General features: G+C 73.3%; 50 protein-coding genes (2 of these 50 cut by a window edge). 14 read left to right on the top strand and 36 right to left on the bottom strand.

Annotation, left to right across the window (positions count from 1 at the left end):
* Positions 1–2,214, bottom strand: partial view of an alpha-glucan family phosphorylase gene (gene glgP / locus O2W17_RS14575; RefSeq protein ID WP_269193139.1) — the 5' portion only. It extends 336 nt beyond the left edge of the window; the window shows 2,214 of its 2,550 coding nt (coding positions 1–2,214); its start codon is at positions 2,212–2,214; its stop codon lies beyond the left edge, outside the window.
* A 157-nt stretch (positions 2,215–2,371) separates the two neighbouring features.
* Between glgP and O2W17_RS14570 the strand changes: the two genes are divergently transcribed.
* The 5 genes from O2W17_RS14570 to O2W17_RS14550 all read left to right on the top strand — a co-directional run bounded on the left by O2W17_RS14570 (position 2,372) and on the right by O2W17_RS14550 (position 12,089).
* Positions 2,372–4,405 (top strand): alpha-1,4-glucan--maltose-1-phosphate maltosyltransferase, encoded by a 2,034-nt coding sequence (locus O2W17_RS14570; protein WP_269193138.1) that lies wholly within the window; start codon positions 2,372–2,374, stop codon positions 4,403–4,405.
* A 50-nt stretch (positions 4,406–4,455) separates the two neighbouring features.
* Positions 4,456–6,276, top strand: coding sequence for a maltose alpha-D-glucosyltransferase (treS, locus tag O2W17_RS14565; RefSeq protein ID WP_269193137.1), 1,821 nt, complete (start codon positions 4,456–4,458; stop codon positions 6,274–6,276).
* The gene (locus O2W17_RS14560; protein WP_269193136.1) at positions 6,273–7,640 is read left to right on the top strand and encodes a maltokinase N-terminal cap-like domain-containing protein; all 1,368 of its coding nucleotides are present in this window, start codon (positions 6,273–6,275) and stop codon (positions 7,638–7,640) included. The genes treS and O2W17_RS14560 overlap by 4 nt, the downstream gene beginning before the upstream one ends.
* Before the next feature lie 51 nt (positions 7,641–7,691).
* Positions 7,692–10,565 (top strand): 1,4-alpha-glucan branching protein GlgB, encoded by a 2,874-nt coding sequence (gene glgB / locus O2W17_RS14555; protein WP_269193135.1) that lies wholly within the window; start codon positions 7,692–7,694, stop codon positions 10,563–10,565.
* 132 nt (positions 10,566–10,697) lie between these two features.
* The gene (locus O2W17_RS14550; RefSeq protein ID WP_269193134.1) at positions 10,698–12,089 is read left to right on the top strand and encodes a neutral zinc metallopeptidase; all 1,392 of its coding nucleotides are present in this window, start codon (positions 10,698–10,700) and stop codon (positions 12,087–12,089) included.
* A 12-nt stretch (positions 12,090–12,101) separates the two neighbouring features.
* Here the strand turns inward: O2W17_RS14550 and O2W17_RS14545 are convergent, their stop codons facing one another.
* The 6 genes from O2W17_RS14545 to O2W17_RS14520 form a co-directional block, all read right to left on the bottom strand.
* Positions 12,102–13,064 carry a tetratricopeptide repeat protein gene (locus tag O2W17_RS14545; RefSeq protein ID WP_269193133.1) on the bottom strand — a complete coding sequence of 321 codons (963 nt, stop codon included), beginning with the start codon at positions 13,062–13,064 and terminating at the stop codon, positions 12,102–12,104.
* Positions 13,065–13,149: 85 nt separating this feature from the next.
* Complete coding sequence (locus O2W17_RS14540; RefSeq protein ID WP_269193132.1) at positions 13,150–14,829, bottom strand: acyl-CoA mutase large subunit family protein; 1,680 nt, start codon at positions 14,827–14,829, stop codon at positions 13,150–13,152.
* 39 nt (positions 14,830–14,868) lie between these two features.
* Positions 14,869–15,387: a MarR family winged helix-turn-helix transcriptional regulator gene (locus tag O2W17_RS14535; RefSeq protein ID WP_269193131.1), complete on the bottom strand. Its 519-nt coding sequence runs from the start codon at positions 15,385–15,387 to the stop codon at positions 14,869–14,871.
* Between the two features lie 181 nt (positions 15,388–15,568).
* Positions 15,569–17,038: a phytoene desaturase family protein gene (locus O2W17_RS14530; protein WP_269193130.1), complete on the bottom strand. Its 1,470-nt coding sequence runs from the start codon at positions 17,036–17,038 to the stop codon at positions 15,569–15,571.
* Between the two features lie 60 nt (positions 17,039–17,098).
* A complete protein-coding gene (gene meaB / locus O2W17_RS14525) occupies positions 17,099–18,136 on the bottom strand; it encodes a methylmalonyl Co-A mutase-associated GTPase MeaB (RefSeq protein WP_269193129.1) in 1,038 nt (345 codons plus the stop codon).
* Positions 18,133–19,323, bottom strand: coding sequence for an acetyl-CoA C-acetyltransferase (locus tag O2W17_RS14520; RefSeq protein WP_269193128.1), 1,191 nt, complete (start codon positions 19,321–19,323; stop codon positions 18,133–18,135). The genes meaB and O2W17_RS14520 overlap by 4 nt, the downstream gene beginning before the upstream one ends.
* A gap of 231 nt (positions 19,324–19,554) precedes the next feature.
* Between O2W17_RS14520 and mce the strand changes: the two genes are divergently transcribed.
* The 4 genes from mce to O2W17_RS14500 all read left to right on the top strand — a co-directional run bounded on the left by mce (position 19,555) and on the right by O2W17_RS14500 (position 24,216).
* Entirely contained in the window at positions 19,555–20,031 is a 477-nt protein-coding gene (gene mce / locus O2W17_RS14515; RefSeq protein WP_269193127.1) for a methylmalonyl-CoA epimerase, read from the top strand.
* Positions 20,032–20,148: 117 nt separating this feature from the next.
* Positions 20,149–21,480: a crotonyl-CoA carboxylase/reductase gene (gene ccrA / locus O2W17_RS14510; protein ID WP_269193126.1), complete on the top strand. Its 1,332-nt coding sequence runs from the start codon at positions 20,149–20,151 to the stop codon at positions 21,478–21,480.
* A 136-nt stretch (positions 21,481–21,616) separates the two neighbouring features.
* Positions 21,617–22,882: a hypothetical protein gene (locus tag O2W17_RS14505; protein WP_269193125.1), complete on the top strand. Its 1,266-nt coding sequence runs from the start codon at positions 21,617–21,619 to the stop codon at positions 22,880–22,882.
* Between the two features lie 95 nt (positions 22,883–22,977).
* A complete protein-coding gene (locus O2W17_RS14500) occupies positions 22,978–24,216 on the top strand; it encodes a DUF4397 domain-containing protein (RefSeq protein ID WP_269193124.1) in 1,239 nt (412 codons plus the stop codon).
* A 6-nt stretch (positions 24,217–24,222) separates the two neighbouring features.
* Here O2W17_RS14500 and O2W17_RS14495 read toward each other — a convergent pair whose 3' ends face one another.
* The 3 genes from O2W17_RS14495 to nucS all read right to left on the bottom strand — a co-directional run bounded on the left by O2W17_RS14495 (position 24,223) and on the right by nucS (position 27,095).
* Positions 24,223–24,459 carry a hypothetical protein gene (locus O2W17_RS14495; protein ID WP_269193123.1) on the bottom strand — a complete coding sequence of 79 codons (237 nt, stop codon included), beginning with the start codon at positions 24,457–24,459 and terminating at the stop codon, positions 24,223–24,225.
* 75 nt (positions 24,460–24,534) lie between these two features.
* A complete protein-coding gene (locus O2W17_RS14490; protein WP_269193122.1) occupies positions 24,535–26,316 on the bottom strand; it encodes a 3-hydroxyacyl-CoA dehydrogenase family protein in 1,782 nt (593 codons plus the stop codon).
* 107 nt (positions 26,317–26,423) lie between these two features.
* A complete protein-coding gene (gene nucS / locus O2W17_RS14485; protein WP_269193121.1) occupies positions 26,424–27,095 on the bottom strand; it encodes an endonuclease NucS in 672 nt (223 codons plus the stop codon).
* A 108-nt stretch (positions 27,096–27,203) separates the two neighbouring features.
* Here nucS and O2W17_RS14480 point away from each other — a divergent pair, with 108 nt between their 5' ends.
* Positions 27,204–28,424, top strand: coding sequence for a sensor domain-containing phosphodiesterase (locus tag O2W17_RS14480; RefSeq protein ID WP_269193120.1), 1,221 nt, complete (start codon positions 27,204–27,206; stop codon positions 28,422–28,424).
* Positions 28,425–28,470: 46 nt separating this feature from the next.
* A complete protein-coding gene (locus O2W17_RS14475; protein WP_269193119.1) occupies positions 28,471–29,376 on the top strand; it encodes a hypothetical protein in 906 nt (301 codons plus the stop codon).
* A 55-nt stretch (positions 29,377–29,431) separates the two neighbouring features.
* On the opposite strand, the gene O2W17_RS14470 is transcribed toward O2W17_RS14475, so the two are convergent.
* Together O2W17_RS14470 and O2W17_RS14465 are read right to left on the bottom strand one after the other, a co-directional pair.
* Complete coding sequence (locus O2W17_RS14470; RefSeq protein ID WP_269193118.1) at positions 29,432–30,778, bottom strand: dicarboxylate/amino acid:cation symporter; 1,347 nt, start codon at positions 30,776–30,778, stop codon at positions 29,432–29,434.
* 193 nt (positions 30,779–30,971) lie between these two features.
* Complete coding sequence (locus tag O2W17_RS14465; RefSeq protein ID WP_269193117.1) at positions 30,972–31,745, bottom strand: enoyl-CoA hydratase-related protein; 774 nt, start codon at positions 31,743–31,745, stop codon at positions 30,972–30,974.
* A 69-nt stretch (positions 31,746–31,814) separates the two neighbouring features.
* Between O2W17_RS14465 and O2W17_RS14460 the strand changes: the two genes are divergently transcribed.
* On the top strand, positions 31,815–32,609 hold the full coding sequence (locus O2W17_RS14460) for a YqjF family protein (RefSeq protein ID WP_269193116.1): 795 nt from the start codon (positions 31,815–31,817) through the stop codon (positions 32,607–32,609).
* On the opposite strand, the gene O2W17_RS14455 is transcribed toward O2W17_RS14460, so the two are convergent.
* The gene (locus tag O2W17_RS14455; RefSeq protein WP_269193115.1) at positions 32,539–34,557 is read right to left on the bottom strand and encodes a protein meaA; all 2,019 of its coding nucleotides are present in this window, start codon (positions 34,555–34,557) and stop codon (positions 32,539–32,541) included. The genes O2W17_RS14460 and O2W17_RS14455 overlap by 71 nt on opposite strands.
* Positions 34,558–34,652: 95 nt before the next feature.
* Between O2W17_RS14455 and O2W17_RS14450 the strand changes: the two genes are divergently transcribed.
* Positions 34,653–34,982 (top strand): hypothetical protein, encoded by a 330-nt coding sequence (locus tag O2W17_RS14450; RefSeq protein ID WP_269193114.1) that lies wholly within the window; start codon positions 34,653–34,655, stop codon positions 34,980–34,982.
* 15 nt (positions 34,983–34,997) lie between these two features.
* Here O2W17_RS14450 and murA read toward each other — a convergent pair whose 3' ends face one another.
* Complete coding sequence (gene murA / locus O2W17_RS14445) at positions 34,998–36,275, bottom strand: UDP-N-acetylglucosamine 1-carboxyvinyltransferase (RefSeq protein WP_269193113.1); 1,278 nt, start codon at positions 36,273–36,275, stop codon at positions 34,998–35,000.
* A gap of 74 nt (positions 36,276–36,349) precedes the next feature.
* On the opposite strand from murA, the gene O2W17_RS14440 reads away from it, so the two are divergent.
* Positions 36,350–36,967, top strand: coding sequence for a cob(I)yrinic acid a,c-diamide adenosyltransferase (locus O2W17_RS14440; RefSeq protein ID WP_269193112.1), 618 nt, complete (start codon positions 36,350–36,352; stop codon positions 36,965–36,967).
* A gap of 21 nt (positions 36,968–36,988) precedes the next feature.
* Here O2W17_RS14440 and O2W17_RS14435 read toward each other — a convergent pair whose 3' ends face one another.
* From O2W17_RS14435 to O2W17_RS14330, 22 genes are all read right to left on the bottom strand, one after another.
* The gene (locus O2W17_RS14435; protein ID WP_269193111.1) at positions 36,989–37,390 is read right to left on the bottom strand and encodes a DUF2550 domain-containing protein; all 402 of its coding nucleotides are present in this window, start codon (positions 37,388–37,390) and stop codon (positions 36,989–36,991) included.
* A 21-nt stretch (positions 37,391–37,411) separates the two neighbouring features.
* The gene (locus O2W17_RS14430; protein WP_269193110.1) at positions 37,412–37,801 is read right to left on the bottom strand and encodes a F0F1 ATP synthase subunit epsilon; all 390 of its coding nucleotides are present in this window, start codon (positions 37,799–37,801) and stop codon (positions 37,412–37,414) included.
* A gap of 112 nt (positions 37,802–37,913) precedes the next feature.
* On the bottom strand, positions 37,914–38,102 hold the full coding sequence (locus O2W17_RS14425; protein WP_269193109.1) for a hypothetical protein: 189 nt from the start codon (positions 38,100–38,102) through the stop codon (positions 37,914–37,916).
* Between the two features lie 222 nt (positions 38,103–38,324).
* Positions 38,325–39,770, bottom strand: coding sequence for a F0F1 ATP synthase subunit beta (atpD, locus tag O2W17_RS14420; RefSeq protein ID WP_269193108.1), 1,446 nt, complete (start codon positions 39,768–39,770; stop codon positions 38,325–38,327).
* A 49-nt stretch (positions 39,771–39,819) separates the two neighbouring features.
* Positions 39,820–40,791, bottom strand: coding sequence for a F0F1 ATP synthase subunit gamma (locus O2W17_RS14415; RefSeq protein WP_269193107.1), 972 nt, complete (start codon positions 40,789–40,791; stop codon positions 39,820–39,822).
* A 3-nt stretch (positions 40,792–40,794) separates the two neighbouring features.
* Positions 40,795–42,432, bottom strand: coding sequence for a F0F1 ATP synthase subunit alpha (atpA, locus tag O2W17_RS14410; RefSeq protein ID WP_269193106.1), 1,638 nt, complete (start codon positions 42,430–42,432; stop codon positions 40,795–40,797).
* Between the two features lie 49 nt (positions 42,433–42,481).
* Positions 42,482–43,354, bottom strand: coding sequence for a F0F1 ATP synthase subunit delta (locus O2W17_RS14405; RefSeq protein WP_269193105.1), 873 nt, complete (start codon positions 43,352–43,354; stop codon positions 42,482–42,484).
* Positions 43,354–43,974: a F0F1 ATP synthase subunit B gene (locus tag O2W17_RS14400; protein ID WP_269193104.1), complete on the bottom strand. Its 621-nt coding sequence runs from the start codon at positions 43,972–43,974 to the stop codon at positions 43,354–43,356. The genes O2W17_RS14405 and O2W17_RS14400 overlap by 1 nt, the downstream gene beginning before the upstream one ends.
* A gap of 25 nt (positions 43,975–43,999) precedes the next feature.
* Complete coding sequence (locus tag O2W17_RS14395; RefSeq protein ID WP_269193103.1) at positions 44,000–44,209, bottom strand: ATP synthase F0 subunit C; 210 nt, start codon at positions 44,207–44,209, stop codon at positions 44,000–44,002.
* Positions 44,210–44,299: 90 nt separating this feature from the next.
* Positions 44,300–45,082: a F0F1 ATP synthase subunit A gene (atpB, locus tag O2W17_RS14390; RefSeq protein WP_269193102.1), complete on the bottom strand. Its 783-nt coding sequence runs from the start codon at positions 45,080–45,082 to the stop codon at positions 44,300–44,302.
* A gap of 84 nt (positions 45,083–45,166) precedes the next feature.
* Positions 45,167–45,418: a hypothetical protein gene (locus O2W17_RS14385; RefSeq protein ID WP_269193101.1), complete on the bottom strand. Its 252-nt coding sequence runs from the start codon at positions 45,416–45,418 to the stop codon at positions 45,167–45,169.
* Positions 45,415–45,861 carry a hypothetical protein gene (locus O2W17_RS14380; protein WP_269193100.1) on the bottom strand — a complete coding sequence of 149 codons (447 nt, stop codon included), beginning with the start codon at positions 45,859–45,861 and terminating at the stop codon, positions 45,415–45,417. Before O2W17_RS14380 ends, O2W17_RS14385 begins: the two co-directional genes overlap by 4 nt.
* Before the next feature lie 62 nt (positions 45,862–45,923).
* Positions 45,924–47,156 carry a glycosyltransferase family 4 protein gene (locus tag O2W17_RS14375; RefSeq protein WP_269193099.1) on the bottom strand — a complete coding sequence of 411 codons (1,233 nt, stop codon included), beginning with the start codon at positions 47,154–47,156 and terminating at the stop codon, positions 45,924–45,926.
* A 3-nt stretch (positions 47,157–47,159) separates the two neighbouring features.
* Complete coding sequence (gene glyA / locus O2W17_RS14370; RefSeq protein ID WP_269193098.1) at positions 47,160–48,464, bottom strand: serine hydroxymethyltransferase; 1,305 nt, start codon at positions 48,462–48,464, stop codon at positions 47,160–47,162.
* 395 nt (positions 48,465–48,859) lie between these two features.
* Positions 48,860–49,501: an L-threonylcarbamoyladenylate synthase gene (locus O2W17_RS14365; protein WP_269193097.1), complete on the bottom strand. Its 642-nt coding sequence runs from the start codon at positions 49,499–49,501 to the stop codon at positions 48,860–48,862.
* A gap of 23 nt (positions 49,502–49,524) precedes the next feature.
* Positions 49,525–50,367 carry a peptide chain release factor N(5)-glutamine methyltransferase gene (gene prmC / locus O2W17_RS14360; RefSeq protein ID WP_269193304.1) on the bottom strand — a complete coding sequence of 281 codons (843 nt, stop codon included), beginning with the start codon at positions 50,365–50,367 and terminating at the stop codon, positions 49,525–49,527.
* A 26-nt stretch (positions 50,368–50,393) separates the two neighbouring features.
* Positions 50,394–51,473 carry a peptide chain release factor 1 gene (gene prfA / locus O2W17_RS14355; RefSeq protein ID WP_269193096.1) on the bottom strand — a complete coding sequence of 360 codons (1,080 nt, stop codon included), beginning with the start codon at positions 51,471–51,473 and terminating at the stop codon, positions 50,394–50,396.
* Between the two features lie 92 nt (positions 51,474–51,565).
* Positions 51,566–51,799: a 50S ribosomal protein L31 gene (rpmE, locus tag O2W17_RS14350; protein ID WP_269193095.1), complete on the bottom strand. Its 234-nt coding sequence runs from the start codon at positions 51,797–51,799 to the stop codon at positions 51,566–51,568.
* Positions 51,800–51,935: 136 nt separating this feature from the next.
* The gene (gene rho, locus O2W17_RS14345; protein WP_269193094.1) at positions 51,936–54,170 is read right to left on the bottom strand and encodes a transcription termination factor Rho; all 2,235 of its coding nucleotides are present in this window, start codon (positions 54,168–54,170) and stop codon (positions 51,936–51,938) included.
* 248 nt (positions 54,171–54,418) lie between these two features.
* On the bottom strand, positions 54,419–55,372 hold the full coding sequence (gene thrB / locus O2W17_RS14340) for a homoserine kinase (protein ID WP_269193093.1): 954 nt from the start codon (positions 55,370–55,372) through the stop codon (positions 54,419–54,421).
* Positions 55,373–56,446: a threonine synthase gene (gene thrC / locus O2W17_RS14335; protein ID WP_269193092.1), complete on the bottom strand. Its 1,074-nt coding sequence runs from the start codon at positions 56,444–56,446 to the stop codon at positions 55,373–55,375.
* On the bottom strand, positions 56,443–57,671 hold the 3' portion of the coding sequence (locus O2W17_RS14330; RefSeq protein ID WP_269193091.1) for a homoserine dehydrogenase. It continues 64 nt past the right edge of the window; only the last 1,229 of its 1,293 coding nucleotides appear in the window; its start codon lies off the right edge, out of view; it ends in the stop codon at positions 56,443–56,445. Before O2W17_RS14330 ends, thrC begins: the two co-directional genes overlap by 4 nt.

The following is a 57,671-nucleotide window of genomic DNA, read 5'->3' as shown; positions in this document are numbered from 1 at the left end:
CCAGTGCGACAGCAGGTGCGACCGCCACGAGGCCTCGGTGCGCGCCGGCGCGTAGCCGTCCGCGGCCATGGCCCGGGCGGAGCCGGCGGCCGGGACGTAGAGGTCGCGGACGTAGTCACGGACCATCCGGGTGGCCAGCACCTTGGGGCCGGTCTCGCGCAGGGTGTGCCGCACCATCTCGACCCACCGCCCGGGGATCCCGGCGTGGTCGGTCTCGTAGAACCGCGGCAGCACCTGGGTCTCGAGCAGCTCGTAGATCGCCCGGGCCTCGACCTCGTCGCGGCGGTCGGGATCGGCCACGCCGTCGGCCGTGGGGATGGCCCAGCCGTTCTGGCCGTCGAACCACTCGTCCCACCAGCCGTCGCGGATGGAGAGGTTGAGCCCGCCGTTCAGCGCCGCCTTCATGCCCGAGGTGCCGCAGGCCTCCAGCGGGCGCAGCGGGTTGTTCAGCCAGACGTCGCAGCCCCAGTACAGGTAGCGCGCCATGCCGATGTCGTAGCCGGGCAGGAACGCGATGCGGTGCCGGATCTCCGGGTCGTCGGCGAAGGCGACCATCTGCTGGATCAGCCCCTTGCCGCCGTCGTCGGCCGGGTGGCTCTTGCCGGCGATCACCAGCTGGAGCGGCCGCTGCGGGTCCAGCAGCAGCGCCTTCAGCCGCTCGGGGTCGCGCAGCATGAGGGTGAGCCGCTTGTAGGAGGGCACCCGGCGGGCGAAGCCGATGGTCAGCACGTCGGGGTCGAAGGCGCTGTCGGTCCAGCCGACCTCCGCCTCGGTGGCCCCGCGCGACAGCGCGGTCTCCCGGATGCGCCGGCGCACCTCGTCGACGAGGCGGGCCCGCAGCGCCCGCCGGGTGTTCCACAGGTCGGCGGCGGGGATGCGGTCCACGCCGTCGAAGTGGACGTCGCCCTCGACGTCGACCGTGTCGCCCTGGCTCGAGGTCTGGGTGCCCATCTCGACCAGCTCGCGGGCGGTCCAGGTGGGGGCGTGCACGCCGTTGGTGATCGAGCCGATGGGCACGTCCCGCTCGTCGAAGCCCGGCCACAGGTCGTTGAACATCCCGCGGCTGACGTGCCCGTGCAGCTGGCTGACGCCGTTGGCGCGCTGGCCGAGCCGCAGCCCCATGTGGGCCATGTTGAACTTCGCCGGGTCGTTCTCGGCCCCCAGCGGCAGCAGCTGGTCCATGAGCACGCCGAAGCCGGTGAAGTAGCGCTCGATGAGGGCCTTCGGGAAGCGGTCGATGCCCGCCGGCACCGGCGTGTGCGTGGTGAACACCGTGCCCGCGCGGACGGCCTGCAGCGCCTCGGCGAAGGTCAGCCCGTGCGCCTCGGTCAGCTCGCGGATGCGCTCGACGCCCTGGAAGCCGGCGTGGCCCTCGTTGGCGTGGAACACCTCCGGCTGCGCGGTGCCGGTCAGCGAGCAGTACGCGCGCAGCGCGCGGACCCCGCCGATGCCCAGCAGCATCTCCTGCCGGAGGCGGTGGTCCTCGTCCCCGCCGTACAGCCGGTCGGTGACCAGGCGCTCGGCGGGTGAGTTCTCCTCGATGTCGCTGTCGAGCAGCAGCAGCGAGACCCGGCCGACCTGGGCGCGCCAGACGTGCGCGTGCAGGGTGCGGCCCTCGGGCAGCGGCACGGTGATGACGACGGCGGAGCCGTCGGCCTGGCGCAGCAGCTTGATCGGCAGACCGTGCGGGTCCAGCGAGGGGTAGTGCTCCAGCTGCCAGCCGTCGGCCGACAGGCCCTGGCTGAAGTAGCCGGCCCGGTAGAGCAGGCCCACGCCGATCAGCGGGACGCCGAGGTCCGAGGCGGCCTTGAGGTGGTCACCGGCCAGGATGCCCAGGCCGCCGGAGTACTGCGGCAGCACCTCGCTGATGCCGAACTCGGCCGAGAAGTAGGCGATCGTCGCGGGCGCCTCGGCCCCCAGCGACTGGTACCAGCGCGGGGTGGCCAGGTACTCCTGCAGGTCGTCGACGGCGTCGGTGAGCCGGCGCACGAAGCGGCGGTCCTTCGCCAGCGCCGCCAGCCGCTCGGCCGACACCTCGCCCAGCGCGCGCACCGGGTCACCCCCGCAGCGCTGCCACAGCTCGGCGTCGAGGGTCTCGAACAGGTCCCGGGTCTCCGCGTGCCACGACCAGCGGAGGTTCATCACCAACTGGGACAGCGGCAGGAGGGGCTCGGGCAGAGCCGCGCGGACGGTGAACCTACGGAGAGCGCGCACCGGACGAGACTAACCAGCTCCGGGCCCGCCGTCAGGGCCTCGCGCGGACCTTCCCGCGACCGGCCCCACGGCCCCCGCCAGCCCCAACGGGTGATGCGGGAGAGGCGCGTCGGTGGCCGAGATGCTGCTGGGGCGGTGGGTCGATAGCGTGGACGGGATGAATGGCCGCGCTGACCTCCGCCTCGGCATCACCGATGTCGCCCCTGTCGTGTCCTGCGGGTCCTTCTCGGCCCGCGCCGTCGTCGGGGAACACCTGCCGATCACCGCCACCGTCTTCCGCGAGGGCCACGACGCCGTCGCGGCCAACGTCGTCTGGACCGCCCCCGGCGCCGACGACTCGACCGGCCCGTTCCTGCGGATGGCGAAGCTCCCCCCGGAGCCCGACCGCTGGATCACCGGGGTCGTGCCCGACCGGGAGGGCCGCTGGAGCTTCTGCGTCGAGGCGTGGAGCGACCCGCTGGCCACCTGGAAGCACGCCGTCGAGGTCAAGGTCGAGGCCGGCCAGGGGGCCGACGAGCTGGCCAACGACCTCGAGGAGGGCGCCCGGCTGCTCGACCGCGTCGCCGCCGACGCCGACGCCGACTGGCGGGACCGCGTCACCGCGGCGGCGCAGGCCCTGCGCGACTCCTCCCAGGAGCTGACCGTCCGGATCGCCCCGGCGCTGGCGTCGGGCCTGCAGAAGTACCTGCACGAGCACCCGGTGCGGGAGCTGGTCACCCGCTCCCCCCGCTACGAGGTGTGGGTGGACCGCAGGGAGGCCCTCTACGGGTCCTGGTACGAGTTCTTCCCGCGGTCGGAGGGGCCGGTCGTGGCCGGGCAGCCGACGCACGGCACGTTCACCACTGCCGGCGACCGGCTGCCGGCCATCGCCGAGATGGGCTTCGACGTCGTCTACCTGCCGCCGATCCACCCGATCGGCCGGGTCAACCGCAAGGGCCCGAACTCCAGCCAGTTCCCCGGCGGCAACCCGCACGACATCGGCCCGGACGAGGTCGGCTCGCCCTGGGCCATCGGCAGCGCCGAGGGCGGCCACGACGCCGTGCACCCGGACCTCGGCACGATGGACGACTTCACCGCGTTCGTCGCCCGCACCCGCGAGCTCGGCATGGAGGTGGCGCTGGACCTCGCGCTGCAGGCCGCGCCGGACCACCCCTGGGTCGCCGAGCACCCGGAGTGGTTCACCACCAAGCCCGACGGCACGATCGCCTACGCGGAGAACCCGCCGAAGAAGTACCAGGACATATACCCGGTCAACTTCGACAACGACCCCGAGGGCATCTACGCCGAGGTGCTGCGGGTCGTGCGGGTGTGGATGGACGCCGGCGTCCGGATCTTCCGCGTCGACAACCCGCACACCAAGCCGCTGAACTTCTGGCACTGGCTGATCTGGGAGGTCAAGAAGACCGACCCGGACGTGCTGTTCCTCGCCGAGGCGTTCACCCGGCCGGCGATGATGCACCAGCTGGCCCGGATCGGGTTCACGCAGTCCTACACCTACTTCACCTGGCGCACCGAGCGGCAGGAGCTGGAGGAGTACGGGCAGGAGCTGGCCGCCAACAGCCACTACATGCGGCCCAACTTCTTCGTGAACACCCCGGACATCCTCCACGAGTCGCTGCAGTTCGGCGGCCCGCCGATGTTCAAGATCCGCGCCGTGCTCGCCTCGATGCTGAGCCCCACCTGGGGCGTCTACTCCGGCTTCGAGCTCTTCGAGCACGTGGCGGTGAAGCCGGGCAGCGAGGAGTACCTCGAGAGCGAGAAGTACTCCCTGCGCCCGCGCGACTGGGCCGGCGCCGAGGCCTCCGGCCGGAGCCTGGCGCCGTACCTGCGCCGGCTCAACGAGGTGCGGCGGGCGCACCCGGCGCTGCAGCAGCTGCGCACGCTGCGCTTCCACCAGGTCGACAACCCGAACCTGCTCTGCTTCACCAAGACCGACCCCGGCTCGGCCGACGCCGTCCTCGTCGTCGTCAACCTGTCCAGCCGGGACACCCAGATCGGGACGACGGCGCTGGACCTGCCGACCCTCGGCCTGGACTGGCACGAGCGCTTCGCGGTCACCGACGAGCTCACCGGCGCCTCCTACGACTGGGGTCAGTTCAACTACGTGGAGCTCGACCCCCACCGGGAGCCGGCGCACGTCTTCGCGGTCACCTTCCCGCGGCCCGTGCAGTTCCCCCCGCCGGTCAGCTGACCGGCGCTTCCCGACCGCACCTCCGACCCCCGAACGAGGCATTGGCGTCGATGAGCGTTCCCGTCCCCGACTCCCGCAGCAGCAACCACTCCCCTCTCCCGCCACCGGGCACCGACCCCGAGTGGTACAAGCGCGCGGTCTTCTACGAGGTCCTGGTCCGGGGCTTCGCCGACAGCAACGCCGACGGCGTCGGCGACCTGCGCGGCATGATCGACAAGCTGGACTACCTGCAGTGGCTCGGCGTCGACTGCCTGTGGCTGCCGCCGTTCTTCGCCTCGCCGCTGCGCGACGGCGGCTACGACGTCAGCGACTACACCGCGGTCCTGCCCGAGTTCGGTGACATCCAGGACTTCCACGAGTTCCTCGATGCGGCCCACGCGCGCGGCATGCGCGTGATCATCGACTTCGTCATGAACCACACCTCGGACCAGCACCCCTGGTTCCAGGCCAGCCGCAGCGACCCCGAGGGCCCCTACGGCGACTTCTACGTGTGGGCCGACGACGACACCGGCTACGCCGACGCGCGGATCATCTTCGTCGACACCGAGAGCTCCAACTGGACCTTCGACCCGGTGCGCAAGCAGTACTTCTGGCACCGGTTCTTCTCCCACCAGCCCGACCTGAACTTCGAGAACCCGAAGGTGCAGGAGGCGATCATCGACGCCCTGCGCTTCTGGCTCGACCTCGGCATCGACGGCTTCCGGCTCGACGCCGTGCCCTACCTCTTCGAGGAGGAGGGCACCAACTGCGAGAACCTGCCGCGCACCCACGAGTTCCTCAAGCACGTGCGCAAGGTGGTCGACGCCGACTACCCCGACACGGTGCTGCTGTGCGAGGCCAACCAGTGGCCGGCCGACGTCGTCGAGTACTTCGGCGAGAACGGCGACGAGTGCCAGATGGCGTTCCACTTCCCGGTCATGCCGCGCCTGTTCATGGCGGTGCGCCGGGAGCAGCGCTTCCCGATCTCGGAGATCATGGCCCAGACGCCGGACATCCCCGACAACTGCCAGTGGGGCGTCTTCCTCCGCAACCACGACGAGCTGACGCTCGAGATGGTGACCGACGAGGAACGCGACTACATGTGGGACGAGTACGCCAAGGACCCCCGCATGAAGGCCAACATCGGCATCCGCCGGCGGCTGGCCCCGCTGCTGGACAACGACGTCAACACCCTCGAGCTGTTCAACGCCCTGCTGCTGTCGCTGCCCGGCTCGCCGGTCCTGTACTACGGCGACGAGATCGGCATGGGCGACAACATCTGGCTCGGTGACCGCGACGGCGTCCGCACGCCGATGCAGTGGACCCCCGACCGGAACGGCGGGTTCTCCAGCGCCGACCCGCAGCGGATGTACCTGCCGTTGAACCAGGACCCCGTCTACGGCTATCAGGTCACCAACGTGGAGTCGCAGTTCCGGAACACGAACTCGCTGCTGCAGTGGGTGCGCCGGATGATCCAGGTCCGGGGCCAGCACCCCACGTTCGGGCTGGGCAGCTACGCCGAGATCGGCTCCCGCAACCCCACGGTGCTGTCGTTCGTCCGCGAGTTCGGCGACGACGTCGTGCTGTGCGTCAACAACCTGTCCCGGTTCCCCCAGCCGGTGGAGCTGGACCTGCGCCGGTTCGAGGGCTACACGCCGGTCGAGCTCACCGGCCGGGTGGAGTTCCCGCAGATCGGCGTCCTGCCGTACATGCTGACCCTCGCCGGGCACGGCTTCTACTGGTTCGAGCTCTCCAAGCCGACCGAGCCGGCCCCTGACGAGCACGAGGACTGGGCCAGCGCCACCTCCAGCGCGGTGGCCGACTCCCTGCTGGCCGCGGGCGTGGTCAGCGCCGCCGACGAGGCGGCCGACGACTCCGGAGGTCCCCGATGAACGCACTGACCGACCTGTTCCGCGAGTGGATCCCGACGCAGCGGTGGTTCGGCGGCAAGGGCCGCGAGTGGGCCGCCGTCTCCGAGGACGGGTTCTTCCTCGACCGCGGCAACCCGGTCCTCTCCGTGCACCGGGTGCGGATCGAGTACACCGACGGCGGGCGCGACACCTACCTCGTGCCGCTCTCCTGGCGCGACCAGCAGGCCGAGGGGCTGGAGTCGGCCTACGTCGGCGCGGTCGCCAACGAGGGTCGGGAGACCTACGCCTACGACGCGATGCGCGACCGCGACGCCACCGCGCCGTGGCTGATCCACCTGGCCCAGGGCTCGTCGGTCGGCCCGATGCACTTCTCCCCCGCCGGGGAGGGGGACATCCCGGAGGGGCTGCCCGGGGACATCGTCTCCACCGAGCAGAGCAACACCTCGCTGGTCTACGGCCAGGAGGCGATCCTCAAGCTGTTCCGGCGGCTGGAGCCCGGCCTCAACCCCGACGTCGAGATCCACGCGGCGCTGCGCCGGACGGACAACGAGCACATCGCCCCGCTGCTGGGGCACGTCGAGATCGACGGCGCGGGCGGCGACGAGCCGGCGACGGTGGCGATGCTGCAGACGTTCGTGCCCAACGCCAGCGACGGCTGGCGGCTGGCCACGGCCAGCGTCCGGGACCTCTACGCCGAGGGCGACCTGCACGCCGACGAGGTGGGCGGCGACTTCGCCGCCGACAGCGAGCGGCTGGGAGCGGCCACGGCGTCCGTGCACGCCGACATGGCGAAGGTGCTGCCCACCGAGGAGGCCCCGGCCGACTGGTACGCCACGGTCGCCCGCCAGATGTCCGAGCGGCTGGACGCGGCGATCGAGATCGTGCCGCAGCTCGCCGAGCACGCCGACGCGCTCCGCGCGGTGTACGCCGCGGTCGCCGACAGCGGCGAGCCGGTCGTGCGCCAGCGGGTGCACGGCGACCTCCACCTGGGGCAGGTCCTGCGCACCGCCACGGGCTGGATCATCCTGGACTTCGAGGGCGAGCCCGCCCGCCCCCTCGCCGCCCGCCGGGAGCTGGACAGCCCGCTGCGCGACGTCGCCGGCATGCTGCGGAGCTTCGACTACGCCGCGCGGCACCTGCTCGTCGAGCAGCCGGAGGACTCGCAGCGGGAGTACCGCGCCCAGGAGTGGGCAGCGCGCAACCGGGCCGCTTTCTGCTCCGGCTACTCGGGGGCCGGCGACGTGGACCCGTGCGGGGATTCACCACTCCTTCGGGCGTTCGAGGCCGACAAGGCGGTTTACGAATGCGTCTACGAGGCGAGGAACCGTCCGCACTGGCTGATGATCCCGCTCCAGTCGATCGCCCGGCTCGCCGGTCGTGACTGAGCTACCGAACCGACGGACCAGAGCACCGAGACGGACGAGGACGGCGAGACGATGACGACCGACGACCGAGGGGAGAGCCCCGTGGCCGGCAAGGACGATCTGCAGCGCGCCGTGGAGGAGAAGGTGGCCGAGGCCGAGGCCAACGCCGCGGGCCCGGTGGTCAACGCCGAGCCGGCGAAGAAGCCGGCCCGGCGCACCACCGCCAAGAAGACGACCTCCGGCGCCGGCAGCGACGGCGCCGACACGCCACCGGCGAAGAAGGCCGCGGCGGCGAAGACCCCGGCCAGGAAGGCGGCGGCGAAGAAGGCGGCCACCGGCACCGGGCCGACAGCCGCGAAGCGGTCCGCGGCAAAGCAGGCCGCGGCCGCTCCCACGGCCACCGAGGCGACGCCCGAGCCCGGCGGCGACGACACCGAGACCACGGCCAACCCGGTGGTGGCTCCCGCGCCGATCGCCCAGCCCGGCTCCCCGTCGGGCGCGCCGGCCGGCCAACCGGAGGCGCCGGACCCCGACCCGACCACGCCGCCCACCCCCCAGGCGCCCGACGACCAGGCCTCCGACGGGTCGGCGGAGCCGGCCGCCCCGGTAGGCCCGGCCGACGACGCCCCCGCCCCGGCGACCGCGCCCGCCGGGGCCTCCGGCCTGTCCGGCGGCACCACCGCCGGTGCGGCCGAGGACGCCGAGATCCAGACCGTCACCGACGAGGACCTGCGGGCGATCGTCGAGGGCTGGTCGCGCGACCCGCACCGCGTCCTCGGCGCCCACCGCACCGACGACGGCTGGGCGGTGCGCACCCTGCGCCCGGACGCCGTCGCGGTGGCCGTCCTGGACGAGGACGGCAGCCGCTACGACGCCACCCAGCTGCACGACGGGGGCATCTACGAGGCGGCCCTCCCCCGCCAGCCGGGTGACTACCGCGTCGAGGTCGGCTACGGCGACGGCCAGGGCGGCACCACCACGCACACCGTCGACGACCCCTTCCGCTGGCTGCCCACGCTGGGCCCGATCGACGAGCACCTCATCCGCGAGGGACGCCACGAGCGGCTCTGGGAAGTGCTCGGCGCGCACGTCCGCCGGTACGAGACGGTGGGGGGCACCGTCGAGGGCGTCTCCTTCGCCGTCTGGGCCCCCAACGCCCGCGGCGTCAAGGTGACCGGCGACTTCGACTACTGGCAGGCGCGCGCCTACCCGATGCGGCTGCTGGGCTCCTCCGGCGTCTGGGAGATCTTCATCCCCGGCGCGCAGGTCGGCACCCGATACCGGTACCACGTCCTCGGCGCCGACGGCACGTGGCGCGAGAAGTCCGACCCGCTGGCGTTCGCCACCGAGGTGCCGCCGCTGAACGCCTCCGTGGTCGCGGAGTCGAGCTACGAGTGGCAGGACGACGCCTGGGTCGCCAGCCGCGCCGAGGCCGGCTGGCACCAGCGGCCGATGAGCGTCTACGAGGTGCACGCGGGCTCGTGGCGGCAGGGGCTGTCCTACCGCGAGCTCGCCGACGAGCTGGTCGACTACGTCGTCTCCGCCGGCTTCACCCACATCGAGTTCATGCCGCTGGCCGAGCACCCCTTCGGCGGCTCCTGGGGTTACCAGGTCACCTCCTACTTCGCGCCCACGTCGCGCTTCGGCAGCCCCGACGACCTGCGCTACCTGATCGACCGCGCCCACCGGGCCGGGATCGGCGTCATCGTCGACTGGGTGCCCGCCCACTTCCCCAAGGACGACTGGGCGCTGGCCCGCTTCGACGGCACGCCGCTGTACGAGCACGGCGACCCGCGCCGTGGCGAGCAGCTGGACTGGGGCACCTACGTCTTCGACTTCGGCCGCTCCGAGGTCCGCAACTTCCTGGTCGCCAACGCGCTGTTCTGGGCCAAGGAGTTCCACGTCGACGGCATCCGCGTGGACGCGGTGGCCTCGATGCTCTACCTGGACTACTCCCGCGACGAGTGGCTGCCGAACAAGTACGGCGGCCGGGAGAACCTGGAGGCGGTGGCCTTCCTCCAGGAGTTCAACGCCACCGTCTACCGCGAGGTCCCCGGCGTGGTGACCATCGCCGAGGAGTCCACCGCCTGGCCGGGGGTCACCCGGCCGACGCACCTGGGCGGCCTGGGCTTCGGCTTCAAGTGGAACATGGGCTGGATGCACGACTCGCTCGCCTACGTCGAGCGGGAGCCGGTGCACCGCAGCTACCACCACGGCCAGCTCACGTTCTCGATGCACTACGCCTACAGCGAGAACTACGTCCTGCCGATCAGCCACGACGAGGTCGTGTACGGCAAGGGCTCGATGCTGCGGAAGATGCCCGGCGACCGGTGGCAGCAGCTCGCCAACCTGCGCGCCTACCTGGCCTACATGTGGGCCCACCCCGGCAAGCAGCTGCTCTTCATGGGCTCGGAGTTCGCCCAGGACTCCGAGTGGGCCGAGAGCCGGTCGCTGGACTGGTGGCACCTCGACGACCCGGCCCACCGCGGCGTGCTCGCGCTGGTCAGCGACCTCAACGGCCGGTACAAGGAGCTCGACGCCCTCTGGTCCCTCGACGTCGACCCGGCGGGGTTCCAGTGGATCGACGCCAACGACGCGTCGGGCAACGTGCTGTCGTTCCTGCGCTACGGGGCGGCGCCCAGGGCCGCGGTCGGCGCCGCCGGCACCGAGGCGGAGGACCCCTCCGGACCGGTTGCGACCCAGGGCTCGGCGCTGGCCTGCGTGGTCAACTTCGCCGGCTCGCCCCACCACGAGTACCGCATCGGCCTGCCCCGGCCCGGCCAGTGGCGTGAGGTGCTCAACTCCGACGCCGAGGGCTACGGCGGGTCGGGCGTCGGCAACTACGGCGGCGTGGAGGCCGTGGCCGAGCCCTGGCACGGCCAGCCCTACTCGGCGACCATCTCCGCCCCGCCGCTGGGCACCGTCTGGTTCCTGCACGAGGGCTGACCGCCCCTCCCACCACCCGGCTCCGCCGCTCCGGCGGAGCCGGGTGGTGCCCGCTCCCCAGGGCACCAGGCATGCTGTGCGGCGCGCGTCCGCTCGGGCGGGCACCCCGCCGGGCACGTGGAGGACCGCCGGATGAGACGGCTGCTGCACCGGGTGGCCCCCGTGGTCGTCGCCGGACTGGTGCTGACCGGCTGCGCCGTCGACACCGTCCGCGGCCAGGCCTCCCCCGGCAGCGCTGAGCCGGTCGACGTCGCCGCCGAGGACTTCCCGATCACCGGGGTCAGCGACGAGCCCATCGACCAGTTCGCCCGCAACGCGCTGGCCGACCTGGAGACGTTCTGGACCCAGGCGTACCCGGATCACTTCGGCGAGGAGTACACCCCGCTCGCCGGCGGCTACTTCTCGGTCGACTCGGCGGACCTCGACGAGGGCGCCTACCCGGAGACCGGCATCGGCTGCGCGGACTCGTCCACCGTGCCCCAGGTCGTGGCGGGCAACGCCTTCTACGACCCCGCCTGCGACGTCATCGCCTACGACCGGTCGCTGCTCCAGGAGCTCTCCGACGACTACGGCCGCTTCCTGGTGCCCGTGGTGATGGCGCACGAGTTCGGCCACGCCATGCAGGGCCGGTTCGGCTTCGCCGAGTCCGGCCGCAGCATCCAGGACGAGACCCAGGCCGACTGCCTGGCCGGGGCGTGGACGCGCTGGGTCGCCGACGGGGAGGCCGCCCACCTCTCCCTGCGCGAGCCCGAGCTCGACGACGTCGTCCGCGGCTTCCTGCTGCTGCGCGACGACGTCGGCAGCGATCCTGACGACGTCGAGGCGCACGGCTCCTACTTCGACCGGGTGTCGGCGTTCTACGACGGCTTCGACACCGGGCTGGGCACCTGCCGGGACGACTTCGGGGTGGACCGGCTGTTCACCGCCGCGGAGTTCCTGCCGACCGACGTCAACCAGGGCAACGCGCGGTTCGACGACATCGTCACCTGGGTCGGCACGACGCTGCCCGCCTTCTGGGGCGACGTGTTCCCCACCGCGTTCGGCCGCGAGTTCCAGCCGCCGGAGGTCGCCGGGTTCGACGGGGACGCCCCGGACTGCGCGGGTCTCGACGACCGGGACCTCGGCTACTGCCGGGACGACCGGACGGTGTACATCGACGAGAGCGACCTCGCCGTGCCGGCCTACGACGAGATCGGCGACTTCGCGCTGGCCACCGCCATGGCCCTGCCCTACGCCCTGGCGGTGCGCGACCAGGCGGGGCTGTCGGTCGACGACGGCGCCGCCACGCGATCGGCGGTCTGCCTCACCGGCTGGTACGAGGCCCAGTGGCACAACGACGCCTTCGGCGACCTGCTCGAGGCGGAGATCAGCCCGGGCGACCTCGACGAGGCCGTGCAGTTCCTCCTGCAGTACGGCGTCGACGACCAGGTGTTCCCCAACGTGGACGCGTCCGGCTTCGAGCTGGTGGGCGCGTTCCGCACCGGCTTCCTCTACGGCGGGGAGGCCTGCGACCTCGGCCGCTGACCGCCGCGCCGGTCAGAACAGCGCGGCGGTGAGCTGGCGGCGGGCCTGGTTGACCCGCGGGTCCTGGTCGCCGACCACGGCGAAGAGCTCGACCAGGTGCACGCGTGCCGCGTCCCGGTCCTCCCCGGCGGTGCGGCGGACGACGTCGAGCAGCCGGTCGAAGGCGGCCTCGATGTTCCCGGTGCCGAGCAGGAAGTCCGCGGCGCGGGTCTGCGCGCTCACGTCGTCGGGGGCGGCGTCGGCGGCGGCCAGCGCGTCGGGCCCCGCATCCTCGGCCCGCCGGAAGAGCTGCACCTGGCGCAGCGCCAGCGACGCGTCGGGGTGCTCGGGCTCCTCGGCGAGGATCGCCTGGTACGCGGCCTCGGCGGCCGCGAGATCACCGCGCTCCAGCGCCGCCTCGGCGGCGTCCAGGCGCGGGTCCTCCGCCTCCTCGGGCGCGGCGCCACCGGGCACCGCCCCACCGGTGGTGGCCTGCACCAGCTCGGTGACGAACTGGCGCGCCTGCTCCTCCGGGATCGCGCCGGTGAACTCGGCCACCAGCTGCCCCTGCCAGACGGCCTTGACGGCGGGGATGCCCTGCACCCGCAGCCCCTGGGCCAGCGCCGGGTTGGCCTCCACGTCGACCTTGGCCAGCACCCAGGAGCCGCCGCCCTCGACGGCCAGCGCCTCGAGCACCGGGGAGAGCTGCTTGCACGGCCCGCACCACTCGGCCCACAGGTCGAGCACCACCGGCACCTGGAACGACCGGTCGAGGACCTCGGCCTGGAAGGTCGCCTCGGTGACGTCGACGACGGCGCCTCCGGGAGCACCGGCCGGGGCGTCGCCGCTCGGCGGCGGGGCCGCCTGCGCCCGTGCGGCCGCCTCGGACCGGGCCTTCACCGCGGCGAGGTCGACCGCTCCGGCCATCGTGGCCGCCATCTGGGCCTGCTGTGCCTGGGCGCGCGGGTCGGGTCGTCCGGGACGGGTGGGCTGCATGCCGCCATGATCCCACCGCGGGTCGGGGCGTGCCGGGGCCGGGGCCGGGGCCTCGCCCCACACCCCGAGCCGGCGGGGGGTGCTGTCAGAAACGCGCGGGCTCGGTGTACTGGCCCCACTCGGCGCGCAGCGCGTCGCAGATCTCGCCGAGGGTGGCCTCGGCGCGGACCGCGTCGAGCATGGCCGGCACCATGTTGGCCTCGGTCCGGGCCACCTCGACCATCCGGGCGACGGCGGCGCGGGCGGCGTCGTCGTCGCGCTGCTGCCGGCGCTGCGCGAGCTCGGCGTTCTGGTCGATCTCCACCTGGTGGCTGACCCGCAGGATCTCCAGCTTGTCGTGCGCGTCGACCGACCCGGCCAGCGTGTTCACCCCGACGACCTTCTTGTCGCCCTTCTCCAGGGCCCGCTGGTAGACGAAGGCCGCCTCGGCGATCTCCCCGGTGAACCAGCCGTCCTCGATGCCGCGCAGGATCCCCGACGTCATCGTGCCGTCGGCGCTCATGTCCTTGATGCGGGCGAAGATCTCCTCGGCCTGGCGCTCGATGTCGTCGGTGAGCGCCTCGACGTACCAGGAGCCGCCCAGCGGGTCGGCCACGTTGGCCACCCCGGTCTCCTCGGCGATGACCTGCTGGGTGCGCAGCGCGATCTGCGCCGCCTTCGCGCTGGGCAGCGCGAGCACCTCGTCGAGGGCGTTGGTGTGCAGGCTCTGGGTGCCGCCGAGGACGGCGGCCAGCGCCTCGACCGCCGTCCGGGTGATGTTGTTGTCCGGCTGCTGCGCGGTGAGGCTGACCCCCGCCGTCTGGGTGTGGAACCGCAGCTGCTGGGCCTTCTCCGTCGTCGCCCCGTAGACGTCGCGCAGCCAGCGGGCCCAGATCCGGCGGGCGGCGCGGAACTTGGCGATCTCCTCGAAGAAGTCGATGTGCGCGTCGAAGAAGAAGGACAGCCCGGGCGCGAACTGCTCGACGTCCAGGCCGCGGGAGAGCCCGAGCTCCACGTAGGCGAAGCCGTCGGCCAGCGTGTAGGCCAGTTCCTGCGCGGCGGTCGAGCCGGCCTCGCGGATGTGGTAGCCCGAGACGCTGATCGGCTTGTACGCCGGGATCTCCGCGGCGCAGTACTCCATCAGGTCACCGATCAGGCGCAGGTGCGGCTCGGGCGGGAAGAGCCACTCCTTCTGCGCGATGTACTCCTTGAAGATGTCGGTCTGCAGCGTGCCGTTGAGCTTCGCGAGGTCGGCGCCCTGGCGCTCGGCCGCGACCAGGTACATGCAGAACACCGGGACGGCGGGACCGCTGATGGTCATCGACGTCGTCGTCGCCTCGAGGTCGATGCCGTCGAAGAGCTCGTCCATGTCGACGGCGGTGTCCACGGCGACCCCGCAGTGACCGACCTCGCCGAGCGCGCGGGGGTCGTCGGAGTCACGGCCCATGAGGGTGGGCATGTCGAACGCGACCGAGAGCCCGCCGCCGCCCTCGGCCAGGATCATCTTGTAGCGCTCGTTGGTCTGCCGGGCGTTGCCGAAGCCGGCGAACTGGCGGATCGTCCAGGCCCGCCCGCGGTAGCCGGTGGCGTGCAGCCCCCGGGTGAAGGGGAACTCCCCCGGGTAGCCGATCCGCTCGAAGCCCTCGACCGCGGTCTCGTCGGCCGGGCCGTAGACCGGGTCGACCTCGACGCCCGACAGGGTGGTGAAGTCGGCGTCGCGGACCTTCCCGCCCGCCAGCGCCGCGTCGTACCGCTGCTGCCACCGCTGCCGTGCGTCTTGTCCCATGCCTGGATAGTAGGACGTCCAACTATCATGTGTCGACCGTCACGCGGTCGATCCCCCGGCGACGTCCCCGGCGCCCAACCGCACCGTGCGCAGCGTCGTGAACAGCTGCTCCCGCTCCGGCTCGGAGAGCTCGGCCAGCCCGAAGTCCAGCGCGGTGAGCGCCGCCGTCGCCGCCTCCACCACCACCCGCCCGCGCTCGGTGATCGCGGCCAGCACGCCCCGCCCGTCGGCCGGGTTCGGCCGCCGGTCGACGTAGCCGGCGGCGACCAGCCGGTCGATCGCGTTGGTGACGCTGGTCGGGTGCACCATCAGCCGGCTGCCGATGACCTTCAGCGGCAGCTCCCCGCTGCGGCTGAAGGTGAGCAGCACGAGCACCTCGTACCGGGCGAAGGTCAGCCCGTGCGGCCGGAGCACCCCGTCGAAGCGGGCGAGCAGGATCTGCTGCACCCGGAAGACCGACGTCGCCGCGCGCATGGCCGACGCCGGCCCGAAGCGCTGCTCCCACGTCTCCCCCGCCCGCTCGATCGGGTCGAAGGGCAACCCCAGCGGTCGGACCATGCGCGGAACGCTACCGGGACCCCCGCCGAACCCGATGTCACGCTGGTCGGTCTCGCTGCACCGGTTGACGACCCGGCGTGGCATCGGCAGCCGAGGTCACCACTGCAGGCCGACGACGGGTGAGAACGCAGGTGCTGCATCGGCGTCTCCGGGCAGCGGCCGGTTGCGGGGACGACCGGGGTCAGCGGAGGGCGGGCCGCAGGGGTGGGAGGTGCCGGACGCCGAACACCTCGCGCAGCGCGACCTGCGCGGCGTTGTCGCCGCACGCGCCGTGCACCGCCGGCCCGGGCGGGGTCGCCGCCGACGCGAGGTAGACCCCCTTCACCGGCGTCTTGTACGTGTTCCACCGGGGCACCGGGCGGGCCAGCATCTGCCACAGCGTCGCCTGCCCGTTGGAGATGTCCCCGCCGAGGTTGCTGGGGTTCCACGCCTCCATCGCCACCGCGTTCTTCGTGTACCGCTCGAGCACCGTGTCGCGGAACCCGGGGGCGAACCGCTCGATCTGCCGCTCGATCGCGTCGGTCATGTCCACCTCGGAGCCGTGCGGCACGTGCACGTAGGCCCAGAAGATGTGCCCGCCGTCCGGCGCCCGGGTGGGGTCGGGCACCGTCGGCTGCACCGCGAGCACGTACGGGCGGTCGGTGATCTCCCCGCGGTTCGGCGCCCGCTCGCCCGCGATGGTCTCCTCCAGGTCGCCGGCGACGTGGATGGTGCCGGCCCGCCGCACGTCGGCGTTGGTCCAGGGCACCGGCTCGGACAGGATCCAGTCGATCTTGAACACGCCCGCGCCGTGGCGGTACCGGGAGACCCAGCGGCGGTAACCCTCGTGCACCCGGTCGCCGGCCATCCCGACGAAGGCCTCGGGCGTGGTGTCCAGCAGCACGGCCGGGACGCCGTCGAACTCGCGCAGGTCGGTGACGTGGTGGCCCGTGACCACCTCGCCGCCCTGTTCCTCCAGCGCGGTCACCATCGCGTCGGCCAGCCTCTGCGACCCGCCCTCGATCAGCGGCCACCCGACGTGGTGCGACAGCATCGACAGCAGCATGCCCAGTGCCGAGGTGAGCGGCTGGCTGAGGTCGAGCATGCCGTGGGCGGCTGCACCGCCGAGCAGCGCGCGGGCCTCCTCGGTGTCGAAGTAGCGCTCCGCCAGCCACCGCACGTTGGGCAGGCCGGCCAGGCCGAACTGGGCGATCTGCGGCACGCTGCGCGTGGGCAGGCGGCGCAGCCGGCTGGTCAGGAAGAAGTCGACGACGTCGGTGCCGTGCTCCACCAGCGGCCCGAACAGCCGGCGGTATGCGTCGGCGTCCTCGCCCAGCCCCACCGCGGTCTCCTCCAGCGACCGGACCGATACCGCCGCGCGCCCGTCGTCCAGCGGGTGGGCGAAGTTGACCTCCGGGTGCACCAGGCGCACGCCGCGGCTCGCCAGGTCGAACTCCCGGAAGAACGGCGCCGCGGCGGCCATCGGCTGCACGATCGAGCAGACGTCGTGGTGGTAGCCGGGGCGCATGAGCTCCTCGGTGCGCATCCCGCCCCCGGGCCGCTCCGCCGCCTCCACCACCTGCACGCGGAGGCCGGCGGCGGACAGGCGCAGCGCCGCCGCCAGCCCGTTGGGTCCTGCTCCGACGACGACGGCGTCCGCCTTGCCGTTCACTGCCGTAGTCCGTTCACCCGTCCATCCTGGCTGCCCCGGGCGCGACCTGCGCGGTCAGCGCTACAACTGGCCGAGCAGCTCGTCGGCCGCGCGGTACGGGTCGGTCCCACCGTCGACCACCGCGTCGGCGAGCGCGCCCAGGGCGGCCGATCCGCGCACGTCGCCCATCCGCGCCCGCAGCGTCGCCAGCGCGATCGCCTCGATCTCTCGGGCGGCCCGCTCGCTGCGCCGCCGGTGCCCCTCGCCGGAGGCCTCCAGCCACTGCCGGTGCTCCTCGATCTTCGCCAGCACGTCGTCGACCCCGTTGTCGGTGTCCCGGGCGGCGACCGTGCGGCAGATGGGCGGGCGCCAGTGACCGGCCTCGGAGTGCCGCCCGCCGAGGGAGAGCATGTAGCGCAGGTCGCGCACGGTCTGGTCCGCGCCGTCCCGGTCGGCCTTGTTGACGACGAAGACGTCGGCGACCTCGAGGATCCCGGCCTTCGCCGCCTGGATGCCGTCGCCCATCCCGGGGGCGACGAGGACCAGCGTCGTGTCGGCCAGCGAGGCGATCTCCAGCTCCGACTGCCCGACGCCGACGGTCTCGATCAGCACCACGTCGCAGCCGGCCGCGTCCAGCACCCGCAGCGCCTGCGGGGTGGCCCACGAGAGCCCGCCGAGGTGGCCGCGGGAGGCCATCGACCGGATGAAGACGCCGCCGTCCCCCGCGTGGTCCTGCATCCGGACCCGGTCACCGAGCAGGGCGCCACCGGAGAAGGGGGACGACGGGTCGACCGCGAGCACGCCGACCCGCTTGCCCGCCTGCCGCAGGGCCCGGACCAGCGCCGTGGTCGACGTCGACTTGCCCACGCCCGGGGAGCCGGTCAGCCCGATGACCTGGGCCCGGCCGGTGTGCGGGGCCAGCGCCGCGGCGACCTCGCGCAGCGCGGGGCTGGCGTCCTCCACCAGCGAGATCAGCCGGGCCACCGAGCGCGCGTCGCCCTCGCGGGCCCGGGCGACGAGGGCCGGGACGTCGGCGGCGCGGCGGGAGCGGCGGGTGGACCCCTGCCCGGTCGGTCGGGCAGGGGCGTCCGTCTGTACCGCGGTGCCGTCCGAGGTCACGCCTTCGCGGGGACGTGCAGGATCAGCGCGTCGCCCTGGCCACCGCCGCCGCACAGCGCGGCGGCGCCGACGCCACCGCCCCGGCGGCGCAGCTCCAGCGCGACGTCGAGGACGACGCGTGCACCGCTCATGCCGACCGGGTGGCCCAGCGCGATGGCGCCGCCGTTGGGGTTGACCTTCTCGGGGTCGATGCCCAGCTCACGGGTGGCGACGATGCCGACGGCGGCGAACGCCTCGTTGAACTCGACGACGTCGAGCTCCTTCGGGTCGAGGCCCTCGCGCTCGCAGGCCTTCTTCACCGCACCCGCCGGCTGGCTCTGCAGGGTGGCGTCCGGCCCGGCGACGACGCCGTGCGCACCGATCTCGGCGATCGGGGTGATGCCGAGCTCGGCCGCCTTCGCGGCGCTCATGACCACCACGGCGCACGCGCCGTCGGAGATCTGCGAGGCGGTGCCGGCGGTGATCGTGCCGTCCTTCGCAAAGGCCGGCTTCAGCTTGGCGAGGCTCGCCGCGGTGGTGTCGGGACGGATGCCCTCGTCGTCGGTGAACTCGATCGGGTCGCCCTTGCGCTGCGGGATGAGCACCGGGGTGATCGCCTCGGCGAAGATGCCGTCCTTGTGCGCCCGGGCGGCCTTCTGGTGGCTAGCGGCGGCGAACTCGTCCTGCTCCTCGCGGGTCAGGTCGTAGCGGGAGTTGGCCCGCTCGGTCAGCTCGCCCATCGCGACCTGGTCGAAGGTGTCGGAGAGCCCGTCGTGGGCCATGGAGTCGACGAGCGTGGTGTCGCCGTACTTGGTGCCGGTGCGCGAGTTGGCGAGCAGGTGCGGGGCCTGGGTCATCGACTCCATGCCGCCGGCGACGACGACGTCGTACTCGCCGGCGCGGATCAGCTGGTCGGCCATCGCGATCGCGCTGAGGCCGGAGAGGCAGACCTTGTTGATCGTGAGCGAGGGCACCGACATCGGGATGCCACCGGCGACCGCGGCCGGGCGGGCCGGGTTCTGGCCGGCGCCGGCCTGGATGACCTGGCCCATGATCACGTAGTCGACCTGGTCGCCGGAGATGCCGGCCCGCTCGAGGGCGGCCTTGATGGCGACGCCGCCCAGGTCGGCCGCGGAGAAGTCCTTGAGCGAGCCGAGCAGCCGTCCCATCGGGGTACGGGCGCCGCTGACGATGACCGAGCGGGACATGCTGCCTCCAGGGGCGGGCCGCCGCCGGTGGCGACCTCGTTGTCGGGACGCACCGCGCTCGGCCGCGACCGGGCAACGGTCGCGACCAGGCACGGCGCCGGGCCTTCCCGGAAGGATAGGACGGCCGCCCGGGGTCCGGCAGGGGCACTCGTGTGGTCGCCGTCACGCGGCGAGGGTGAGGCGCACCACACGGACCTGTCGTCTCAGACGTCTTACCGGCATCATGCCCGCGTGACCACCAACGACGCCGAGCGGACCAGCGCCCCCGCCGGGCTGCCCGCAGGCCTGTTCACGACCATCGACCACGTGGGCATCGCCGTCCCCGACCTGGACGAGGCGATCGCGTTCTACGCCCAGGCCTTCGGGGTGCAGTCGGTGCACGAGGAGACCAACGAGGAGCAGGGCGTCCGCGAGGCGATGCTCGCCGTGGGCAGCGGGGACACCCGCATCCAGCTGCTCGCGCCGCTCACGCCCGAGTCGACGATCGCCAAGTTCATCGGCCGCTCGGGCCCCGGGCTGCAGCAGCTGGCCTTCCGGGTGGACGACGTCGAGGCGGTCAGCGCCACGCTGCGCGAGCGCGGCCTGCGGCTGCTCTACGACGTCCCCAAGCGCGGGACGTCGGGCAGCCGGGTCAACTTCATCCACCCCAAGGACGCCGGCGGCGTCCTGGTGGAGCTCGTCGAGCCCGCCGCGGGTCCCGGCCACTGACCCCTGTGAGCCCTCCGGTTACCCACGGGTAACATCGCGCGGAATCCGCCCCGCCCGCACCACCGCAACCGCCCTCCGAGCCCGGCCGACACGGCCACCGATGACCCGGGAGTACGCGTGAACGAGATCAGGGACGCCATCCTCGCCGACCAGCTGGACGCGCTGGGAGGCCTGGCAGTGCCGGAGTCCTACCGCGCCGTGCTGGTCCGCAAGGACGAGCAGACGATGTTCGAGGGCCTCGCCACCAAGGACAAGGACCCCCGGAAGTCGCTGCACGTCGAGGAGGTCCCGACGCCCGAGCTCGGCCCGGGCGAGGCGATCGTCGCCGTCATGGCGTCCTCGGTGAACTACAACACCGTGTGGACGTCGATCTTCGAGCCGGTCTCGACCTTCGGCTTCCTCGAGCGCTACGGCCGCCTCTCGGAGCTCACCAAGCGCCACGACCTGCCCTACCACGTGGTGGGCTCCGACCTGGCCGGCGTCGTCCTCCGCGTGGGCCCGGGCGTGAACAAGTGGAAGCCGGGCGACGAGGTCGTCGCGCACTGCCTCTCGGTCGAGCTCGAGGACCCGGCCGGCCACGACGACACGATGATGGACCCGCAGCAGCGCATCTGGGGCTTCGAGACCAACTTCGGCGGGCTGGCCGAGCTCGCGCTGGTCAAGAGCAACCAGCTGATGCCCAAGCCGGCCCACCTGAGCTGGGAGGAGGCGGCCAGCCCCGGGCTGGTCAACTCCACCGCCTACCGCCAGCTGGTGAGCAAGAACGGCGCCAACATGAAGCAGGGCGACACCGTGCTCATCTGGGGCGCCTCCGGTGGCCTGGGCTCCTACGCCACCCAGATGGCGCTCAACGGCGGCGCCATCCCGGTGTGCGTCGTGGGCAGCTCGGAGAAGGCCGAGATCGTCCGGAGGATGGGCGCCGAGCTGGTCATCGACCGCTCCGCCGAGGGCTACAAGTTCTGGAAGGACGAGAACACCCAGGACCCCAAGGAGTGGCAGCGCCTGGGCAAGAAGATCCGCGAGCTGACCGGGGGCGAGGACGTCGACATCGTCTTCGAGCACCCGGGCCGGGAGACCTTCGGCGCCAGCGTCTACGTGGCCAAGAAGGGCGGGACGATCATCACCTGCGCCTCGACCACCGGCTACCTGCACGAGTACGACAACCGCTACCTGTGGATGAACCTCAAGAAGATCCTCAGCTCGCACTTCGCCAACTACAAGGAGGCGTGGGAGGCCAACCGGCTCATCGACCGGGGGCTGATCCACCCGACGCTGTCCAAGGTCTACCCGATGGCCGACGTCGGCCAGGCCGCCCTCGACGTCCACCGCAACGCCCACCAGGGCAAGGTCGGCGTCCTCACCCTGGCCCCCGAGGAGGGGCTGGGCGTGAAGGACGCCGAGAAGCGCGCCAAGCACCTCGACGCGATCAACCGCTTCCGCGGCATCTGAGCGGACCGGTGGGGCCGGCCGCGCGCCGGCCCCACCGGCACCTCGTCGGGCGTGGCACCAGAGACGTCCGGGGCCCCTGGGATCCGTCCCCCGAGGGACCGGTGACGAGCCCTCCCCCTTCTGCGAGGATGGGCGCATGAGCGACTCCCGCCGCGATCTGCCGATGCACGAGGCCCAGCACTCGTTCGACGTGGTCCTGCGGGGGTACGACCGCAACCAGGTCGCCGCGACGATCGAGCGGCTCGAGGAAGACTTCCACATCGCGCTGGCCGACCGGGACGCCGCCGCCGCGCGCACGGCCGATCTGGCCGGCCAGCTGTCGGCCCTGCACGGCGAGATCGAGGCGCTGCGCCGCAAGGCCGCGACCGCCTCGGCGCCCACCTTCGAGAACATCAGCGAGCGCATCCAGCACATGCTGCAGCTGGCCGAGGAGGAGGCGGCGGAGATCCGCCAGGCCGCCGAGAACGACGCCCTGGCCGTCCGGGAGCAGACCGCCGCCGAGGAGCGGGCGCTGCTCGAGCGCCACGCCGCCGGGCAGGCCGAGGTCGAGCGGATGATCGGCGAAGCCCGGCACAGCGCCGAGCAGATCGCGCAGAAGGCCCAGATCCGGGCCGACGAGCTGGTCGCCAAGGCCCAGGAGCGGGTGGCCCGGCTCGACGCCGAGTCCCAGGCCCGCCGCACCAAGGTCGAGGAGGACTTCGACATCGCGCAGCGCGCCCGCCGCGCCGAGGCCGCCCGGGCCGAGGAGGACCGCGAGCGCGTCTCCATCCAGGCCGCGCGCCAGCGGATCGCCGCCGCCGAGCAGCACGCGGCCCAGCTGGTCGCCGACGCCGAGGCCCGCGCCGAGGCGATCCGCGACGTGCGCGACGAGCTGACCAGCCGGCTGGTCCAGGCCCGCCGGCTGCTGGACGACCTGCCCGACCTCGGCGACCGCCCCCAGCAGTCCCGCGACGACGCCGGCGCCGAGCGGCGGTCCCGCCCGGCCGCGCACGCTGCCGCCGGCACCGCGCCCGAGCAGCCCGCCGCCGCGCCGCAGTCCGCCGCCGGGGACCGGCCCGCGCCGGGCTCCCGTCCCGCGCCGACCGCCCAGCCGGCGACCCAGGAGCGGTCCGCTCCCGAGGCCGCGTCCGCCGACCGGTCCCCGGCCCCGACCCCCGGGCCGCAGACCGGGCAGCAGCCGGCCGTCCAGGCCTCCCGCGGCGAGAGCGAGGCCGCCGCGGCCCGCCAGCCCACCCGGCCCGACCCGGTGACCGCCACCTTCCCCGCGGCCCAGCGCCCCGGTGAGCCGGCCACCCGCCAGCTGCCGATGCCGCCGCGGCCCACGCCCACCGGTCCCACCACGGCTCCGCAGGCGGCTCCCACCCAGTCGATCGACCAGCCGGTGGGCCAGGGGCGCTCCTGATCCCCCTGCCCCACCTCCGGGCAGCCCGCGTACCACCGGACCGGCGCGTCCGGCCGGCACGCGGGCTGCCGGCCGTCCTGGCCCTCCTGCTCGTCGTGCTGGGCGGCATCCTGGCCTCGCCGGGCCGGGCCGTGGCGGACGAGCCGGGCACCGGGCTGCTGCGGGTGGCGCACCTGTCCCCCGACACCCCGGCGGTCGACGTCTCCCTGACCCCGGCCGCGGCTGCCGGGCAGGTGCTCACCGACCCCGGGCCCGTCGTGGCCGGCGGCCTCGGCTACGGCGAGGTCCGCGGCTACGCCGAGCTGACCCCCGGCGCGTACGCGGTCAGCGTGCGCGCCGCCGGCGCCCCGGCCACCCGCCCGCCGGTGCTCGCCACCCGCGTCGAGGTGGTCGCCGGCCAGGCCTGGACCGTGGCGCTCACCGGCTCCTTCGCCCGGCTCTCGCTCGAACCGACCCCCGACGACCTGAGCGCTCCTCCCCCGGGTACCGCGCGGGTCCGGGTGCTCGCAGCGGCGGCCACGCTGCCCTCGGCCGACGTGCTGCTCGGCGACGGCTCGCCGCTCGCCACCGGCCTGCGCTTCCCGGGCGCCGGCCCGTCCGTCGCGGTGCCCGGCGGGCAGCACGTCGTCCGGGTGCCCGGCGCGGACGCGGCCACTGCCCTGGACCTCCCGGCCGGCTCGATCGGCACGGTGCTGGTGCTCGACCGGGCAGGAGGGGGCGTCGAGCTGCGCCCGGTGGCCGACGCCACCGGGCCCGCGGTACGTCCCGCGGGCGCGGTCGAGGCCGGCGGTGGACCGGAGGAGGCGGCCGGGAGCTGGCCGGCGCGCGTCCTCGCCGTCCTGACCGCCGCACCCGGCACCGCCGCGGCACGGGTGCCGCCGTCCAGCGGGGTCCCGGACCCCGTCCGGTTGCGGGTGCCCGCCGTGGGCATCGACACCGCCGTCGTCCGCACCGGGCAGGACGGGACCGGTGCGCTCCTCCCGCCGGGGGACCCCGAGCTCACCGGCTGGTTCACCGGCGGCCCGGCACCCGGGGCGGCCGGTCCCGCGGTGCTCACCGGCCACGTGGACGGTGCCGGCCGCCCGGGCGCGCTCAGCGGGCTCGCGGAGGCCGCTCCCGGGGACGAGGTGCAGGTGGAGCGGGCCGACGGCATGAGGGCCCGCTTCCGGGTCACCGCCGTCGACCGGTACGCCAAGGCCCGCTTCCCCGGGTCGGTGGTCTACGCCCCCACCCCGGCGGCCGAGCTCCGGCTGATCACCTGCGGTGGGCCGTTCGACCCGGTGCGGGGCAGCTACCGCGACAACGTGGTGGTGTCGGCCGAGCTGATCGGCTGAGCCCGCTCAGCGGCGCCGGTCGCGCGAGCGCCAGCACGCGGTGTGCCAGTGCCGCCGCCGGTCGGCGGCGGAGTCCACGTCCCAGGGGTCGAGGTCGGAGTCCCGGACGTACGCCGGCCAGGTGACCACATGCGGCGTCCCGGGGCGGATCTCCTGGTCGCAGCCGGGGCAGCGGTAGGTCTTGCCCGTGGACGCGCCGGTGATCGGCCGGACGACCCAGTCGCCGTCGGACGCCTCCTCCACCGGGTCGACGCGACGAGCCGGCTCCCGACGACCTGCTGGTCGGGAGCCGGCTCGCGGGCGGCGACGGGGCACCCGTCAGCGGGCGGCGTAGTCCCGGAAGCCGCGGCCGGTCTTCCGGCCGAGGTAGCCGGCGGTCACCAGGTGCTCGAGCAGCGGCGCCGGGGCGAAGCCCGGCTCGCGGAACTCGGTGTAGAGCTCCCTCTCGATGGCGAGCGAGACGTCCAGGCCGACGACGTCGAGCAGCTCGAACGGCCCCATCGGGTACCCGCAGCCCACCTTCATGGCGGCGTCGATGTCGTCGGCGGTGGCGTAGTGCGCCTCCAGCATCTTCACCGCGTCGTTCAGGTACGGGAAGAGCAGGGCGTTGACGATGAAGCCGGCCCGGTCGGTGCAGGAGACCGCGTGCTTCGCCAGCTGCGCCGACACCGCGTGGATGGTCGCCGCGACGTCCGGCGCGGTGGAGATCGTCGAGACGACCTCGACCAGCTTCATGACCTGCGCGGGGTTGAAGAAGTGCATGCCCACGACGTCGGCCGGGCGGCCGCTGGCCTTGGCGCACTCGATGACCGGCAGGCTCGAGGTGGTGGTGGCCAGCACGGCCCCGGGCTTGGTGATCTCGCCCAGGTTCGCGAACAGCGCCTCCTTGACCGGCAGCGACTCGACCACGGCCTCGATGACCAGGTCGCGGTCGGCGAGGTCGTCCAGCGACGTCGTGCCGCTGACCCGGGCGAGCATCTCCTCCTTGGCCGCCTCGTCGAGCCGGCCGCGGACGACCTGCTTGTCCAGGGACTTGGTGAGCGCCGAGGTGACGGCCTCCACCTTCTCCGGCGACCGGGCCACGAAGACGACGTCGAAGCCGCCCTTGGCGACGACCTCGATGATCCCGGTGGCCATGGTGCCCGAGCCGACGACGCCCACCGTCCGCACGGGGCGGGCGCCCTCGGCGGCGCCGCCCGGGGTGGGGGTGGCGTCGTCGGCGACGACCTCGGCGGAGCCTGGGGCGGCGTAGGTGTAGAAGCCGCGGCCGACCTTCCGGCCGAGCAGTCCGGCGGTCATCATCTGCTTGATGATCGGGCTCGGCGCGTGCAGCCGGTTGCGCGACTGCTTGTACATCGTGTCGAGGATCTCGTAGGCGGTGTCGATGCCGATGAGGTCCATGAGCGCCAGCGGGCCCATGGGCAGGCCGCAGCCCAGACGCATGGCCGCGTCGATGTCCTCGCGGCTGGCGTACCGGTTCTCGAACATCGAGACGGCGTGGTTGAGGTAGCCGAACAGCAGCGCGTTGGCGATGAAGCCCGCCTTGTCGCCGATCGTCACGTCGACCTTGCCCAGCCGCCCGGCCAGCGCCTCGACGTCCTCGACCACCGAGGGCTCGGTGACGACGGTGCGCACCACCTCGACCAGCTTCATGACCGGCGCCGGGTTGAAGAAGTGCATCCCGATGACCTTGCTGGGCCGGCCGGTGACGACCGAGAGCTCGGTGACCGACAGGCTGGAGGTGTTGGTCGCCAGGATGGTGTCCGGCGGGCAGATCTTGTCCAGCTTGCCGAACAGCTCCGCCTTGAGCTCCATGCGCTCGGGCACGGCCTCGATGACCAGCTCGACGGTGCTCAGGTCCTCCAGCGAGGTGGAGAACCGGATCCGCTCGAAGATCGCGTCCCGGTCGGCGGGGTCGAGCTTGCCGCGGGCCACGGCCCGGTCGGTCGACTGCTCCACGTGCCCGCGGCCCCGGGCCAGCGCCGTGTCGCTGATCTCGACGGCGGTCACGGACAGGCCCGCCCGCGCGAGCACCTCCGCGATGCCGGCACCCATGGTGCCCAGCCCCACGACGCCGACCTCGTTCAGTTCCCTGGCCACGTTGCCAACTCCCATCGCCGGTGATCGCGGGGAAGTCTCTCACCCGCCCATTCCGGACGTGCGAGCGCTACCGGCAGGTAACGGGCGGGCACTCAGCTGCAGCGAACCTAGAAGAGCCGCTGGGTGGGGTCGTCGGTGCCCTTGAGGACGGCGTAGTCGACGGTGACGCAGTCGATCCCGCGGTCGGTCGCCAGCACCCGGGCCTGGGGCTTGATCTCCTGCGCGGCGAACACCCCGCGCACCGGCGCCAGCAGGGGGTCACGGTTGAGCAGCTTCAGGTAGCGGGTCAGCTGCTCGACGCCGTCGATCTCGCCGCGGCGCTTGATCTCCACGGCCACCACCGCGCCGGCGGCGTCCCGGCAGAGCAGGTCGACCGGCCCGATCGCCGTCGGGTACTCCCGGCGCACCAGCGACCAGCCCGGCCCGAAGGTCTCCACGTGCAGGGCCAGCAGCCGCTGCAGCTCCGCCTCGACGCCGTCCTTCTGCAGGCCCGGGTCCACGCCGAGGTCCTGCGCGTGGTCGTGCAGGACCTCCTCGATGCTGATGATCAGCTGCTCGCCGGCCTTGTTCGTCACCGTCCACGTGCCCGCGCCGTCGGCCAGCTCCTCGTCGAGCCGGCAGGGCGGGCTCATCCAGTTCAGCGGCTTGTAGGCGCGGTCGTCGGCGTGCACCGAGACCGACCCGTCGGCCTTGACCAGCAGCAGACGGGTCGCCAGGGGCAGGTGGGCGGTGAGCCGACCGATGTAGTCGACGGAGCAACGGGCGATGACCAGGCGCACGGGCGCCGACGGTACCGGCCGGCCTGCGGTCGGCCACCGACGGGACTTACGGAAACGGAAGGCCCGGAACCCGGTGACGGCCGCCACCGCAGCGGCCAGAATGACCGCGTGCCTGCTCCGCGAGGGACCACCACGACCGCGAGCACCGACGGGCTCGGCGGCGACTGGGTGCACTGGCTGCTCGACGCGGCCCGCACGCGGCTCGGCATGGAGATCGCCTGGGTGTCCCTGTTCCGGGAGGGCCATCAGCTGATCACCTCGGTGACCGGCGAGCTGGACGCCATGAACGTGCAGGCGGGGATGAGCACGCCCCTGGAGGGCTCCTACTGCGTCCGGGTGCTCAGCGGCCAGCTGCCGCCGGTGGTCACCGGTGCCGGCCGGGACCCGCGGACCCGGGACCTGCCGGTGACCGGCGACCTCGGCATCGGCTCCTACGTCGGCGCACCGCTGCGGGGAACGGACCAGCGCCCCGTCGGGATGCTGTGCTGCCTGAGCCGAGATCCGGGCACGCACCTCGACGGCGACGCGGTGCGCACGGTGGAGCTGCTGGCCGACCTGATCAGCGACCACCTGCAGCACCCGCGGCCGGCGTCCCGGCGGGACCTCGCCGAGCGCCGCGCGCGGCTCCGCACCTTCCTGCAGCAGGAGGCGGTGCAGGTGCTCCTCCAGCCGGTGGTCGACATGCGGACCGGCGAGGTCATCGGGCACGAGGCCCTCAGCCGCTTCCCGGGATGGGGCGGGGAGGGGCCGGCGGAGCTGTTCAGCGAGGCCGCCGCGCTCGGGATCGGGGTCGAGCTCGAGGAGGTCGCGGCCCGCGCCGCGCTGGCGACCGCCGGCCGGTTGCCCGGCGGGCTGCCCCTCGCGGTGAACCTGTCCGCCGACGCACTGCTCTGCCCCACCGTCGTCGACCTGCTGCTGGAGCACCCCGGAGGCCCCCTGGCCGTGGAGATCACCGAGCACAGCCGGGTCGACGACTACGACGCCGTCGTGGCGGTCACCAGCCGGCTGCGCGGCGCGGGCGTCACCGTCTGCGTCGACGACGCCGGCGCCGGGTACGCCAGCCTGCGGCACATCCTGCGGTTGAGCCCCGACGTCATCAAGCTCGACATCGGGCTGGTCATGGGGCTGCAGACCGACCCGGCCCGGCAGGCCATGACGTCGGCGATGGTGGCGTTCGCCGGCGAGACCGGCGCGCGGCTGGTGGCCGAAGGGGTCGAGCACGCCGGGGAGCGGGCCGCCCTCCTCGACCGCGGCGTCCGCTTCGGGCAGGGCTACCTCTTCGGCCGGCCGCGGCCGGTGGCCGAGGTGCTCGACGGGGCGCCCGCGTGAGCGCCGCGAGGGAACCTCCCGGCCACCCCGGCCCGTCGTCATGGGTATGAGCACCCGTCCCCTGCGCGCCGCCACCCTGCTGGTCCTGGCCGTGCTGCTCGCCGCCTGCGCCGACGTGGCCGGTGGCGGCGGCACACCCGCCGCGGACCCGTCGACTCCCGCCGCGGAGGACGCCACCGTCGTGCTCCAGGTCAGCGAGGTCGGCGGGTTCACCACGCCGGCCATGCTCGCCGGACGGGTGCCCTCCGCGACGCTCTACGCCGACGGCCGGCTCGTCACCGACGGTCCCGTGATCGCCATCTGGCCGGCCCCCGCCCTGCCGAACCTGCAGGTGTACCGGCTGGGCGACGGCGGGGTGCGCGACCTGGTCGAGCGCGCGGTCGCCGCCGGCGTGACGGAGACCGGCGACCTGGGCAGCCCGCCGGTCGCCGACGTGACCAGCACCCGCTTCACCGTCCGCACCGGCGGTGGGACGGTCACCCGCGAGGTCTACGCCCTCGGCGTCGGCCCGGCGCCCGAGCGCGGGCCGGACGGCGAGCTCCCCACCGGGCTCGACACCGGGATCTCCGAGGAGCAGGCGGCCGCCCGTGCCCGGCTCGCCGAGCTGGCCGAGGCGCTGCGGGATCCGGTCGCCGCCCTGGGTGCCGACCGGGTCAGCGGGCCCGAGCCGTACCGGCCGGAGGCCGTGGCCGCGGTGGTCGGCCCCTACGTCGAGGTGGACCCGGCCCAGGCCGAGCAGCCGTGGCCCGGGCCGGAGCTGCCGGGCGAGCCGATCGGACCGGGGACGACGTGCGTGACGGCCACCGGGGAGCAGGCGCAGGCGGTGCTCGACGCAGCCGCTGAGGGCAACTCGGCCACCCCCTGGGTCGGCGACGACGGGGAGCGGTGGTCCGTGGTGCTGCGGCCGCTGCTGCCGCACGAGTCCGGGTGCGCGGACCTGACCGCGGGATGACCGTCGGGCCCGGACCTCGGGAGGAGGTCCGGGCCCGACGGTCGGGGGTGCCGCGCTACGCGGTCACGGGCTTCCGCAGGTCGGCGTCGACGCCGCCGCGGTCCTCGACCGGGGCCAGCGGGTCGACCGTGTTCGTCGAGCGGTAGCGCTCGAGGTCGAGGATGCCCTCCCGCTTGGCCACGATCGTGGGCACCAGCGCCTGACCGGCGACGTTCACCGCGGTCCGCCCCATGTCGAGGATCGGGTCGACCGCCAGCAGCAGGCCCACGCCGGCCAGCGGCAGGCCGAGGGTGGACAGCGTGAGGGTGAGCATGACCACCGCGCCGGTGACGCCGGCGGTGGCGGCCGAGCCGATGACCGACACCAGGACGATGAGCAGGTAGTCGGTGAGGCCGAGGTCCACCCCGAAGAACTGGGCGACGAAGATCGCCGCCAGCGCGGGGTAGATCGCCGCGCAGCCGTCCATCTTCGTCGTCGCGCCCAGCGGGACGGCGAACGAGGCGTAGGACCGCGGGACGCCGAGGTTCTGCTCGGTCACCCGCTCGGTCACCGGCAGCGTGCCGATCGACGAGCGCGAGACGAAGGCCAGCTGGATCGCCGGCCAGGCCCCCGCGAACCACCGCAGCGGCGAGAGGCCGTGCAGGCGCAGCAGCACCGGGTAGACGACGAACAGCACCAGCGCGAGACCCGCGTAGACGGCGCCGGCGAAGACCCCGAGCGAGCCGAGGGACTCCCAGCCGTAGCTGGCGACGGCGTTGCCGATCAGGCCGACGGTGCCCAGCGGCGCGAGCAGGATGACCCACCACAGCACCTTCTGCACGATGGCCAGGGCGGAGCGGACGAGGCCGAGGAACGGCTCGGCCGCCTCGCCGACCTTGAGCACCGCGATGCCGATCGCCGCGGCGATGACGATCAGCTGCAGGACGTTGAACGACAGATCGCCCTCGGCCGAGGACTGCAGCCCGAGGATGTTGCCGGGCACGATGCCGTTCAGGAAGTCGAACCAGGAGCCGGTCCGGGTCGGGTCCGCCTGCGCGGCGGCGTCGACCGAGCTGTTGCGCCCCGGCTCGGTGAGCAGGCCGAGGGTGATCCCGATGCCGACGGCGATCAGCGCGGTGATGGCGAACCACAGCAGCGTCTGGGCGGCCAGCCTGGCCGCGTTCGAGACCTGCTTGAGGTTGGCGATGCTGACGATCACCGCGGTGACGATCAGCGGCGGGACGAGGGTCTTCAGCAGCGTGACGAACGTGCCGCCGATGGTCTGGAGGGTGCTGGTGAGCCAGTTGGGCGAGCCGTCGGCGACGGTGCCCATCTCACGGGCGACGAAGCCGAGGGCGACGCCGACGACCAGGGCGAGGAGGACCTGCGCCGCGAAGGGCACGCGGCGGAGACGAGCGAGCACGGGGGGATTTCCGTTCTGGGTGGGGGATGACCGGGCGGGGCGTCAGCCCCGACAGCGGTCCACCGTCACGCGGCCGAAGTCGACGGTGCGCCGTCGCGTCAGCCCCCAGATGTTCTGCACGGGTACGTCAGTCCTCCCGCACGCCCGGGCATTCCGGGCTGTGGCCGGGTTCACCCGGCCGGGTGCATCCCGGTCAGTCCGACCAGACCGGACGTCGCTTCTCCAGGAACGAGGCCATGCCCTCGCGCGCGCCGGGCAGCTGGCTGGCCGCGGCCATGACCTCGATGGCGGTCGCGTAGGCGTCCCGCTCCGGCCGGTCCAGCTGGGCGTACATCGTCTGCTTGCCCCAGCCCTTGCTGGCCCGCGAGCCCCGGGTCGCCCGCTCCATCAGGTCGTCGACGGCGGTGTCCAGGTCGGCGTCGGGGACCACCCGGTTGACCAGCCCCCAGTCCAGCGCCGTCGCGGCGTCGATGACGTCGCCGGTCAGTGCCAGCTCCATCGCCCGCTTGCGGCCCACGTTGCGGGCGATCGCCACCATCGGCGTGTGGCAGAACCAGCCGCCCTTGCCGCCGGGGGCGGCGAAGCCCGCGGACTCCGCGGCGACGGCGAGGTCGCACGAGGCGACCAGCTGGCAGCCGGCGGCCGTGGCCAGGGCGTGCACGCGGGCCAGGACGACCTGCGGCACGTCCTGGACCGTCTGCATCAGCTCCGTGCACAGCCGCAGCAGGCTGCGCACCTCGGGCAGCGGGGCGCCGGCGACGTCGGCGAAGTCGTGGCCGGCGCTGAACACCGGCCCCTCGGCGGCGAGCACGATGCCCGCGGCGTCGCTTCCCCCCGCCTCGGTCACCGCGCCGAGCAGTTGCGTGAGGTGCTCGCGGGAGAGGGCGTTGCGCTTCGCCGCGCGGGTCATCGTGATGCGGACGACGTCACCGTCGCGCTCGACCCGTGGCGCACCGTGGTCGGTCATGGCCTGACCCCACCATGCCGGGCGCCGGTCGGCAACGACGATCGCCGCGCGAAGGGGGACGCTGGGCCGGTGCCCGATCCCGAACCGCTCAGCCGGACCGCCCCGCGACCGGCGGGCCGCACGGTCTTCACCCAGGGCTGGCGCGACGTCGCGTTCCTCCACTGGGCGGTCGATCCTGCCCGCGTCGCTCCCCTGCTGCCGGCCGGCACCCGCCCCGACGTGCTCGACGGCGCCACCTACGTCGGGCTCATCCCTTTCCGCATGCAGCGGATCGGGCTGTTCGGGGCACCGGGCATCCCCTACCTCGGCTCCTTCGCCGAGACCAACGTCCGGCTCTACTCGGTCGACGCCCAGGGCCGCCGGGGCGTCGTCTTCCGGTCCCTGGACGCGGCACGCCTGGTTCCCGTGGTCACCGCCCGCTGGGCCGCCCGGCTGCCCTACGCCTGGTCGCGCATGCGGATCGAGCACGCCGGCGACCGCGTCACCTACCGCTGCCGCCGGCGCTGGCCCAGCCCCGCCGGCGCGCGCAGCGCGATCACGGTCCGGGTGGCCGGCCGGCTGTACCGGCCGGACCCCCTGGCCGACTTCCTGACCGCCCGGTGGGGACTGCACCGGCCCGGACGACGCGGTCCGGCGTACTGGCCGAACGAGCACCCGGCCTGGCCGCTGCACCGGGCGGAGCTCGTCGACCTCGACGACTCGCTGCTGCCCGCGGCCGGCCTGGGCGACCTCCCCGGCCGGCCCGACAGCGTGCTGTTCTCGCCGGGCGTCGACGTCCGCTTCGGCCCGGTGCTCAGGCCGGGGCGGGCACCTTCTCGCCGAGACCGTTCGCCTCGCGCACCACGTCGACGACCTGGCCCATGATGTCGTTGAGCCCGAAGTCCTTCGGTGTGAAGACGCGGGCGACGCCCTGGTCGCGCAGCCGGCGGGCGTCGCTGTCGGGGATGATCCCGCCGACGACGACCGGGACGTCGTCCATCCCGGCCTCCCGCAGCCCCCGCAGCACCGCGGGCACGACCTGCAGGTGCGAGCCGGAGAGCACCGACAGGCCGACGACGTGCACGTCCTCCTCGACCGCCGCCGAGACGATCTGCTCCGGGGTCAGCCGGATCCCCTGGTAGATCACCTCGAACCCGGCGTCCCGGGCCCGCACGGCGATCTGCTCGGCGCCGTTGGAGTGGCCGTCCAGGCCCGGCTTGCCCACCAGGAACCGCAACCGGCCCCCGATCTCCTCGCCGGTTGCCCGCACCCGCTCGCGGACGGCGGTCAGGTTCTCGTCGGCCTCGCCACCGCCGGCGGCCGCGGCCACACCGGTGGGCGCCCGGTACTCGCCGAACACCTCGCGCAGCACCCCGGCCCACTCCCCCGTCGTCACGCCGGCCCGCGCGCAGTCGAGGGTGGCGGGCATCAGGTTGACGTCGGAGGACGCCGCCGTGCGCAGCGCGTCCAGGGCCTTCCGCACCGGCTCCGGGTCCCGCTCGGCGCGCCACTTCCGCACCGCCTCCTGGGCGGCGGCCTCGACGGCCGGGTCCACGACCATGATCGCCGCGTCCAGGTCGGCGGTCAGCGGGTTGGGCTCGGTGGTGTCGAACTTGTTGACCCCCACGACGACGTCCTCGCCGCTCTCCATCCGCCGCCGGCGCTCGGCCAGCGAGCTCACCAGCTCGCCCTTCATGTAGCCGGACTCGACGGCGACGACGGCCCCGCCCATCTCCTGCACGCGGGCGATCTCGGCCCGGGCGCCCTCGACGAGCTCGGCGACCTTCTTCTCCACCACGACCGAGCCGGTGAAGAGGTCCTCGTAGTCGAGCAGGTCGGTCTCGTAGGCGAGCACCTGCTGCAGCCGCAGCGACCACTGCTGGTCCCAGGGCCGGGGCAGGCCGAGGGCCTCGTTCCAGGCCGGCAGCTGCACGGCGCGGGCGCGGGCGTCCTTGGACAGGGTGACGGCGAGCATCTCCAGCACGATGCGCTGGACGTTGTTCTCCGGCTGCGCCTCGGTGAGGCCGAGGGAGTTGACCTGCACGCCGTAGCGGAAGCGGCGGTGCTTGGGGTCCTGCACGCCGTAGCGCTCCTCGGTCAGCTCGTCCCAGAGCTGGGTGAAGGCCCGCATCTTGCACATCTCCTCGACGAAGCGGACGCCCGCGTTGACGAAGAAGGAGATGCGGGCGACGACCTCGCCGAAGCGGTCGGGCGGCACCTGGCCCGAGTCGCGCACCGAGTCGAGGACGGCGATCGCGGTGCTCATCGCGTAGGCGATCTCCTGCACCGGCGTGGCCCCGGCCTCCTGCAGGTGGTAGCTGCAGATGTTGATCGGGTTCCACTTCGGCATGGTCGTCACCGTGTAGGCGACCATGTCGGTGATCAGCCGCATCGACGGCGCCGGCGGGAAGACGTAGGTCCCCCGCGACAGGTACTCCTTGATGATGTCGTTCTGCGTCGTCCCCGCGAGCTTCGTGACGTCGTGCCCGTGCTCCTCGGCCACCGCCTGGTAGAGCGCCAGCAGCCACATCGCGGTGGCGTTGATCGTCATCGACGTGTTCATCTCGTCGAGCGGGATGCCGTCGAAGAGGGCCCGCATGTCCCCGATGTGCGTGACCGGGACGCCGACCTTGCCGACCTCACCGACGGCGAGCTCGTCGTCGGGGTCGTAGCCGGTCTGCGTCGGCAGGTCGAAGGCGACCGAGAGCCCGGTCTGCCCCTTCGCCAGGTTGCGGCGGTACAGGGCGTTGGACTCGGCCGGCGAGGAGTGGCCGGCGTAGGTGCGCATGACCCAGGGGCGGTCGCGCTCCGTCGGCGATGTCGGGAACGGCATACCGGCGGAGTGTAGGGCGGTTACCGATCGGTAGCAGCCCCGCCCACCCAGCGTGGGCGGTGGCACACTCGATCGGGTCGGACAGGAGGAGAGCCATGCCGGTGGACGCGGGGAGCCTGGTGGCGCCGGCCGTCACCGTGCTCGTCATCGTGCTCCTGGTGCTGTTCGCGCGCTGGGCGTTCGGCGGCGGCGACCACGGTGGTCCCGGTCGGGGGCGCGGCGCGATCGCGGCCGGGGACGACGGGTTGCTCACCCGGATCGCCACGCTCAGCCGCCGGGAGTCGGCCCTGGCGCTGCGGGCGGTGCTGTCCGACGCCGGCATCCGCTCCACCGTGCGATTCCCCGGCGCGCACCGCGCCGAGGTGCTGGTCTTCCCGGAGGACGCCGACCGGGCCCGGGCGCTGGCCGTCTCCTTCGGCGGCTGACCCGGTTCGGGTGGCTCAGCCGGGCCGCTGGGTGCGGGTCACCTCGGCGCCCAGGCCGCGCAGCTGGTCGACGAAGTCGGGGTAGCCGCGGTCGACGTGGTGCACGTCCTGCACCTCGGTGATCCCGTCGGAGCACAGCCCCGCCAGCACCAGCCCGGCCCCGGCCCGGATGTCGGTGGCGAGCACCGGTGCGCTGGAGAAGCGCTCCCGGCCGCGCACGACGGCGTGGTGGCCGTCGATGCGGACGTCGGCGCCCAGCCGCACCAGCTCGTTGACGAACATGAACCGGCCCTCGAAGACGTTCTCGGTGATCAGCGCCGTCCCGGTGGACACCGCGGCGAGGGCGACCGCCATCGGCTGCAGGTCGGTCGGGAAGCCGGGGAACGGCAGCGTGACGACGTCGACGCAGCGCGGCCGGCCCTCCATCGCCACCCGGACGCCGTCGGGCAGGGCCTCCACGGTGGCACCGGCGTCGACGAGCTTGTCCAGCGCCACCGTGAGGTGCCCGGCGACGGCGCGCTCGACGACGACGTCGCCGCGGGTCATGACCGCGCCGATCGCCCAGGTGCCGGCGACGATCCGGTCGGGCACCGTCGTGTACGCCACCGGCTGCAGCACGTCGACGCCCTCCACGGTGATCGTCGAGGTGCCCGCGCCGTCGATCCGCGCGCCCATCTCGCCGAGCATCCGGCACAGGTCGACGATCTCGGGCTCGCGCGCGGCGTTGTCCACGACCGTCGTGCCCTCGGCCAGCACTGCGGCCATCACCAGGTTCTCGGTGGCGCCCACCGACGGGAAGTCCAGCCAGATCGAGGTGCCGGTGAGCCGGGGCGCGGTGGCCACCAGGAACCCGTGCTCGCTCACGATGGTCGCGCCGAGCCGCTCCAGGCCCGAGATGTGCATGTCCAGCCCGCGGGAGCCGATGGCGTCCCCGCCGGGCAGGGCCACCCGGGCGCTGCCGCAGCGGGCGACGAGCGGGCCCAGCACGCTGATGGAGGCGCGCATCCGGCGCACGAGGTCGTAGTCGGTCTCCGTCGACGGCTTCTCGGGGACGTCGATGGTCAGCCGGCCGCCACCGGTACCGGGCACGCGCTCGTAGGAGACGTCGCAGCCGAGCCGGCGCAGCACCTCGCTCATGATCGTCACGTCGAGGATGTCGGGCACCTCGTCGATCGTCGAGCGCCCCGTGGCGAGCAGCGCCGCCGCCATGAGCTTCAGCGCGCTGTTCTTGGCACCGGTGACCCGCACCCGGCCCGCGAGCCTCGCTCCCCCGGCCACCTCGAAGCACTCCACCGGCTCACCCTACGGCGCGGCGTCCGCGCACCGCCGTCACCGGCGTCCTGGCCGGCTGCACCTAGGCTGCGGGCATGACGGTCCGGCTCACCCGCATCTACACGAAGACCGGCGACGCCGGTCAGACGCACCTGGGCGACATGAGCCGGGTGTCGAAGACCGATCCACGGCTGGTCGCCTACGCCGACGTCGACGAGGCCAACAGCGCCATCGGGGTCGCGCTGGCGCTCGGCTCGGCCGAGCCGGCGGTCGCCGAGCTGCTGCGCAGCATCCAGAACGACCTCTTCGACGTCGGCGCCGACCTGTGCACGCCGATCGTCGAGGCCCCGCAGTACCCGCCGCTGCGGGTGACCGCCGCCTACACCGAGCGGCTCGAGGCGGCCTGCGACACCTACAACGAGACGCTGCCGAAGCTCAGCAGCTTCATCCTGCCCGGCGGCACCCCGCTGGCGGCCCTGCTGCACCAGGTGCGGGTGGTCGTGCGGCGGGCCGAGCGCAGCGTGTGGGCGCTCCTGGAGGCCGAGCCGGAGCGCACCAACGCGGAGACCGCGCGCTACCTCAACCGGCTGTCGGACCTGGTGTTCATCCTGGGCCGGGTCGCCAACCCCGACGGCGACATCCTCTGGGAGCCCGGCGCGCACAGCGGCGTGCACGCCCAGCGCGAGGCGGCGGCCGGGTCGGGCTCGGACTGAGCTCCGGCCCCGGCCGGGCGCTCAGCTGCCGGGCGGGGCCGATTCCATCCAGGAGAGGAAGCCGGTCAGGGTCGAGGGCTCCATGGCCAGCTCCCGGGGACCACCGGCGGTGCTGCAGGAGAGGACGACGACGTCGCCGGGCAGCCCGACGTCGTCCCGGCCGGCGGGCCGCTGGGCCAGCACCCGGAAACCGGCCCGGTGCAGCCGGTGCTGCGGGCGGACCGAGAGCGACAGCGCGCGGTACCACAGCAGCGCGTCGTCGCCGTACCAGGCGACGCCGACCGACCAGCGCGCGGAGCCCCCCGCGCGGGTCCACATGGTGACCGCGCCGAGGCCGGAGAGCAGGAACCGGCGGCGCAGCGAGAAGACCACGACCACGAGCAGCAGCAGGACGCCGATCAGGATCAGCAGGGCCGTGGTCATCCTGCGCGCTCGCCGGGTGGATCAGGCGCTCTGTCCGGCCGCCCTCAGCCGGGACTCCGCGCGGCGGGCCGCGGCCAGCCCCTCGGGGGTGTCCTTCTCGCCCTCGGCCCGGCGCAGCGCCTCACGGGCGCGCTCGACGTCGATCTCGGAGGAGATCTCCGCCGTCTCGGCGAGGATCGAGACACCGCGCTCGGTGACGGACAGGAACCCGCCGTGGGCCGCGACGACCATGTCCTCGCCCGACTCGGTGCGGATGGTCACGACGCCGCCGTCGGCCAGCTGACCGAGCAGCGGGGCGTGGCCGGGGAGCACACCGAGCTCGCCCTCCGTGGTGCGGGCGATGACACTGGTTGCCTCGCCGGACCAGATCTTGCGCTCGACGGCCACCAACTCGACCTGCAGGGTCGCCACGACACTCCTCGGTTTGAACGGACGGTCCGCCTCACTCTAACGGCGTGCTGGTACGGCCCCCTGCCGGGCACCGCCCCGAGCGTGCGAGGGGTGGGGAGGAGGGGGCCCTCTTTCAGGCCGCGCGGCGGTAGAGGAGCGTGTAGCGGCCCACGCGGACCCAGGGGTGGCGGACGCAGGTGGCTGGTGCCCAGCGCTCGGTGTCGAAGGCCGTGATCGGGGCGTCGACCGGCGCGTACGGCGGCCACGTCCAGTCCCCGGATGCCCGGCCTCCGGCCGCCGGCACCGCGCTGTCCCGGTCCACGTCGCCCCCCACGTCGGCCCCCGTCGTCCGGGCGCGCCTGCGACCGATGGTCGGCATCCCGGCCCGCGGAGCGCAGGGCTGCGGGGGGAAACCACCCGAAAGGGCGAGCCCGGGACGGCGGTCGTCAGGGGCCGGGGACGGCGAACGCCAGGGGCCGGGGACGGCGACGGCCGGGCCGCCCCGGAGGGCGACCCGGCCGTCGGCGAGGCTCGGTGGAGGCGGTCAGGCCTTCTTGAGCTTGTTCGCGTTCTTCTCGAGGTCCTCGAGACCACCGCACATGAAGAACGCCTGCTCCGGCACGTTGTCGTAGGTGCCCTCGGTGAGCGCCTTGAAGGCCTCGAGGGTCTCCGACAGCGGCACGTAGGAGCCGGGCTGACCGGTGAAGGCCTCGGCCACGAACATGTTCTGCGAGAGGAAGCGCTCGATGCGCCGGGCCCGGTTGACCGTGACCTTGTCCTCCTCGGAGAGCTCGTCGATGCCGAGGATCGCGATGATGTCCTGCAGCTCCTGGTAGCGCTGGAGGATCTGCTTCACGGTCTGGGCGATCTGGTAGTGCTCCTGGCCCACGTACTGCGGGTCGAGGATCCGGCTGGTCGAGTCCAGCGGGTCCACGGCCGGGTAGATGCCCTTCTCCGAGATCGGCCGCGAGAGCACGGTCGTCGCGTCGAGGTGGGCGAACGTGGTGTGCGGCGCCGGGTCGGTGATGTCGTCGGCGGGCACGTAGATCGCCTGCAGCGAGGTGATCGAGCGACCACGCGTCGAGGTGATCCGCTCCTGGAGCTCACCCATCTCGTCGGCCAGCGTCGGCTGGTAACCCACGGCGGACGGCATGCGGCCCAGCAGGGTCGACACCTCCGAGCCGGCCTGGGTGAACCGGAAGATGTTGTCGATGAAGAGGAGCACGTCCTGGTTCATCTCGTCGCGGAAGTACTCCGCCATGGTGAGCGCCGAGAGCGCCACCCGCAGCCGGGTGCCCGGCGGCTCGTCCATCTGGCCGAACACCAGCGCGGTCGAGTTGATGACGCCGGACTCGGTCATCTCCGTGATGAGGTCGTTGCCCTCACGGGTTCGCTCGCCGACCCCGGCGAACACCGAGACGCCACCGAACTCCTGGGCGACCCGGCGGATCATCTCCTGGATCAGCACGGTCTTGCCGACACCCGCACCACCGAACAGACCGATCTTCCCGCCGGCCACGTAGGGGGTCAGCAGGTCGATGACCTTGATGCCGGTCTCGAGCAGCTCGGTGCGGCCCTCGAGCTGGTCGAACTTCGGCGCGTGCCGGTGGATCGACCAGTGCAGGGCGTCCTCGGCGTAGCCGGGCTGGTCCAGGCACTCGCCCAGGGCGTTGAAGACGTGCCCGGTCACCACCTCGCCGACCGGGACCATGATCGGGTTCCCGGTGTCGGTGACCTCGGCGCCCCGGACGAGGCCGTCGGTCGGCGCCATCGAGATGGTGCGCACGACGTTCTCGCCGAGGTGCTGGGCGACCTCGAGGGTCAGCCGCTTGCTGAGGTCGGCCAGCGTGACATCGACCTTCAGGGCGTTGAACAGGTCGGGCATCGCGTCGCGCGGGAACTCGACGTCGACGACCGGCCCGGTGACCCGCACGACGCGGCCGGCGGCCGTGGTCTGCGAGCTGGTCGGACGGTCCTCGGTGACGGTCATCTGTACTGCTCTCCTGCCCTGGGGCTCGGTGTTCTGCTGTTCGTGGTGGTCAGTCGTTCGAGCCGGACGAGACCAGCGCGTCGGCACCGCCGACGATCTCGCTGATCTCCTGCGTGATCTCCGCCTGGCGGGCCTGGTTGGCCTGCCGGGACAGGTTCTTCGCCAGCTCCTCGGCGTTGTCGGACGCCGACTTCATCGCGCGGCGGCGCGACGCCGACTCCGAGGCGGCCGCCTCGAGCATCGCCGCGTAGATCCGCGTGGTGATGTACTTCGGCAGCAGCGCGTCGAGCAGGCCCTCCGCGGAGGGCTCGAACTCGTAGGAGGCGGGCACGCCGTCGTCGCCGGTGGTGCCCCGCTCCCGCTCCTCCCGCTCGTAGTCGAACTCGTCGACCTCCTCGACCTCCAGCGGAGCCATCCGCTTGGCGACCGGGACCTGCGCGAGCAGGGAGCGGAACTCGGTGTAGACGATGTGCAACTCGTCCACGCCGAGGATGCCGTCGGCACCTGCGCCGCCGGCCTCGTCGTCGGCGCCTGCGGTGAAGGCGTCGATGAGCGCGCGGCCGACCTCCTGCGCGTCGGGGTAGTTCGGCTGCTCGGAGAAGCCGGTGAACGTGGCGGCCGTCGCGCGGTCACGGAAGGAGTAGTAGGTCTCGCCCTTCCGGCCGACGACGTAGAGCACCGGCTCCTTGCCCTCCTGCCGCAGCAGCGACAGCAGCTCCTCGGTGCGCCGGAGCACGTTCACGTTGTACGAGCCGGCGAAGCCGCGGTCGGAGGTGATGACCAGCACCGCCGCCCGCTGCGGGTTCTCCCGCTCCGTGAGCAGCGGGTGGTCCAGCGACGCCGACGAGGCCAGCGCCGACAGCACCCGCGTGATCTCCCGGGCGTAGGGCTTGGAGGCCTCCACCCGGGCCTGGGCGCGGACGATGCGGGCACCGGCGATCAGCTCCTGCGCCGAGAAGATCTTCTTCGTCGACTTCGTGGAGCGGATGCGGCGCCGCAGCGCGCGGAGGGTACCGGCCATGGGTCAGCTGCCCCGCTTGACCTGGACGCGCTCCTGACCCCGCTCCGAGGCGTCCATGGCCTCGGCCTCGGGCTCGTTCGCCGTCAGCGACTCACCGTCGGTGGTGGTGAACTGGCCGTAGAACTTCTCCACGGCCCGCTCCAGGCTGGACACCGCGTCGTCCTCGAGCTTCTTGGTCTGCTGGATCGACTCGTAGACGGCGTTGTCGCCGCGCGCGACGTAGTCGAGGAACTCCGACTCGAATCGGCGCACGTCGGACACCGGGACGCGGTCGAGCTTGCCGGTCGTGCCCAGCCACAGGGAGACGACCTCGCGCTCGACCGGGTAGGGCGAGTACTGCCCCTGCTTCAGCAGCTCGACCAGGCGCTGGCCGCGCTCCAGGGTGGCCCGGCTGGACGCGTCCAGGTCGGAGGAGAACGAGGCGAAGGCCTCGAGCTCGCGGTACTGCGCGAGGTCCAGGCGCAGGCGGCCGGCGACCGACTTCATCGCCTTGATCTGCGCCGAGCCGCCCACGCGGGACACCGAGATGCCGACGTTGATCGCCGGGCGGACGCCGGAGTTGAACAGACCGGTCTCGAGGAAGATCTGCCCGTCGGTGATCGAGATGACGTTGGTCGGGATGTAGGCCGACACGTCGTTGCCCTTGGTCTCGATGAGCGGCAGGCCGGTCATCGAGCCCGCGCCCAGCTCGTCGTTCAGCTTCGCGCAGCGCTCCAGCAGGCGGGAGTGCAGGTAGAAGACGTCGCCGGGGTAGGCCTCGCGGCCCGGCGGGCGGCGGAGCAGCAGGGAGACGGCGCGGTAGGCCTCGGCCTGCTTCGACAGGTCGTCGAACACGATGAGGACGTGCTTGCCCTCGTACATCCAGTGCTGGCCGATGGCCGAGCCGGTGTAGGGGGCGATGTACTTGAAGCCGGCGGCCTCGGAGGCGGGGGCGGCGACGATGGTCGTGTACTCCATCGCGCCGGCGTCCTCGAGCGCGGCCTTGGTCGCCGCGATCGTCGAGCCCTTCTGGCCGACGGCGACGTAGATGCAGCGCACCTGCTGCGTCGGGTCGCCGGTCGCCCAGGCCTGCTTCTGGTTGATGATCGTGTCCAGCGCGATCGCCGACTTGCCGGTCTGCCGGTCACCGATGATCAGCTGGCGCTGGCCGCGCCCGATCGGGGTCATGGCGTCGATGGCCTTGATCCCGGTCTGCATCGGCTCGTGCACCGACTGCCGCTGCACCACGGTGGGCGCCTGCAGCTCGAGGGCGCGGCGGCCGGTGGTGGCGATCGGGCCGGCACCGTCGATGGGGTTGCCCAGCGGGTCGACGACGCGGCCGAGGTACCCGTCACCGACGGGGACGGAGAGCACCTCGCCGGTCCGGCGGACCTGCTGGCCCTCCTCGATGCCGGAGTAGTCACCCAGGACCACGACACCGACCTCGCGGACGTCGAGGTTCAGCGCCAGACCGCGCACGCCGCTCTCGAACTCGAGCAGCTCGTTGGTCATGACCGAGGGCAGCCCCTCGACCCGGGCGATGCCGTCGCCGGCCTCGGTGACGACCCCGACCTCTTCGCGGGAGACGTCAGGCGAGTACTCGGTGACGTAGTTCTGGATGGCACTGCGGATCTCGTCTGCGGAGATCGTCAGCTCGGCCATGGCTCTGAGTCCTCTTCCCTGCGGGGTCGTGATCTGTGGTGGTGGTCGGTCAGCCGGCGAGCTGCCGACGGGCGGCTTCCAGCCGGTGGGCGATGCTGCCGTCGATGACCTCGTCGCCCACCTGGACGAGGAGGCCGCCGAGCAGCGTCGGGTCGACGGTCACCTGCAACCCGATGGTCCGCCCGTACATGCGACCGAGCACGTCGACCAGCCGTCGTTCCTGGGCGGGGGTCAGCGGCGCCGCCGTCGTCACCCGGGCCACGGACTGGCCGCGGCGACGGCTGGCGGCGTCGGAGAGCCGCTCGACGGCGACACCTGCGGTACCGACGTGCGAGGTGGTGAGCACGTTGCGCAGCAGCAGCTCGGTGACCGGGCTGACCCGGCCGGACAGCAGCTGGTCCAGCAGCGCGGACTTGCCCGCCGCCGGCGCGCTCCGGTCGCTGAGGATGCGGGACAGCTCCCGGTCACCGCCGACGATCCGGCCGAAGCGGAAGAGCTCGTCCTCCACGCTGTCCAGCTCACCGCGGCCGTCGGCGGCGTCGAGAGCCGCCTCGGTCCCGAGCGTGGTCGCGGCCTCGACGAGGTCGAGGGGCCGCGACCAGCGCTGCCGGACGCTGGTCTCGACGACGTCGAGACCGACCGGCGAGAGCCGGCTGGCGAACAGCCGCTGCGCGAGCGCGGCCCGCTCCTCGGGCTTGCCCGAGGGGTCGGAGAGCGCCCGGCGCAGCGACGGCTGGGACTCCAGCAGCCGCGCCACCGCGAACAGCTCCTCGGCCAGCGCCAGCTGGTCACCGGTCTCGGTGGCCCGCGCCTGGCCGGTGAGCCGGTCCTTGGCCTTCCCCAGGAACCCCGAGGGGTCGTGGGTCAGCTCCTCCAGCCGTTCCCGGGCGACGACGAGCGCCGCGCGGCTCGACGCATCCATCAGCGGGTGCCCCCGGCGACGGTGCTGCCGCTCCGGCCGTCCGGGGTGCCGGCGGACATGCCGTCGAGCTGGTCGAGGAACCGGTCCACGGTGCCCTGCCGGCGCGCCTCGTCGGCGAGCGACTCGCCGACCACCCGGCCGGCGAGATCGACGGCGAGCGCGCCGATCTGGCCACGCAGCTCGTTGACCACCTGGCTGCGGGAGGCAGCGATCTGCTCCTCGCCCCGGGCGACGATCCGCGCCGACTCCTCCTGCGCCTGGGCCCTCAGCTCCTCGAGGATCTGCTGCCCCTCGGCGCGGGCCTGGTCCCGGATCTGGGCGGCCTCGTTGCGGGCCTCGGCCAGCTGGGCGCGGTACTGGTCCAGCGACGCCTTGGCCTCGGCCTGCATGGCCTCGGCACGCTCGATGCCGCCCTCGATGGCCCGCCGGCGCTCGGCCAGCATGGTCTCGAGCCGCGGGACCACGTACTTCTTGTACAGCAGGTAGAGGATCGCGAAGGAGATGATTCCGACGATCAGCTCACCCGGGTGCGGGATGACGGGATAGGCGTCCTCCCAGAAGCCACCCTCACCGGTCTCGGCCGCCGCCAGGACGCCGGCCGCGTTGTCGATCGCGCCCATCAGTGTGTCTCCTTCCGATCCTCGGTCAGCCCGAGAAGACGAAGGCCAGGGCGATGCCGAAGATGGCCAGCTGCTCGCAGAGCACGAAGCCCAGGATGGCGATGGTCTGCAGCACACCGCGGACCTCGGGCTGACGCGCCACGCCGCTCACGTAGGCAGCGAAGATCAGGCCGATGCCGATGCCCGGCCCGATGGCCGACAGGCCGTAGCCGATGATCGCGAGATTGCCTTCCATTGGGTGTGTCCGTTCCTCTCAGTCGGTCTGTGCGGCCGGGTGGCGCACATCGGTGGTGCAACTCGGGGGGGGTGGGTGGCTCTGCGGACGTCAGTGGTCGTCCGCGTAGACCTCGGCGATGTAGACGGAGGCCAGCAGGATAAAGACGTAGGCCTGCAGGAACGCGATCAGGATCTCGAACGCGCTGAAGAGGAAGAACATCAGGAAGGCCGGGATCGACACCAGCTTCAGCAGGCCCTCGCCCTCCAGCAGCAGGTACTCCCCGCCGAGGGCGAAGAGCAGCAGCAGGATGTGGCCGGCGAACATGTTGCCGAAGAGTCGCAGCGTGAGGGTCACCGGACGGGTGACGAGGAACGTCACGAGCTCCAGGACGAAGACCACCGGGACGACCCAGAACGGCAGCCCGCTGGGCACCAGGTTCTTGAGGAACCCCCCGAGCCCGCGGCGGCGGACGCCGGCGACCAGGTAGACGACGTAGACCCCGAGCGCGAGGGCGAGGGGGAAGCCGATCCGGCTCATCGTCGGGAACTGGACGGGCGGGATGATGCCCATCAGGTTGTTCAGCAGGATGAGCGTGAACAGCGTGAACAGCAGCGGGACGTAGGGGCGGAAGTGCTCCGACCCGATGATGTCCCGGCCGATCGAGTTGCGGACGAGGCCGTACACGCCCTCGAGCCGGTACTGGCCGCGCCCGGGGACCACGGCGAGGCGACGCGTCGCCAGCATCATGACGACCGCCAGGCCGATGGTGACCAGCACCATGACGATCATCGAACGCGTGATGGCGAAGGCGCCGTCGCCGACGAGTGGCTGCCAGAAGTCGGGCGCGCTCGGCGGGACGAACTCCTCGGCGGCCGAGACCTCGGTCGTCACTACTCAGCCTCCGTCACGAACTGCTGCGGGTGGATTCGTGCCACGGCCCGGAGGGTCGCCCCACCTCCAGCGGAGAGGCGCGCCTCACGGGCCGGGGTCAGAGTAGCGGACCCAGATCGTGGCGATCGCAGTGGCCATCCCTAGGACCAGGGCCACGGGGAGCACCCACACCTGGTCGAGCGCCTCGCTGAGCCACCAGGCCGGCAGCCCGAAGACGAGCATCGCGGAGAGCATGGTGCCCAGCGCGTCCCACCCTTCGCGCAGGTGCGCCCCGGCCACCATCTGGCCGTGCACCGACGACGGCCCCTCGGCCGCGTCGTCCCCGCCAGGGGTCAAGACCGCACCTCGGAGGACGGGGCCGGTTCGTCGTAGATGTAGGTGCGCACCCGGGTGAAGGCGACGATCTCACCGATCGTGCCCGCGAGGGACACCACGACCGCGGTCACCGCGAAAGCGAGCGGCGACAGCCAGTCGGCGTTCCGGAACACCAGGAGGAAGACCCCCAGCAGACCGACCTTGAAGAAGTAGCTGACCATCGCGCCCATGAAGACCACGCGCGGATCGAGGCCCGCCATCCGCCCGAGGATGATCATCGTCGAGGCGGCGCTCGCGATGACGAGGGCCGAGGCGAGGGCGCTGCCCGCCGCACCGAGGGACCCCTGGACGGCGGTGAAGACCGCGATCGCGACCACCGCGACCGCCAGCGAGGGCAGGGCACCGCCCCGGAGCATCGCGCCGTACGGGTCGGGACGGGCGGCCGGATCGCTTCTGTCGAGCACGCCTCAGGGTACCTGCACCCCTCCGTCCCTCCACCAGCCTCGACCGGCGCGACGCCGCCTGCTCACCGGGCCGCCCGGCCCGCGCCCGTCGGTGTCGCGTCCGGCTCGGGCACCGGGCGCGCGGCGCGGGCGGTCGGGTGGTCGGCACGGCTGCGGCGGCGCTGGGCGGCCAGCTCCGCGGCGCGGGCCTCGCGCGCGGCCCGGCGCGCACGGGGGCTCAGCACGACCACCACGCCGACCACCAGCAGGACGGCGATGGCCACGACCAGCTCCACGCGGCCACCGGTGATGGACAGCCCGACCGCGCCGAAGGACAGCAGCGCGGCCCAGAAGTACATGACCAGGACGGCCCGGGTGTGCGAGTGCCCGATGGACAGCAGCCGGTGGTGCAGGTGCATCTTGTCCGGCGAGAACGGCGACTGCCCCTTGCGGGTGCGCCGCACCACCGCCAGCACCAGGTCGGTGAACGGGATGAAGAGGATCGCGATCGGCACGAGCAGCGGCAGGGTCAGCGGAAGCAGGCTGGCCGCCGAGCCGAAGGTCTGGGCGTCCACTCCCCCGGTCGCCGTCACCGCGGCCGCCGACAGCATGAGCCCGACCAGCATCGACCCGGAGTCGCCCATGAAGATGCGGGCCGGGCTGAAGTTGTGCGGCAGGAAGCCCAGGCAGATCCCGGCCAGCACCGCGGTGATGAGCGCCGGCGCGCTCGCCGCCTCCTCGTACCGCATCTGGCCGAGGTTGTAGCTGTAGGCGAAGAAGGCCAGCGCGGCGATCGCCGAGACGCCCGCGGCCAGGCCGTCGAGCCCGTCGATGAAGTTCAGCGCGTTCACCGCGAAGACCGTCAGCAGGATGGTCAGGGGGACCCCGACGTCCGGGCCGAGGGACACCGTGCCGATGTCGGCGAACGGGAGGAACAGGAACGCCAGCTGCACGCCCAGCAGCACCATCACGCCGGCCGCGGCGATCTGCCCGGTGAGTTTCGTCAGTGCGTCCAGGCCCCACTTGTCGTCGAGCACCCCCAGCAGGCAGATGAGCCCGCCGGCGACGAGGACCGCGTAGACCTGGGTGTCGTCGAACGTCCGCTGCAGCGCCGGCAGCCGGGAGGCCACCAGGACCGCGGCGACGAAGCCGAGGTACATGGCCACGCCGCCGCCCCGCGGGGTCGGGATGACGTGCACGTCACGCTCCCGCGGGGCGGCCATCATGCGCAGCCGGATCGCCATCATCCGCACCACCGGCGTGGCCAGGAAGGTGACCAGCGCGGCGGTGAGCAGGACGACGACGTACTCGCGCACGGCTCAGACGGTCTTCGCCGGCTCGGGGGACGCAGTCGGTCGGGTCGGGTCGGGATAGGCAGGGTGGGTGCCGACCAGCTCGCGGACACCCGCGGCGACCTCGGCCGTCCGGCTGCCGTCGGCGTCGCGGATGGCGGCACCGATGAGCGAGGCGATGGACTTCATCTCCGGCTCCGTCATGCCCTGGGTGGTGACCGCGGGGCTGCCCACCCGGATCCCCGAGGCGACCGAGGCCGGCTGCGGGTCGAACGGGATCGCGTTCTTGTTCAGCACGATGCCCGCGGCGCCGCACCGGGCCTCGGCGTCGGCACCGGTCACGCCGGTCTCCTGCAGGTCCAGCAGCGCCAGGTGGGTGTCGGTGCCGCCGGCCACCGGCCGGAGCCCCTCGGCCGCGAGGCCTTCGGTCAGCGCCTGCGCGTTGGCGATGACCTGGCGGGCGTAGGCCTGGTACCCGGGCTGCAGGCACTCCTTGAAGTTCACCGCCTTCGCGGCGACGGCGTGCATCAGCGGGCCGCCCTGCATCATCGGGAAGGCGGCCTTGTCGATGGCCTTGGCGTGCTCGGCCTTGCAGACGATGGCGCCGCCCCGGGGGCCGCGCAGCACCTTGTGCGTGGTGAAGGTGACGACGTCGGCGTAGGGCACCGGGCTGGGGATCGCCTTGCCGGCGACCAGGCCGATGAAGTGCGCGGCGTCGACCATGAGGATCGCGCCGACCTCGTCGGCGATCTCGCGGAACAGCGGGAAGTCGATCAGCCGCGGGATGGCCGAGCCGCCGCAGATGATCATCTTCGGCCGGTGCTCGCGGGCGAGGTCGCGCACCTGGTCGTAGTCGATGTGCTCGGTCTGCGGGTCCACGCCGTACTGCACGGCGTTGAACCACTTGCCGGAGAAGGAGACCTTCGCGCCGTGGGTCAGGTGACCACCGTGCGGCAGCGCCATGGCGAGCAGGGTGTCGCCCGGCTGGAGGAAGGCGCCGTACGCGGCCAGGTTCGCGTTGGCCCCCGAGTGTGGCTGGAGGTTGGCGTGCTCGGCGCCGAAGAGTTCCTTGGCGCGCTCGATGCCGATCTCCTCGGCGCGGTCGACGACCTCGCAGCCGCCGTAGTAGCGCCGGCCGGGGTAGCCCTCGGCGTACTTGTTCGACAGCGTGCTGCCCAGGGCGGCCAGGACGGCGGGGCTGGTGAAGTTCTCGCTGGCGATCAGCTGCAGCCCCCCGCGCAGCCGGTCCAGCTCACCGGTGACCACGTCGGCGATGTCGGGGTCGAAGGCGGCCAGGGCGTCGAAGTCCGGGCCCCAGTAGGGGGTGCTCATCTCAGGCGCACTCCAGAAGTCGGTGCGGGCGCCCGCGATGCCCGGGCTCGGGCGGCGCGGCGGTCGTCTAACTATGACACTGCGGTCCTCCCGGACCGCACCGCGACCACGTGCCGCCCGGCCTGCGACGAGCGCGTCCACGCCCTCGTCGGGGACCCTCCGGGCCCCCCTCCGACGACGTCGAACCACGCGCACCGCGACCACGTGCCGCCCGGCCTGCGACGAGCGCGTCCACGCCCTCGTCGGGGACCCTCCGGGCCCCGCTCCTCGGACGTCGGACCACCGTCGGTCGCGCCCGCCCTTCCACCGCATCCTCCGGGCCGCGCTCCTCGGACGTCGTGCCACCGGGTGCCGGGCGTCCGACGCTCCTCGCCGAGCCCGGCTTGCGGGCCGACCTAGTCGGTGAGCTCGGGGACGACCTGCTGGAGGCGGTCGACGGGGATCGCACCGACGCGGAGCACCCGCGGGGCCGGACCGGTGCAGTCGACGATCGTGCTCGCCGCCGAGCTGGTCCGCGGCCCGTCGTCCAGGACGACGGCGGCGTGCGCGCCGAGCTGCATGTCGGCCTGCTGCGCCGAGGTGGCCGCCGGCCGCCCGGACCGGTTCGCGCTGGACACCGCCAGGGGTCCGGTGCGGCGCAGCAGGTCCCGGGTGAGCTCGTCGCCGGGCAGCCGGACGGCCACCGTCCCCTCGGCGTCGCCGAGGTCCCAGGCCAGCGACGGCGCGTGCTCCAGGACGAGCGTCAGCCCGCCGGGCCAGAACTCCTGGGCGAGCCGGGTCGCGACCTCCGGCGTCCGGACGACCAGCCCGGCCAGCGTCGACGCCTCGCCGATCAGCACCGGCACGGGCATGGCCCGGCCCCGGTTCTTGGCGGCCAGCAGGCGGGCGACCGCCGCGGGGGTGAACGCGTCGGCGGCGACGCCGTAGACGGTGTCGGTGGGCAGCAGCACCAGCTCGCCGCGGGTGATCGCGTCCGCGGCGGCCTGCAGTGCGGTCGCGCGGACCTCGGGATCGGAGCAGTCGTAGAACTCGGCCACGGGGCAGCAGTCTTCCGCAGACCTCAGCCGGCGCGGCGGGCGGTGGTGTACCGGGGCCGGCCCGCGAGGTCCGGGTGGTCGTCCACCTCGGTGAACCCGCCGTGCGCACGGACCAGCGCCGGCAGCGAGCCGCCCTGCTGGTCGGCGTGCTCGATGCCCAGCCCGCCGCCGGGCCGGAGCAGCCGGGCGGCGGTGCCCAGCAGGCCGCGGACGACGTCGAGCCCGTCGGGTCCGCCCCACAGCGCCAGCGGCGGGTCGTGGTCGGCGACCTCCCTGGGCACCCGCGCGCCGTCGGGCACGTAGGGCGGGTTGCTCACGACCAGGTCCACCCGGCCGTCGAGCACGCGCAGCAGCTCCGGATCGGTCATGTCCCCGGCGAGGACCTCCACGGGGGTGTCCCCCGCGGCGGCGCGGTCGCGGGCGTTGTGCCGGGTCCACTCGATCGCGCCCGGGTCGTGCTCGACCGCCGTCACCCGGGCGCCGGGGTGCTCCCGGGCGATCGACAGCGCGATGGCGCCCGAGCCCGACCCGAGATCGACCACGACCGGTCCGGTGGCGCCGGCCAGCTGCTCCAGGGCCCAGCCCACCAGCTGCTCGGTCTCCGGCCGCGGCACGAAGACGCCGGGCCCGACCGCCAGCTCGAGGTAGCGGAAGGGCGCCCGGCCGGTGAGGTGCTGCAGCGGCACGCGGTCGGCCCGCTGCCCCAGCAGGGTCTCGAACCGCGCGGCGGCCCCGGCATCGACGTCGTCGAGGGTGAGCAACCGGGTGCGCGGGACGCCCAGCACGTGGGCGAGCAGCAGCTCGGCGTCGACCCGGGGCGACGCCACGCCCGCCTCGGTGAGGCGGCGGGCCGCCGCCGCGAGCAGCGCTCGGCAGGTCAGGGGCGCGGCGGTCAGGAGCCGGCCGCCAGCAGTTCGGCGGTGTGCGCGCCGACCAGGGCGTCGATGACCCCGTCGAGGTCGCCGTCGAGCACCTGGTCGAGGTTGTGCGACTTGTAGCCGACGCGGTGGTCGGAGATCCGGTTCTCCGGGAAGTTGTACGTGCGCACCCGCTCGCTGCGGTCGACGGTGCGCACCTGGCTGCGCCGCTGGTCGCTGGCGGTCGCGGCGGCCTCCTCGCGGGCGGCGGCGAGCAGCCGGGAGCGGAGCACCCGCAGCGCCGACTCCCGGTTCTGCAGCTGGCTCTTCTCGTTCTGCGAGCTGACCACGATGCCGCTGGGCAGGTGGGTGATGCGCACGGCGGAGTCGGTGGTGTTCACGCTCTGCCCGCCCGGCCCGGAGGACCGGAAGACGTCGATGCGCAGGTCGTTCGGGTCGACGGTGACGTCGACCTCCTCCGCCTCGGGGAGCACCAGGACGCCGGCGGCCGAGGTGTGGATGCGCCCCTGGCTCTCGGTGGCGGGCACCCGCTGGACGCGGTGCACCCCGCCCTCGAACTTCAGCCGGGACCAGATGCCCTCGTCGGTGCGCGACTTGACCGCGACCGCGACGTCCTTGTAACCGCCCAGTTCGGCGTCGACGGCGTCGAGCACCTCGGTCGCCCAGCCGCGGCGCTCGGCGTAGCGCAGGTACATGCGCAGCAGGTCGCCGGCGAACAGCGCCGACTCCGCACCGCCCTCCCCCGCCTTGATCTCGAGGATGACGTCCTTGTCGTCGTCGGGGTCCTTGGGCAGCAGCTGCTCGCGCAGGCGGTCGGTCAGCTCGGCGATCCGCTGCTCCAGCGCGGTGGCCTCCGCCGCGAAGGACGCGTCCTCCTCGGCCAGCTCCCGGGCGGCGCTGAGGTCGTCGCGGGCCTGGTCCAGCCCGCGCGCGGTCTCCACCAGCGGCGCCAGCTGCGCGTACCGGCGGCCCATCCGCCGGGCCCGCGACTGGTCGGCGTGCACCGCCGGGTCGGCCAGCTCCTGCTCCAGGCGCGCGTGCTCCGCCAGCAGCCCGGCCAGCCGGTCCGGTGCCGACGTCTCGGTGCTGCTCATGGGTCTCTCCTGGGGGCGTCGGGTGCACTTCCGGCCGGACATGACGACGGCGCCCGCCCCACCGCGAGGTGGGACGGGCGCCGTCGGGGGTGCTACTTGGCGTCGGCCGCCGCGCCGGCGTTGCGCTTGCCGAAGCGCTTCTCGAACCGGGCCACGCGGCCGCCGGTGTCGAGGATCTTCTGCTTGCCGGTGTAGAAGGGGTGGCAGGCCGAGCAGACCTCCACGGTCAGCTGACCGCTGGGCGCCGTGCTGCGGGTGGTGAAGGTGTTCCCGCAACCACAGGTCACGGTGGTCTCGTGGTACGTGGGGTGGATGTCGGGCTTCATGCCGGGTTGCCTCTTCCGAGAAGTCTGTGCGGTTCGCTTGGTGGAACGCCGGGCGGCGGGAGGTATTCCGCGCCGCGGGCGGGGCTCGGTCGACCAGTATCCCTGACCGCCGTGCCCCGCCCGCGGGCGGCCCCGGCTACTCCTGCCCGGGACCCAGCGTCGTCTTCTGGATCTGCATGAGGAACTCGACGTTGTTGCGGGTCTTCTTCAGCTTGTCGAGCAGCAGTTCCAGCGCCTGCTGGGGCTCCAGCGCGGCGAGCACCCGGCGCAGCTTGATGACGATGGCCAGCTCGTCGGGCGACATGAGGATCTCCTCCTTGCGCGTGCCCGACGCGTTGACGTCGACGGCCGGGAAGACCCGCTTGTCCGCCAGCCGGCGGTCGAGCTTGATCTCCGCGTTACCCGTGCCCTTGAACTCCTCGAAGATGACCGTGTCCATCGTGGAGCCGGTCTCGACCAGCGCCGAGGCGATGATGGTCAGCGACCCGCCGTTCTCGATGTTGCGGGCAGCACCCAGGAAGCGCTTGGGCGGGTAGAGCGCCGTGGAGTCGACACCACCGGAGAGGATGCGCCCGCTGGCGGGGGCCGCCAGGTTGTAGGCGCGACCCAGGCGGGTGATCGAGTCCAGCAGGACGACGACGTCGTGGCCCATCTCGACCAGGCGCTTGGCCCGCTCGATGGAGAGCTCGGCGACCGTGGTGTGGTCCGCCGGCGGCCGGTCGAAGGTCGAGGCGATGACCTCGCCCTTCACCGAGCGCTGCATGTCGGTGACCTCTTCCGGACGCTCGTCGACGAGGACGACCATCAGGTGGCACTCGGGGTTGTTCGTCGTGATGGCGTTGGCCAGCGACTGCAGCACCATCGTCTTGCCGGCCTTGGGCGGCGACACGATCAGCGCGCGCTGCCCCTTGCCGATCGGCATGACGAGGTCGATGACCCGCGTGGTGAGCAGGTGCGGCTCGGTCTCCAGCCGCAGGCGGTCCTGTGGGTAGAGCGGGGTCAGCTTGGTGAACTCCGGCCGGTTGCGGGCCTGCTCGGGGTCCAGCCCGTTCACGGTGTCCAGCCGGACCAGCGCGTTGTACTTGTCCTTGCGCTCGCCCTCGCGCGGCTGCCGGACGGCGCCGGTGATGGCGTCGCCGCGGCGCAGGCCGTACCGGCGCACCTGGGACAGCGAGACGTAGACGTCGTTGGGGCCGGTCAGGTAGCCGGAGGTGCGGACGAACGCGTAGTTGTCGAGCACGTCGAGGATGCCGGCGACGGGCAGCAGGACGTCGTCCTCGCTGACGGTCGGCTCGCCCTGGTCGAAGCGCTCCCGGGTGTTGCTGCCGCGCTTGTTGCGGTCGCGGTACCGGCGGCCCCGGCGGCCGCGGCCACCCTCGAAGTCGTCGTCGTCGTCCTCGGCAGGCCGGTCGTTCCCCCGGTCGGTGCGGTTGTCGTTCCGGTTGTCCGGACGCCCGCCCCGGTCGTTGCGGTCGCGGTCGGGGCCGCGGTTGCCGTCGCGGTTGGCACCGTCGCGGTTGCCGCCGTCACGGGCGGCGTCGCGGTTGGCGTTCCGGTCGCCGCCGTCACGGTTGGCGTCGCGGTTGGCGTTCCGGTCGCCGCCGTCACGGTTCCCGCCGTCCCGGTTGGCGTCGCGGCCGGCGTTGCGCTCGTCGCGGTTGGCGTTCCGGTCGCCGGCGTCGCGGTTGCCCCGCTCGGTGCGGTCGCCACCGTCCCGGCCGGCGGTCCGGTCGGTGCCCTCCCGGCCGCCGTCCCGGTCACCGCGGTTGCGGTTGCGGTCACGGTTGCGCTGCGGGCGGTCGCCGTCACGCTGCTCGTCGTCGCGCTGGTCGTCCTCGCGCGGCTCCGCGACGGCGGGCGCCGTCGGGTCGGCCGGCGCCTCCGCCGGGGCGGAGGTGGCCGCCGGCGCCTCGGCGGAGGCCGATCCGTTCGCGCTGCCGGGCGATCCGGCCGGGCGGCTGGCCGACCGGCGGGTGCGGGCCGGCGCGGCCGTCGCCTCGCCGGTCAGGGGTCCGCCGTTCGCGCCGCCGCTGACGGGGGCCTCGAGGGGTGCGGACTCGGCGGCGGCACCGCGGGCGGTGTCGGCCCCGCCGGTGGATCCGCTCGCCGCGGGCGGCGCGGACGCGCTCTCGGCGGGGTCGCCACCCACCTGGCGGGCGGAGATCGCGGCGACCAGGTCGCTCTTGCGCATCCGGCCGGTGCCGGATATGCCCAGCTCGCCGGCGAGGCGCTGCAGCTCGGGCAGGAGCATGCCCGACAGCCCGTTGCCGCGGCGACGGGGACGGCCCGCCGTCCCAGAAGCGGCAGTGCCCTCGGCGGAGGCGGCGTCGTCGGGCGCGCCGGTCACGCCGAGGTCGGTGGTTTCGCTCACGTACAGGTCCTTCCCTGCGGTGACCTGCGCCGTCTCGGCGCAGGGGGTGCCCCGGTCCCCGGCGGACCGGCCCGGAGGCGGGTGCGCGACTGGAGAACGGGTTGAGAGGTGCGAGGCGGATGAGCGGCGAAGAGAATCGATCGTCTGCTTCGGCCCCGCGCGAGGCTCGCCCGAGTGGGCGGCTACGCCGTGAGCCTAGTCGCAGCTCACGGGCAGGACAACACCGGTGATCTCCAGTGTGTTCCTCGTTATCGAGACGATACCCCAGCGGTGCCAGCGAGCACCCGAGCACCGCGCACGTCCACGCCGAGCGGGAGCACCCGCCACCCCTCGGGCGCGAGCGCGGCGATGTCCGCGATCTCCTCGGCCCCGGGCTCGCGGTCCGCGCTGCGCACCGTGCGCCGGCCCAGCACCAGGACCGACGGCCCCGCGCCCGAGACGACGGCCGCGTGCCCGGCGGCGCGCAGCCGCTCGATCAGCGCGAGCGACGCCGGCATGGCCGCGGTCCGCTGACGCTGGTGCAGCCGGTCCTCGGTGGCCTCGAGCAGCAGGCTGCCCGAGGTGAGCGCGTGCACCAGCAGGGCCGACCGGCCGGCGTTGAAGGCGGCGTCGGCGTGCGGCACGACCTCGGGCAGCAGCGACCGGGCGCGTTCGGTGGAGAGGGTCGCCTCGGGCACCAGGACGACGGGCAGCACGTCGCCGTGCACGGCCAGGCTGTCGGCACCCACTCCCCCGTCGCCGGTCCAGGACAGCGTGAGCCCCCCGAGCAGGCAGGCGGCGACGTTGTCGGGGTGGCCCTCCATCTCGGTGGTGAGCCGGAGGACGGAGTTGAGGTCGATCGCCTCGACGTCCGGGCACAGCGCCCAGGCGCCCATGACCCCGGCGACGACGGCCGCGGCCGACGAGCCCATCCCCCGGCCCTGCGGGATGGCGTTCTCCGCCACCACCCGGAGCCCGGACGGCGTCCAGCCCAGCTCGGCGCACGCGGCCCGGAAGGCCCGCACCACCAGGTGCGACTCGTCGGTGGGCAGCTCACCGGCGCCCACCCCGGTCACCTCGACGGACAGACCACCGGGCTGCAGCGCGAACTCGAGGACGTCGTGCTGCTCCAGGGCCAGCCCCGCGCAGTCGAAGGCCGGGCCCAGGTTCGCGCTGGTGGCGGGCACCAGGACGCGGACCCGGCCGGGGTCGGAGCGGGACACCTACAGGCCCAGCTGCGCCGCGGCCGCGGCGGCGTCGACCGGGATGGTCACCGGCGCGGGTGCGCCCGAGATGGCCCACTCCGGGTCCTTGAGGCCGTTGCCGGTGACCGTGCAGACGATCCGCTGGCCGGGCTCGAGCTCCCCGGCAGCGGCGACCTGCAGCAGGCCGGCGACCGACGCCGCGGACGCCGGCTCGACGAAGACGGCCTCGCTGCGGGCCAGCAGCCGGTACGCCGACAGGATCGCGCGGTCGGTGACGGCGTCGATCCGCCCGCCGGACTCGTCGCGGGCGGCCAGCGCCTTGGTCCAGGAGGCGGGGTTGCCGATCCGGATGGCGGTGGCGATCGTGCTCGGGTTCTCCACCACCTGCCCGGTCACGATGGGCGCGGCCCCCGCGGCCTGGAAACCCCACATCTTCGGGGTGCGGGAGGCGGGGCCGGGCATCGCGGAGTCGGCGCAGTACTCGCGGTAGCCCTGCCAGTAGGCGGTGATGTTGCCGGCGTTGCCCACCGGCAGGCAGTGGATGTCGGGGGCGTCGCCGAGCACGTCGACGATCTCGAACGAGGCGGTCTTCTGCCCCTCGATGCGGTACTGGTTGACGCTGTTGACCAGGCTCACCGGGTAGTCGATCGCGAGCTTGCTGGCCAGCGTCAGGCAGTCGTCGAAGTTTCCCTCGACCTGCAGCAGGCGGGCGCCGTGCACCAGCGCCTGGGCCAGCTTGCCCATCGCGATCTTGCCGGTCGGCACCAGGACGGCGCAGACGACGCCCGCGCGGGCGGCGTAGGCGGCGGCGCTGGCGCTGGTGTTGCCGGTCGAGGCGCAGATGACCGCCTGCGCGCCCTCCTCGACGGCCTTGGTGATGGCCATCGTCATCCCGCGGTCCTTGAAGGAGCCGGTGGGGTTGGCGCCCTCGACCTTGAGGTAGACGTCGCAGCCGGTGCGCCGGGACAGCTCGCGCGCCGGCACCAGCGGGGTCGCGCCCTCCTGGAGCGTGATCACCGGCGTGGTGCCGGTGACCGGCAGCCGGTCCCGGTACGCCTCGATGAGACCCGGCCAGACCGGGGACACGCTCATGACAACCCCTCCACGCGCAGCACGCTGGTGACCCCCCGGACGGCGGGCATCTCCCGCAGCGCGGCAATGGTGGCCGACAGCGCCGCGTCGGGGGCGCTGTGGGTCACGATGACCAGCGTCGCGGCGTCGCCGCGGCCGGTCTGTCGGACGGTGGAGATGCTCACCTCGTGCCGCGCGAACTCCTGCGCGACGGCGGCGAGCACACCGGGCTTGTCGGCCACGTCGAGGCTGACGTGGTACCGCGTCGGCGTCTCGGCCATGGGCCGGACCGCCAGGTTGGCGTAGCCGGTGACGCCGGGACCGGGGCCGCCGGTGACCCGGTTGCGGGCGATCGCGACCAGGTCGCCCAGGACGGCGCTGGCGGTCGGCTCGCCGCCGGCCCCCTGCCCGTAGAACATCAGCTGGCCGGCCGCCTCGGCCTCGACGAAGACGGCGTTGAACGCCCCGCCCACCGAGGCGAGCGGGTGCGCGGTCGGGATCATCGCCGGGTGCACGCGGACGGCGACGGAGTCCCCGTCCGCGCCGGCGACCCGCTCGCAGATGGCCAGCAGCTTCACCGTGCAGCCGATCTCCGCGGCGCGGGCGACATCGGTGGCGGTGACCGTGGAGATGCCCTCGCGGTGCACGTCGACCGCCGCCACCGGGGTGTGGAACGCCAGCGACGCCAGGATCGCGGCCTTGGCGGCGGCGTCGAAGCCGTCGACGTCGGCGGTCGGGTCGGCCTCGGCGTACCCGAGCTCGGTGGCCTCGGCCAGCGCCTCGCCGAAGCCGGCCCCGGTCTCGGCCATGCGCGACAGGATGTAGTTCGTCGTCCCGTTGACGATGCCCACGATCCGGGACAGCTGGTCACCCACCAGCGACTCGCGCAGCGGCCGCAGGATCGGGATCGCGCCGGCGACCGCGGCCTCGTAGTAGAGGTCCACGCCGGCCTTCGCCGCCGCGGCGTGGAGGGCGACACCGTCCTCGGCCAGCAGCGCCTTGTTGGCGCTCACCACCGACTTGCCGGCCTCGAACGCCGCCAGCATCAGCGAGCGCGCCGGCTCGATCCCGCCGATCACCTCGACGACGAGGTCGACGTCCTCGCGGGTGACCAGGCCGTGGGCGTCGGTGGTCAGCAGGTCCGCCGGGACGTCGGGGTGGTGCGCCGGGCGGCGCACGGCGACGCCGGCCACCTCCACCGGGCGGCCGATCCGGGCGCCGAGGTCGTCGGCCTGCTCCTGCAGCG

This window comes from Blastococcus sp. VKM Ac-2987, assembly GCF_026967805.1.
Classification (GTDB): domain Bacteria; phylum Actinomycetota; class Actinomycetes; order Mycobacteriales; family Geodermatophilaceae; genus Blastococcus.
This window is presented reverse-complemented; position numbering and strand designations above follow the sequence as displayed.

Excerpts from the sequence above, each read along its gene's own strand:
- O2W17_RS14570 (WP_269193138.1), top strand. The coding sequence starts at position 2,372 with ATGAATGGCCGCGCTGACCTCCGCCTCGGCATCACCGATGTCGCCCCT.
- treS (WP_269193137.1), top strand. The coding sequence starts at position 4,456 with ATGAGCGTTCCCGTCCCCGACTCCCGCAGCAGCAACCACTCCCCTCTC.
- O2W17_RS14560 (WP_269193136.1), top strand. The coding sequence starts at position 6,273 with ATGAACGCACTGACCGACCTGTTCCGCGAGTGGATCCCGACGCAGCGG.
- glgB (WP_269193135.1), top strand. The coding sequence starts at position 7,692 with ATGACGACCGACGACCGAGGGGAGAGCCCCGTGGCCGGCAAGGACGAT.
- O2W17_RS14550 (WP_269193134.1), top strand. The coding sequence starts at position 10,698 with ATGAGACGGCTGCTGCACCGGGTGGCCCCCGTGGTCGTCGCCGGACTG.
- O2W17_RS14545 (WP_269193133.1), bottom strand. The coding sequence starts at position 13,064 with ATGCAGCCCACCCGTCCCGGACGACCCGACCCGCGCGCCCAGGCACAG.
- O2W17_RS14540 (WP_269193132.1), bottom strand. The coding sequence starts at position 14,829 with ATGGGACAAGACGCACGGCAGCGGTGGCAGCAGCGGTACGACGCGGCG.
- O2W17_RS14535 (WP_269193131.1), bottom strand. The coding sequence starts at position 15,387 with ATGGTCCGACCGCTGGGGTTGCCCTTCGACCCGATCGAGCGGGCGGGG.
- O2W17_RS14520 (WP_269193128.1), bottom strand. The coding sequence starts at position 19,323 with ATGTCCCGCTCGGTCATCGTCAGCGGCGCCCGTACCCCGATGGGACGG.
- O2W17_RS14505 (WP_269193125.1), top strand. The coding sequence starts at position 21,617 with ATGAGCGACTCCCGCCGCGATCTGCCGATGCACGAGGCCCAGCACTCG.
- O2W17_RS14475 (WP_269193119.1), top strand. The coding sequence starts at position 28,471 with ATGAGCACCCGTCCCCTGCGCGCCGCCACCCTGCTGGTCCTGGCCGTG.
- O2W17_RS14465 (WP_269193117.1), bottom strand. The coding sequence starts at position 31,745 with ATGACCGACCACGGTGCGCCACGGGTCGAGCGCGACGGTGACGTCGTC.
- O2W17_RS14455 (WP_269193115.1), bottom strand. The coding sequence starts at position 34,557 with ATGCCGTTCCCGACATCGCCGACGGAGCGCGACCGCCCCTGGGTCATG.
- O2W17_RS14450 (WP_269193114.1), top strand. The coding sequence starts at position 34,653 with ATGCCGGTGGACGCGGGGAGCCTGGTGGCGCCGGCCGTCACCGTGCTC.
- O2W17_RS14440 (WP_269193112.1), top strand. The coding sequence starts at position 36,350 with ATGACGGTCCGGCTCACCCGCATCTACACGAAGACCGGCGACGCCGGT.
- O2W17_RS14435 (WP_269193111.1), bottom strand. The coding sequence starts at position 37,390 with ATGACCACGGCCCTGCTGATCCTGATCGGCGTCCTGCTGCTGCTCGTG.
- atpD (WP_269193108.1), bottom strand. The coding sequence starts at position 39,770 with ATGACCGTCACCGAGGACCGTCCGACCAGCTCGCAGACCACGGCCGCC.
- O2W17_RS14415 (WP_269193107.1), bottom strand. The coding sequence starts at position 40,791 with ATGGCCGGTACCCTCCGCGCGCTGCGGCGCCGCATCCGCTCCACGAAG.
- atpA (WP_269193106.1), bottom strand. The coding sequence starts at position 42,432 with ATGGCCGAGCTGACGATCTCCGCAGACGAGATCCGCAGTGCCATCCAG.
- O2W17_RS14405 (WP_269193105.1), bottom strand. The coding sequence starts at position 43,354 with ATGGATGCGTCGAGCCGCGCGGCGCTCGTCGTCGCCCGGGAACGGCTG.
- O2W17_RS14400 (WP_269193104.1), bottom strand. The coding sequence starts at position 43,974 with ATGGGCGCGATCGACAACGCGGCCGGCGTCCTGGCGGCGGCCGAGACC.
- O2W17_RS14395 (WP_269193103.1), bottom strand. The coding sequence starts at position 44,209 with ATGGAAGGCAATCTCGCGATCATCGGCTACGGCCTGTCGGCCATCGGG.
- glyA (WP_269193098.1), bottom strand. The coding sequence starts at position 48,464 with ATGAGCACCCCCTACTGGGGCCCGGACTTCGACGCCCTGGCCGCCTTC.
- prfA (WP_269193096.1), bottom strand. The coding sequence starts at position 51,473 with ATGAGCAGCACCGAGACGTCGGCACCGGACCGGCTGGCCGGGCTGCTG.
- rpmE (WP_269193095.1), bottom strand. The coding sequence starts at position 51,799 with ATGAAGCCCGACATCCACCCCACGTACCACGAGACCACCGTGACCTGT.
- thrC (WP_269193092.1), bottom strand. The coding sequence starts at position 56,446 with ATGAGCGTGTCCCCGGTCTGGCCGGGTCTCATCGAGGCGTACCGGGAC.